At 46.1% G+C, this 57,671-nt stretch carries 44 protein-coding genes; 13 read left to right on the forward strand and 31 right to left on the reverse strand.

Going from position 1 to position 57,671, the window contains the following annotated elements:
• Positions 1–241: 241 nt before the first annotated feature.
• Complete coding sequence (locus RXX31_RS16990) at positions 242–1,117, reverse strand: Tim44 domain-containing protein (RefSeq protein ID WP_317590811.1); 876 nt, start codon at positions 1,115–1,117, stop codon at positions 242–244.
• A 317-nt stretch (positions 1,118–1,434) separates the two neighbouring features.
• Here RXX31_RS16990 and RXX31_RS16995 point away from each other — a divergent pair, with 317 nt between their 5' ends.
• The 3 genes from RXX31_RS16995 (at position 1,435) to RXX31_RS17005 (ending at position 4,978) form a co-directional block, all read left to right on the forward strand.
• Positions 1,435–2,025 carry a TetR/AcrR family transcriptional regulator gene (locus RXX31_RS16995; RefSeq protein WP_014231240.1) on the forward strand — a complete coding sequence of 197 codons (591 nt, stop codon included), beginning with the start codon at positions 1,435–1,437 and terminating at the stop codon, positions 2,023–2,025.
• Between the two features lie 13 nt (positions 2,026–2,038).
• Entirely contained in the window at positions 2,039–3,913 is a 1,875-nt protein-coding gene (locus tag RXX31_RS17000) for an MFS transporter (protein ID WP_317590813.1), read from the forward strand.
• A gap of 132 nt (positions 3,914–4,045) precedes the next feature.
• On the forward strand, positions 4,046–4,978 hold the full coding sequence (locus RXX31_RS17005; RefSeq protein WP_317590814.1) for a YeiH family protein: 933 nt from the start codon (positions 4,046–4,048) through the stop codon (positions 4,976–4,978).
• Between the two features lie 26 nt (positions 4,979–5,004).
• Here the strand turns inward: RXX31_RS17005 and RXX31_RS17010 are convergent, their stop codons facing one another.
• From RXX31_RS17010 to RXX31_RS17040, 7 genes are all read right to left on the reverse strand, one after another.
• Complete coding sequence (locus tag RXX31_RS17010; RefSeq protein ID WP_317590815.1) at positions 5,005–5,184, reverse strand: hypothetical protein; 180 nt, start codon at positions 5,182–5,184, stop codon at positions 5,005–5,007.
• A 119-nt stretch (positions 5,185–5,303) separates the two neighbouring features.
• Positions 5,304–6,743, reverse strand: coding sequence for an o-succinylbenzoate--CoA ligase (menE, locus tag RXX31_RS17015; protein WP_317590816.1), 1,440 nt, complete (start codon positions 6,741–6,743; stop codon positions 5,304–5,306).
• Positions 6,728–7,717 carry an o-succinylbenzoate synthase gene (menC, locus tag RXX31_RS17020; protein ID WP_317590818.1) on the reverse strand — a complete coding sequence of 330 codons (990 nt, stop codon included), beginning with the start codon at positions 7,715–7,717 and terminating at the stop codon, positions 6,728–6,730. The genes menE and menC overlap by 16 nt, the downstream gene beginning before the upstream one ends.
• A 126-nt stretch (positions 7,718–7,843) precedes the next feature.
• Complete coding sequence (menB, locus tag RXX31_RS17025; protein WP_317590820.1) at positions 7,844–8,710, reverse strand: 1,4-dihydroxy-2-naphthoyl-CoA synthase; 867 nt, start codon at positions 8,708–8,710, stop codon at positions 7,844–7,846.
• Positions 8,711–8,736: 26 nt separating this feature from the next.
• A complete protein-coding gene (menH, locus tag RXX31_RS17030; protein ID WP_317590821.1) occupies positions 8,737–9,531 on the reverse strand; it encodes a 2-succinyl-6-hydroxy-2,4-cyclohexadiene-1-carboxylate synthase in 795 nt (264 codons plus the stop codon).
• Positions 9,518–11,227, reverse strand: a complete 1,710-nt coding sequence (menD, locus tag RXX31_RS17035) for a 2-succinyl-5-enolpyruvyl-6-hydroxy-3-cyclohexene-1-carboxylic-acid synthase (RefSeq protein ID WP_317590822.1) — start codon at positions 11,225–11,227, stop codon at positions 9,518–9,520. The genes menH and menD overlap by 14 nt, the downstream gene beginning before the upstream one ends.
• Positions 11,224–12,531, reverse strand: coding sequence for an isochorismate synthase MenF (locus RXX31_RS17040; RefSeq protein WP_317590823.1), 1,308 nt, complete (start codon positions 12,529–12,531; stop codon positions 11,224–11,226). Before RXX31_RS17040 ends, menD begins: the two co-directional genes overlap by 4 nt.
• A 217-nt stretch (positions 12,532–12,748) precedes the next feature.
• Here RXX31_RS17040 and RXX31_RS17045 point away from each other — a divergent pair, with 217 nt between their 5' ends.
• The 3 genes from RXX31_RS17045 (at position 12,749) to RXX31_RS17055 (ending at position 15,984) form a co-directional block, all read left to right on the forward strand.
• A complete protein-coding gene (locus RXX31_RS17045; RefSeq protein WP_317590825.1) occupies positions 12,749–13,963 on the forward strand; it encodes a pyridoxal phosphate-dependent aminotransferase in 1,215 nt (404 codons plus the stop codon).
• Positions 13,964–14,053: 90 nt separating this feature from the next.
• Positions 14,054–14,638, forward strand: a complete 585-nt coding sequence (yfbR, locus tag RXX31_RS17050; RefSeq protein WP_317591001.1) for a 5'-deoxynucleotidase — start codon at positions 14,054–14,056, stop codon at positions 14,636–14,638.
• A 23-nt stretch (positions 14,639–14,661) separates the two neighbouring features.
• Positions 14,662–15,984, forward strand: a complete 1,323-nt coding sequence (locus RXX31_RS17055) for an anti-phage deoxyguanosine triphosphatase (protein ID WP_317590826.1) — start codon at positions 14,662–14,664, stop codon at positions 15,982–15,984.
• Here RXX31_RS17055 and RXX31_RS17060 read toward each other — a convergent pair.
• Complete coding sequence (locus RXX31_RS17060) at positions 15,981–16,604, reverse strand: tRNA-uridine aminocarboxypropyltransferase (RefSeq protein WP_317590827.1); 624 nt, start codon at positions 16,602–16,604, stop codon at positions 15,981–15,983. The genes RXX31_RS17055 and RXX31_RS17060 overlap by 4 nt on opposite strands.
• A 3-nt stretch (positions 16,605–16,607) precedes the next feature.
• Between RXX31_RS17060 and rrtA the strand changes: the two genes are divergently transcribed.
• Complete coding sequence (rrtA, locus tag RXX31_RS17065) at positions 16,608–17,159, forward strand: rhombosortase (RefSeq protein WP_317590828.1); 552 nt, start codon at positions 16,608–16,610, stop codon at positions 17,157–17,159.
• An 85-nt stretch (positions 17,160–17,244) separates the two neighbouring features.
• Here rrtA and RXX31_RS17070 read toward each other — a convergent pair whose 3' ends face one another.
• The 7 genes from RXX31_RS17070 to tig form a co-directional block, all read right to left on the reverse strand.
• Positions 17,245–17,529, reverse strand: coding sequence for a ComEA family DNA-binding protein (locus RXX31_RS17070; protein ID WP_317591003.1), 285 nt, complete (start codon positions 17,527–17,529; stop codon positions 17,245–17,247).
• Between the two features lie 185 nt (positions 17,530–17,714).
• The gene (gene ppiD, locus RXX31_RS17075) at positions 17,715–19,574 is read right to left on the reverse strand and encodes a peptidylprolyl isomerase (protein WP_317590829.1); all 1,860 of its coding nucleotides are present in this window, start codon (positions 19,572–19,574) and stop codon (positions 17,715–17,717) included.
• Between the two features lie 202 nt (positions 19,575–19,776).
• Positions 19,777–20,049: an HU family DNA-binding protein gene (locus RXX31_RS17080; RefSeq protein ID WP_014231223.1), complete on the reverse strand. Its 273-nt coding sequence runs from the start codon at positions 20,047–20,049 to the stop codon at positions 19,777–19,779.
• A gap of 191 nt (positions 20,050–20,240) precedes the next feature.
• The gene (gene lon / locus RXX31_RS17085) at positions 20,241–22,592 is read right to left on the reverse strand and encodes an endopeptidase La (RefSeq protein WP_317590833.1); all 2,352 of its coding nucleotides are present in this window, start codon (positions 22,590–22,592) and stop codon (positions 20,241–20,243) included.
• Positions 22,593–22,722: 130 nt separating this feature from the next.
• Positions 22,723–24,003 (reverse strand): ATP-dependent protease ATP-binding subunit ClpX, encoded by a 1,281-nt coding sequence (gene clpX, locus RXX31_RS17090; protein WP_317590834.1) that lies wholly within the window; start codon positions 24,001–24,003, stop codon positions 22,723–22,725.
• A gap of 70 nt (positions 24,004–24,073) precedes the next feature.
• Positions 24,074–24,700, reverse strand: a complete 627-nt coding sequence (clpP, locus tag RXX31_RS17095; protein ID WP_264902481.1) for an ATP-dependent Clp endopeptidase proteolytic subunit ClpP — start codon at positions 24,698–24,700, stop codon at positions 24,074–24,076.
• A gap of 105 nt (positions 24,701–24,805) precedes the next feature.
• Entirely contained in the window at positions 24,806–26,110 is a 1,305-nt protein-coding gene (gene tig, locus RXX31_RS17100) for a trigger factor (RefSeq protein WP_317590836.1), read from the reverse strand.
• 524 nt (positions 26,111–26,634) lie between these two features.
• Between tig and RXX31_RS17105 the strand changes: the two genes are divergently transcribed.
• The 3 genes from RXX31_RS17105 (at position 26,635) to RXX31_RS17115 (ending at position 30,050) form a co-directional block, all read left to right on the forward strand.
• Positions 26,635–28,452, forward strand: coding sequence for an ATP-binding protein (locus tag RXX31_RS17105; protein ID WP_317590838.1), 1,818 nt, complete (start codon positions 26,635–26,637; stop codon positions 28,450–28,452).
• A gap of 2 nt (positions 28,453–28,454) precedes the next feature.
• A complete protein-coding gene (locus RXX31_RS17110; protein ID WP_317590840.1) occupies positions 28,455–29,792 on the forward strand; it encodes a sigma-54 dependent transcriptional regulator in 1,338 nt (445 codons plus the stop codon).
• A 75-nt stretch (positions 29,793–29,867) separates the two neighbouring features.
• Complete coding sequence (locus RXX31_RS17115; RefSeq protein ID WP_317590842.1) at positions 29,868–30,050, forward strand: hypothetical protein; 183 nt, start codon at positions 29,868–29,870, stop codon at positions 30,048–30,050.
• Positions 30,051–30,276: 226 nt separating this feature from the next.
• On the opposite strand, the gene RXX31_RS17120 is transcribed toward RXX31_RS17115, so the two are convergent.
• The 8 genes from RXX31_RS17120 to RXX31_RS17155 form a co-directional block, all read right to left on the reverse strand.
• A complete protein-coding gene (locus RXX31_RS17120; RefSeq protein WP_317590844.1) occupies positions 30,277–31,638 on the reverse strand; it encodes a TRAP transporter large permease in 1,362 nt (453 codons plus the stop codon).
• A 3-nt stretch (positions 31,639–31,641) separates the two neighbouring features.
• Complete coding sequence (locus RXX31_RS17125) at positions 31,642–32,331, reverse strand: TRAP transporter small permease (protein ID WP_317590846.1); 690 nt, start codon at positions 32,329–32,331, stop codon at positions 31,642–31,644.
• A 69-nt stretch (positions 32,332–32,400) separates the two neighbouring features.
• The gene (locus RXX31_RS17130; protein ID WP_317590847.1) at positions 32,401–33,399 is read right to left on the reverse strand and encodes a TRAP transporter substrate-binding protein; all 999 of its coding nucleotides are present in this window, start codon (positions 33,397–33,399) and stop codon (positions 32,401–32,403) included.
• Between the two features lie 323 nt (positions 33,400–33,722).
• Positions 33,723–35,192 carry a protein adenylyltransferase SelO gene (locus RXX31_RS17135; RefSeq protein ID WP_317590849.1) on the reverse strand — a complete coding sequence of 490 codons (1,470 nt, stop codon included), beginning with the start codon at positions 35,190–35,192 and terminating at the stop codon, positions 33,723–33,725.
• A 159-nt stretch (positions 35,193–35,351) separates the two neighbouring features.
• Complete coding sequence (locus RXX31_RS17140; RefSeq protein ID WP_317590850.1) at positions 35,352–38,345, reverse strand: M6 family metalloprotease domain-containing protein; 2,994 nt, start codon at positions 38,343–38,345, stop codon at positions 35,352–35,354.
• Between the two features lie 269 nt (positions 38,346–38,614).
• Positions 38,615–39,982 carry a TrkH family potassium uptake protein gene (locus tag RXX31_RS17145; RefSeq protein ID WP_317590851.1) on the reverse strand — a complete coding sequence of 456 codons (1,368 nt, stop codon included), beginning with the start codon at positions 39,980–39,982 and terminating at the stop codon, positions 38,615–38,617.
• Complete coding sequence (locus RXX31_RS17150; protein ID WP_317590852.1) at positions 39,979–40,641, reverse strand: TrkA family potassium uptake protein; 663 nt, start codon at positions 40,639–40,641, stop codon at positions 39,979–39,981. Before RXX31_RS17150 ends, RXX31_RS17145 begins: the two co-directional genes overlap by 4 nt.
• A gap of 244 nt (positions 40,642–40,885) precedes the next feature.
• A complete protein-coding gene (locus tag RXX31_RS17155) occupies positions 40,886–42,115 on the reverse strand; it encodes a DEAD/DEAH box helicase (protein ID WP_317590853.1) in 1,230 nt (409 codons plus the stop codon).
• A 194-nt stretch (positions 42,116–42,309) separates the two neighbouring features.
• On the opposite strand from RXX31_RS17155, the gene RXX31_RS17160 reads away from it, so the two are divergent.
• Positions 42,310–43,623: a hemolysin family protein gene (locus RXX31_RS17160; RefSeq protein WP_317590854.1), complete on the forward strand. Its 1,314-nt coding sequence runs from the start codon at positions 42,310–42,312 to the stop codon at positions 43,621–43,623.
• Positions 43,624–43,870: 247 nt separating this feature from the next.
• On the opposite strand, the gene RXX31_RS17165 is transcribed toward RXX31_RS17160, so the two are convergent.
• The gene (locus RXX31_RS17165) at positions 43,871–45,832 is read right to left on the reverse strand and encodes a TonB-dependent receptor plug domain-containing protein (protein WP_317590855.1); all 1,962 of its coding nucleotides are present in this window, start codon (positions 45,830–45,832) and stop codon (positions 43,871–43,873) included.
• Between the two features lie 199 nt (positions 45,833–46,031).
• Between RXX31_RS17165 and RXX31_RS17170 the strand changes: the two genes are divergently transcribed.
• Entirely contained in the window at positions 46,032–46,679 is a 648-nt protein-coding gene (locus RXX31_RS17170; RefSeq protein ID WP_317590857.1) for a 4'-phosphopantetheinyl transferase, read from the forward strand.
• A 13-nt stretch (positions 46,680–46,692) separates the two neighbouring features.
• On the opposite strand, the gene RXX31_RS17175 is transcribed toward RXX31_RS17170, so the two are convergent.
• The 6 genes from RXX31_RS17175 to RXX31_RS17200 form a co-directional block, all read right to left on the reverse strand.
• The gene (locus RXX31_RS17175; RefSeq protein ID WP_317590859.1) at positions 46,693–47,637 is read right to left on the reverse strand and encodes a hypothetical protein; all 945 of its coding nucleotides are present in this window, start codon (positions 47,635–47,637) and stop codon (positions 46,693–46,695) included.
• Positions 47,630–51,577, reverse strand: coding sequence for an enterobactin synthase subunit F (locus RXX31_RS17180; protein WP_317590860.1), 3,948 nt, complete (start codon positions 51,575–51,577; stop codon positions 47,630–47,632). Before RXX31_RS17180 ends, RXX31_RS17175 begins: the two co-directional genes overlap by 8 nt.
• Before the next feature lie 26 nt (positions 51,578–51,603).
• Complete coding sequence (locus RXX31_RS17185) at positions 51,604–52,488, reverse strand: isochorismatase family protein (protein ID WP_317590862.1); 885 nt, start codon at positions 52,486–52,488, stop codon at positions 51,604–51,606.
• 51 nt (positions 52,489–52,539) lie between these two features.
• On the reverse strand, positions 52,540–54,144 hold the full coding sequence (locus tag RXX31_RS17190) for a (2,3-dihydroxybenzoyl)adenylate synthase (protein ID WP_411197987.1): 1,605 nt from the start codon (positions 54,142–54,144) through the stop codon (positions 52,540–52,542).
• A gap of 11 nt (positions 54,145–54,155) precedes the next feature.
• A complete protein-coding gene (locus tag RXX31_RS17195; protein WP_317590865.1) occupies positions 54,156–55,340 on the reverse strand; it encodes an isochorismate synthase in 1,185 nt (394 codons plus the stop codon).
• Between the two features lie 304 nt (positions 55,341–55,644).
• Positions 55,645–56,742 carry a hypothetical protein gene (locus tag RXX31_RS17200; protein ID WP_317590866.1) on the reverse strand — a complete coding sequence of 366 codons (1,098 nt, stop codon included), beginning with the start codon at positions 56,740–56,742 and terminating at the stop codon, positions 55,645–55,647.
• Positions 56,743–56,843: 101 nt separating this feature from the next.
• On the opposite strand from RXX31_RS17200, the gene RXX31_RS17205 reads away from it, so the two are divergent.
• A complete protein-coding gene (locus RXX31_RS17205) occupies positions 56,844–57,635 on the forward strand; it encodes a 2,3-dihydro-2,3-dihydroxybenzoate dehydrogenase (protein ID WP_317590867.1) in 792 nt (263 codons plus the stop codon).
• Positions 57,636–57,671: the final 36 nt, after the last annotated feature.

The following is a 57,671-nucleotide window of genomic DNA, read 5'->3' on the forward strand; positions in this document are numbered from 1 at the left end:
ATTGAAAAGCCAGCTCATTGAGCTGGCTTTTTTCGTTTCAGCTATCCTATCTATCAACGATTCAATTATCAGATAACTAATCATTGTTCATTGATAATCGGTAGAAGACCGCTCCCGTATTCCGTATTCCGTATTCCGTATTCCAGTAAATCCAAAATTTACCTTTCCGATAACACCAAGCACAAAAAAATCCCGCTGTGAAAGCGGGATTTCATTCAGACGAAATTGAACGCTTTTGGGACTAACCTTGAATACCAACAATTAACCAAGGTGCGTTAGGTACCGTTAGATCACGTTCAAGGTGCCAGATATCAGTGATATCTTCTTCGATACCTTCGACAGCATCGCGGTAACGGCCACTAAACTGCAAGCTAAGCTCTGCTTTGTTTGCGTTGTAATCCGCACGAACAATCTCCGCATCAACGTACATCACATCAGTGTGTTGTTCGCCATCCAGTTTCGCGCGCTCTGCTTTTAGATCATCAAGCAGGCTCGGAGAAACATATTCTTCAATCGTTTCTAGCTGGTTGTGGTTCCATGCACCTTGTAGGATTCGATAGTGTTCACGGGCACCATTCACAAATCCTGCCTGATCAAAGCCCGGTGGAAAGTTGTGTGGAACGTCAGCTTGTGCGCCGAAGCCACCAAAACCACCTGCATTTACGTTTGGTTGTTGCTCAAAATTTTGTGTGTTCGGCTGTTCGAACTTCGAGCTGTTACCACCAAATGCTGGCTGCTGACGATGCTGATTCATGCTGCCCTGCTTCGCTCCTAACATGCCGCGCATCAGTTTAAAAATGAGGAATGCAATCAAGCCAATAATAAGGATATCCATGAACTGGATACCTTCAAAGGCACCGCCAAAGAATGCTGCCAGAAGGCCACCAGCCAAAAGACCACCCAGTAGACCACCCATTAAGCCTTTCTTACTTGAAGACTTAGCGGTTTGATCTTTACCGACGGTACTCGTGTTTGTCGTTTGCTTCTGTGTCGGCGCTGGTGCTGTCTTGTAGCTCTTACCAAAAGACTTACCACCACCAAACTTTTTCGCTTCTGCAATAGGCGTTACTGCAACGGTAAACATTAGCAGAGCAACAATCGAAAATATGCGTTTCATCGTTATCCTTACAATTGACGATAGTTATCCAAGAATGTGCCTTACTGAACCATCACTTTTAGGGTTCCAGACAGTGGCACGTCAAAGATGAGTGTTGAAACATCATACTCCGTATACATGCTCATTAAAACAATCTAACCGGTCTGACATGTATCAGAATATTGCCAAACTTAAACACTTTGATCACTTCTTATGCAAGTATCAGTAACAACACACAAATTCCCCTCTCGTGGAGCTCAATTGGCGACAGGATTTATTGACGGTGAATAACTAGCCGACTATCATATTGAACATTGTTCAATAAAGCAGTTTGAAGTATGGCGCGCAGAAACGATCACACCAGAGAAGAGTTAATAAACCTAACCTTAGCAACCGTTAAAGATTTTTTAGAAGAGAACTCTTATCACGAGCTTAGTCTTCGTAAGATCGCTAACATGATCGGTTACGTGCCAAGTACATTAGTTAACATTTTCGGTAACTACAATTTACTACTTTTACATGTTGTAGCTCAGACTCTGGATGAGTTATCCCAGGAATCAAGAAAAGCGACAAGTGATTGTAAGAACGCAAACGAAGCACTGTTTGAACTGGCCTATTGTTACCACGATTTTGCCCTTAAGCATCCTTATCGCTGGCAGTTGGTCTTTGAGCATAACATGAACGGCGCAGAACTCCCTGAATGGCAAGCAAAACGCATTGATGGTATGACGGGGATATTAGAGTCACTTCTCGCGGAAATTGCACCTCACCGCACAGACTCTGAAGTAATTCAAGCCAGTCGTGTGTTGTGGTCTGGAGTACATGGCATTACCCTACTCAGCGTAGACGATAAATTTTTCTCGAGTGAACCAGTGGACGGTAAAGTTTTAATAAGTAACCTGCTATCTAACTACCTCAATAACTGGTAATAAAGGATTCGACATGTCATCGGACAGACATCCCTCCTTACTTAGACAAAGAAAGTTCCTGCCTTATTTCATTACTCAGTTTTTCGGCGCTTTCAATGACAACATTTTTAAGAACGTTTTACTGCTTTTTGTCGCCTTTGCTGGTGCCGGTGCCTTACCTATTTCCAGCAACCTGTTCATCAATTTAGCCGCGGGTTTATTCATTCTTCCTTTCTTTCTGTTTTCAGCCTCAGCAGGTGTGTTAGCAGACAAATACGAAAAGTCCTGGTTTATCCGCAAGGTAAAGTTATTTGAAATCGCGATAATGGCTTTGGGCGCCATTGGCTTTATTACCGAAAGTTATGGCGTGTTATTACTGCTGCTGTTTTTGATGGGCACTCAGTCCGCATTTTTTGGCCCGGTAAAGTACGCTCTGCTGCCACAAAACCTGAATGACAAAGAATTGGTTCCGGGTAACGCCTTAGTCGAAGCCGGTACCTTTATCGCGATTCTGATTGGGACGCTGGGAGCCGGCATTATTGCCTCATCAGAGAATGCCAAATACCTCGCGGCATTTTGTGTGGTGTTATTTGCGCTGCTCGGTTATTTATCGAGTCGTTTTATCCCATTTTCAGCCGCTAGTGCACCAAACCTGACCTTCCGCTGGCAACCGTATCAACAAACCAAGCACACCCTCTCGATCTGTAAGTCTGATCGGGTAGTCTTTCAATGTATTATGGCGATCAGTTGGTTCTGGTTCCTGGGTGCTGCTTACCTGACCCAATTTCCAAACTTTACGAAAGTGTATCTGAACGGCACAGAAAGCGCGGTTTCCTTCTTACTTGCCCTCTTTTCAATCGGTATTGCGCTTGGGTCATTGCTTTGTAACTGGATTTCCAATCACCGAATTGAAGTCGGCATCGTGCCAATTGGCGCGCTGGGCATCACAATATTCGGTTACTTGATGGCGACCTCGATTCCAGGCGACTTACCTCAATTTCAAACTTTTAGTGAATTCATCGCCTTCCAGGATTACTGGCTTCTGTTTTTCTACCTATTGATGATTGGTGCATCAGGCGGGTTATTCATTGTTCCGCTTTACGCGTTAATGCAGCACCGAGCAAAAGAAACCGAACGTGCTCAGGTCATTGCTGGGCTCAACATCTTTAACTCGCTATTTATGGTGGGTAGCGCGGTGTTAGGCATTGTCTGCTTAAGCGTGATTGAAATGACGATTCCGCAGTTGTTTGCGTTACTTGCAGTACTCAACTTCCTCGTCACTGTGTACCTATTTATGCAGGTACCTATCTTCGTCGTCCGTTTTGTTGTTTGGATGCTGACTCATACTATCTACCGAGTCAAACACAAAAACCTGCATCATTTGCCAGAGAGCGGCGGTGCCTTAATTGTGTGTAATCACGTCAGTTATATGGACGCACTACTTTTAAGCGCGGTATGCCCTCGCTTAATTCGCTTTGTAATGGAAGAAGATTACGCCAACCTGACGCCGATACGCGGCTTCTTGCGCCGAACGGGTGTGATCCCGATTTCAGCCAGTAATCGAAATTCAATCCGAAGAGCGTTCAATGACGTCGAACAAGCATTAGCCGAAGGCGATATCGTGTGTATTTTCCCGGAAGGTAAGCTGACCTCTGACGGCGAGATCCAAGAGTTCATGCGCGGTATTGATATTATTCTGCGCCGCAGTCCAGTCCCGGTTATTCCAATAGCATTAAAAGGGCTTTGGGGTAGCTACTTTAGCCGATGCAAAGGCAGAGCCTGCAAAGGGCTTCCAACCAGATTCTGGTCGAAGCTGGAAATAGAAGCAGGCTCGCCAGTCCAGCCAAACGACGCAACGGCTCAATTGATGTTTGAGAAGGTGCGAGAATTACGCGGTGATTGGCGCTGATAAGCCCCATTGAATCTATTCATTTGAACACATGTTTAGGATAACTGAACATGAGTTCAAATCATTAAGACAAACTGACCATAAGTGATGCGATATACTCACACTTTCACAAACCATAACGAATAATAAACCTTGAATAAAAAGTATCTTCTTTTTGGATTAGCGCTGCTGTTTTGCCTGACCCCTTTTGTATCCTCACCTATCGCATTGGTTATTGGCTTTTTGCTGGCTAGCTTTGGCTTTGTGCCAGACGAACTGCCGATCGCGTCTTTCACCAAAAAGCTACTTTCTTATTCCATTATCGGTTTAGGGTTTGGGATTAATTTCGAGCAGGCTCTGGCGGTTACGTCTGATGGTATCGGCCTAATCATCGCAACCATACTCGGTACATTGGTGAGCGGTTCGCTCATCGCCAAAGCCATTAAACTTGAAACTACCACGGCGTATTTAATTTCTTCCGGAACGGCGATTTGTGGTGGCAGCGCTATCGCCGCCGTTGCACCCGCGATTAGAGCCAAAGATGAGCAGATTGGTTTGGCACTGGCAACCGTCTTCGTCCTAAACTCGATCGCCCTATTCGTATTCCCCGTAATTGGCCATGCGCTGGAACTGGACCAACATACGTTTGGCACATGGGCAGCGATTGCCATTCATGATACCTCTTCTGTGGTCGGCGCCGCATCGGCTTATGGTGAGGAAGCGCTTACCACAGCAACGACCCTAAAACTAGCTCGCGCGCTTTGGATCATTCCAGTTGCATTAATTAGTGCGGTGATTTTCTCGCGAGTTAATGGAAAAGATGGTTCAGGTAAGATTACGATTCCTTACTTTATCTTTTGGTACTGCGCAGCCATCGCGTTCAGCGACTTTTTGCCACAATTTGACGTGATCTATCACGGAATCTTTACGGTTGCGAAACAGGCACTGGTGGTGTGTTTATTTTTGATAGGTTGCAGTATTTCCGTCTCTAAACTGAAATCCGCCGGCGCTAAGCCATTGTTGTTTGGTATCACGTTATGGGTTTTAGTGTCAGTAACATCGCTTACCTGGTTGATTGTTCACTGAACCAGAAGCGAGTAGAAGAGGGTCAATCAAACGCTTTCTGACTTGGTTTTACCTGATGCACAATCACTTTGATGCTTGTGCGTAAAAACCAGAGCGATCGCAATAAGAAATGCCGTCAGTTCAGCTAAAGAGCGCGCTAACCCTTCGCTGTTTAGGGAGATGCCAATTTGTAGCAGAACTGCCGCAATTAACGCAGTTTTGACCATACTGAACCTTATGCTTTTCTTCTCTAGAATGAAACATAATTATGATTCAGTGTTATAAGGATACGAAATTCCCTTTCCGACTAACACATAGCAAAAATGACTAACCTGACTTCGGATAGTCACTGCAACGTCTCCAGCAACCACTCTTTCACTACTTTGCGCGACACTTTTATTCCGCCTTCTAAGAGCGTCCTCGGCATAGAATAATACGCGATCGGCCATTTGAACTTTTCTAATTTAGTCTGCAGGAAATGCTCGTAATACTCTCGACTCATCAGCGCATCAGTCTGAATCACAGCAACAGGGCGTTGACCAAATTCATCATCTTCAACTGGCACGACAATGCTTTGCACCACGCTCTCGATCTGGTTAAGTACCGCTTCGATCTCTTCACAATGAATGTTTTCACCACCAGAGATGAACTGATTATCAGCCCGGCCAAGAATCTTTAGCTCATTGCCCTGCCATTCTCCTAAATCCTTGCTGTCAAACCAACCTGATTCGTCCACCAACGGCGTAATATTACCCTGAAAAAAATAGCCAGATGCTAAGGTTTGCCCACCGATAAAAATATGGCCATCAACTAACTTGATGTCGCGATTTTGGAGCACGTGGCCAGCATTACTGGTTTTGTCGATTTGCTTTGCTGTCACTGTAGACGCCGCTTCTGTCATGCCGTAACCCAGCCAGGTTTCAATCCCCTGACCTGCTGCACGCAAAGCCAACTCATGATCGACATGGCTCCCTCCCAACAAAACATGAGACAAAGACAGGTCTGCCTTGTCATCCAATAGTCGTTTAAGTTGTGTAGGCACCAGTGAGGCATGAGAGACGCCTAAAATATCCTGTGCCAGTTGACCATCACCAATCTTCAGCGTTGCACCAACAAACAACCAACGATACATAATCGCCAGCCCAGAAACGTGATAGAGAGGCAATGACAACAACCAAGTATCCTGCTGAGTGAACGTAAACTCACTCAACAAACCTTGTGCTGAGGCGTAATGTTGTCGATGAGTATGCACCACGGCTTTCGGCACGCCAGTTGAGCCTGAAGTGAAGACAATCGACGCCGCATTATCATGGCGATAACCGCTCTCTTGCTTGGCGTTTAATGGTTGCGATGTATTCTTGGGACAGGTCAGTAATGTACCGTTCAGAACGGTTTTATCTTGTTTAGAATAAGAGGCAAAGACCTCTTCGGTAAGCCACATGAAACGCGGCTGCTTTGACTTGTACAAAGTGTGCAGCTTGCCGTTAAGAGCCTCGAACGGCTGTGGCATAGTTAATGCCGCAATAGCGCCTATCTGTTGTGCCGCCAGATATATCAACACCGTCTCAGCTTGATTCTTGCCGACGAGCGTAACAACACTTCCGCACCCTACTCCTTGCTCCCGCAAATAGTGAGCATAATGTTCAATACGAGATTCAAGCTGCTGCCAGGTTAAGGACTCTTCTGGAGTCACTAATGCAGTCGAAAATGGGCTCGTCTGAGCCCAGTAATTCCAAGGTGCAATCGCGCTATTTTCTGTCGCGAATGGCTCTACGCTGATTGCCACACTAATTCCTGCTCAGCGAGAGGGGCAATTGGAAGTTCACACTCTGGCCAACCTTGCTCTAACTGTGATTTAAACAGTCCGATGGTGTCTAATCCCGGAACTTCATCAGGAAGTTGCCATTTCGCAAAACGTGCAAGTTGAGTCAATCCTAAGCTGGATTCGATACTTGAACTGATCACCGCTTTCATGCCCAGAGACTTTGCTTTTTCGATTAGCTTAATACAAAAATCAACGGATCCAATCAGAGTCGGCTTAATGATGATAGCTTTTACGCCGGTTAGATCTTCGAGACGGAAATCTTCACGGCGAGACGCATCCTGTAGGGTTTCATCCCAAGCGATGGCGATACCAGTATTAATAGCGAACGACAGACTGTCGCCCGGCGAACGACAAGGCTCCTCTAAGAACGAGATCCGTTGACGCAACGATGGCGTTACATACTTTGCAAATTGTTGTGCTTTCTCTGGTGTCCACGCTCGATTAGCATCAAGTCGCAAAGTGAGCTGAGGGATGGATTCCAGAAACAGGTTCACCAACATACCATCGCGAATAGGCTCATAAAGCCCGACTTTGATCTTGGCGACTTTCTCCCCTTGCATCTCGTTCAATTTGGGAATCAGCTCGTCAGGATCACCGGTACAAAGTGGGGCTGCTTGATATTGACCATCACGGGGCAACTCTCCCGCCAGCTCAAGTTGAGCCATTGACAAGCCGAAAGCAACCGACGGCACCATGTTGGCGTAATCAATCGGCAATCCGGCAACCCAACGTTCAGCCTGGTCCTGAAGCTGCATGCCCGCCTCATCGCTAGTTTCGTGGCTAAACCCCACAAGAGGGGCCACTTCACCAAGGCCAACCTGCTCACCATCGGTTAACTCAATAACGTAACCGACACGCTCGGTCAATTTGTTATCACGCAGTATTACGCCACTATCCATGGGAAGGCAGTAACGGTAAATTTTCGCTTTACGCATAGTCCTCTCCTAGTAGTCCGTATAACCCAAGTACGCTAAAAGAAAAATCAGCGTCCTCCCGAAGGACAAGGCCCTTGGGCTCTAAATTTAATTCAGAGGCGCACTCTGGCGCCTCGGCAATACGGATTAAGGGTTACGAGGGAATTTATCGAAGTCTGGACGACGCTTCTCGTTAAAGGCGTTACGACCTTCCTGACCTTCATCGGTCATGTAGAACATCATGGTCGCGTTACCTGCCAGTTCTTGTAAACCTGCCTGACCATCACAGTCAGCATTCAACGCCGCTTTCAGACAACGCAACGCCATTGGGCTGTGCTGAAGTACTTCACGACACCAGCGCACAGTTTCTTTCTCAAGATCTTCCAGAGGTACAACGGTATTCACTAAGCCCATATCTAATGCTTCTTGAGCATTGTAGAAGCGACACAGGAACCAGATCTCGCGTGCTTTTTTCTGACCGACGATACGAGCCATGTAAGAGGCGCCCCAACCGCCGTCAAACGAGCCAACTTTAGGGCCAGTCTGACCAAACTGCGCGTTTTCAGCTGCAATGGTCAGGTCACACATCATGTGTAAAACATGACCACCACCGACTGCCCAGCCAGCAACGGAAGCAATGACTGGTTTTGGACAAGTACGGATGTCACGTTGGAAGTCCAGAACATTTAAATGGTGGGTGCCCTGGTCATCTTTGTAACCGCCGTAATCACCACGGATCTTCTGGTCACCACCAGAACAGAATGCATCTTCACCCAGACCGGTGAGAATAATCACGCCAACGGCAGAGTCATAACGTGCGTCTGCTAACGCATCTATCATCTCTTTCACTGTTTGAGGACGGAACGCATTGCGTACTTGTGGGCGCGCAATGGTTATTTTCGCGATGCCATCGACAGACTTGTGATAATGAATATCGTCGTATTTCTCGCTGCAATCTTTCCATTCAACCGGAGCGTAAAGTTCTTCTTCAGAAATGCCTACTGTTTTTGCCATGGTGATTCCCATTGTTATCGTTACTCTCACTTTAAGTGAGATTGAATTATTTGCTTTATGTGTATCGCAAACTGTTTAGGTTGCTCTTGATGGACGTTGTGCCCTGCTCCCTCAATTTGTCGATACGTCAACCCGCTACTTGCTGCCAGTTGACAGAATTTTTTGTCTTTCGCACCACAAAGGTAATAAACCGGTACTGGTTGCGCTTGTAATGCTGGTAACAGATACGACTGTGTCGCCAGCGATGTCGCACGTAACATCTTCGCGACAGCAACGCCAAGATTAGCACTACGCTTTGCAATCAATGTTTGTCTTTGCTCATGGTTTAGTGAAGAAAACACCGCCTGCTGATACCAATCGCTCAAAACGTGTTCAATAGGTTCGATTTCAAAGCGCGACGCCCAGCTATAGTCGTTTTCAAACCTCGCTCGTTTCTCTGACTCTGTTTGAAGCCCGAAGTTTCCCCCCTCAACAATTGCTGCGCAAATATTGAGATCTGGAAAGCCGTTATTCGCTAACCCATGCATGGTAATGCGGCCACCCATTGAGTAGCCAATCAAAATAAGTGGCTGGCGTGAGGGAAATAGTAAAGATAGTGTGGAATGAAGAGATTTGCAGCAATCATCTAAGTCAGAGCAACAGGTAGTCTGACTCGCACCATGGCCTGGTAAGTCTATAGTAACCCTATCAAATTCACTTAACTCATCCAGGCATGCTTGCCAATCCTCCCCATTTCCCAACAAGCCATGTAAAAACACCAAAGTGGGTTGCTCGCCGCTTTGGTGCTTTTTTGTTGCAGGAAAGTGCTTAGAATTTAGCATGCAAGTTGTTATTAAAACTCTTAATAAGTTCAACCGCTTGGCTTGATGGTGTTTGTATTTCTACCAATAACGTACCTTGGCCATGCTCAAAGTGCTCCGAGATCAAAGCTTGATATTGCTCTAACGTTTTGGGTTGCTGGTAACTCAAACCAAACTGTTTTGCTGCATGCTCAAACTGGTAGCCATGAGGCATTTGGTAATAGGTCTGGCGATGCTCCTGTGGCACAGGGAGAATATCAAATATGGCACCGCCGTCATTATTGGTAATAACGATAACAGCAGGCCGCTTCGAATGAGTAAACAGCGACAGAGAGTTGAGATCGTACAACGCGGATGTATCACCAATATAAACCAGTAATGGATTGTCACGAGAGCGTTGTACGCCAGATGCCGTAGCCAGAATTCCATCAATACCAGAAGCGCCACGATTAGAAAACACATCACTTTTGCCCAGACGACCAAACATATCGACTAATCGGACGAACAGGCTATTGCCAAGAAAGACGTCTACGTTTTTCGCTCTTTCTTCGATATCAACCGCCACGGCAACTTCATTTAAGTCGAAGGTCGATGCACTTAAAAACGAGTGTCTAATGTGCTGGCTGATTTGCTCAACGTCCGCTTTTAGCTGGCTTGCCCATCCAGACTCAATTGAATTGACAGCAGAGACACGTTCCACCCAACTTTTTGGCGATTCAACCCAATGCAATTGCGGAAGATGACTCTGGTTATTACGACTTGAACGCGGTGAGATATACCAGTACTGAACATCCCCACCTCGAGTAACCTGAGTTTCAATCCATTGATTCAACCGTTTCGAGATTATACGGCTGCCAAACTGAACAATCAGATCACAAGACTCAAGCTGCTGTGTCAGATTCGCCACAGGCAGCCACAAGTCGTAATGTGCCCATTCAGAGCTGACACCACTTTGTGGATCGGCCAACACGGGCCAGCCCATCTGTTGAGCAAATGAAAGTGCGGCTTGAGAGTCTTGCAAAGGCAGGCTGCCGATAATCACCAGCCCTTTCTTGTGTGCGAATGACGGTATATCACTGACAGCTAGAGGGGCGAAACGCTGAGTGTACGTCTGGCTACTCTCTCGCCAAGCATCAACAGAGCTGAGGTAATCTTTATATTGGCTTTTAGAATCACTGGAATAGAGTGGCTCAGGGAAAGCACTGTTAATATGTACTGCACTTCCTTCCCGTTGCTGGGTAAACATCACTTCATCAATGGAGGTGAGCAGCCAGTTAAGCGGCGTATTTGCCGTAGGACTGGGTAAATTCAAGCAAGCAGATACGTGCTGAGAGAAAATCCCCAATTGATTGATTGCCTGGTTCGCGCCGCAGCCAACCAGTTCAAGCGGACGATCTGCAGTCAACAGCACCAGTTGCTCACCCGTTAACTTCGCTTCTGCAATCGCCGGCAGTAAGTTCGCCACCGCCGTACCCGATGTCACGATGACCGCTACTGGGCTTTGACTGGCTTTCGCTAAGCCCAACGCCATAAAACCTAAGCCACGTTCGTCGAAATGGGTGTGAATGGTAAAATTAGGATTATCTGCCGCCTCTAAAGTCAACGGCGTTGATCGAGAGCCAGGTGCAATGCAAACATGCTCTACCCCAAATCGATACAGTTCTATCAGTAATGTTTCAGACCAAATGCGATTCAATACGGCTTGATCATGACTCATGATGCCACTCCAAGCGGAGGGTGATCGGATATAAGCGTTAGCAAGGTCGACATTTTCTTATCCAGTTCTGCCCATTCATGCTCTGCAACTGACCCCGGCACAATGCCTGCGCCAGCAAATAGCTGAACTTGGTCTCCAAGCACCAGAGCACTTCTTATTGCAACACAAAATTCCGCCCGTTCGTGGCTAATGTAGCCCATCGATCCAGCATACCAACCTCGAGCAAACGGCTCATTTTCAAGGATGAACTGCATGGACTCTTGTCGAGGTAACCCGGCAACAGCCGCGGTAGGCTGCAAAGCGGAAAGTAGTTGAACACCATTGATATCAGCCTTAAGACTTGCATGGATACTGCGCTTGAGGTGTTGTACTTTTCTTAGCCGTACCAATCGCGGCTCCGACTCCACTTCTACCGATTCGGAGTGAGGTGATAAGCGTTCGACGATATCATCAACAACATACTGATTTTCTTTGAGGTTTTTTACGTCTGCGGATAGCCAGTTCGCCAGCTCCATATCATGGGTCGCATTAACACCACGACCAATCGTGCCAGCCAAAGCTTCAGTATGAAGTTCACGACCAATACGTGAATAAAGGCGCTCTGGTGTAGAGCCCATAAAACTGTGTTTGCGATCCAGACTGAACAGAAAATGGAAACTATGATGATTTTGGCTAGCGCTTGCTTTGAGCAATTGCGCCGCACTCAACTCGTTATCGAGGTGAAGCGTGGAACGGCGAGCCAGAACAACCTTTTTGAAGTCATTGTTCTCGATACCATTCAGCACGTTTTCAACCAGGTCGTTCCACTCAGGCTGAGTTGGAGTATGCTCAATCGACCGAATATGCGAGGAGACTGGCGTTAAGGTTGCAACATCACAGGCCAGCTTATGTAATCCTGCCAAAGTACGTGATTTATCTTCAGCAATGTTGACGGCTAACGACCATTGTTCATCAAATCGAATCAGTTCAATTTGAGGCAGGAAGAAAAAAGATGACATACAGCGACGATTCTTCTCGTGCTGGCCGTCAAAAGAGCGCCCACCCCACACTCGCTGACCCTCACCCAAAATCGTATAGGCTGAACCTGGGTCGACAAAAGAATGCAATTGTCCGAGAGCGACGACTTCTTCACGAGTATCACGGGATTGCCAATAAAACTTGGGAAAAAGTGGTTGCGCATCAAGCCAATCAATCAATGAAAAGTGTGGTTTCTTGCCGATAGGCTCAACCAAACGCATTGGATTGCCTTGTATTTTTTCAACTCGCTTGATAATTCTTTGTACGGCTTGATGGAACTGTGACAAATCAACCTCGTAGTATGTGAGGATAAAGGGTAACTTATGGCTACTCTAAGTTTAGACCTAAAGCAAATCAAGGCTGTATGCGATCTTTTGCAACATCGCGTAACAGCAAGCGTGAAAAACGCACCTGCAAACAGATAATTTTACAGATATATATTCTATTAAATTACAAATTATTGTATTTTAATAAAGAAATTAACGAATTTTTAGGAAATAGACAATGCAAAATATCGGGATGTCGTCAAAACTCGATAATGTCTGCTACGACATTAGGGGTCCTGTACTCAAACATGCTAAGCGCATGGAAGAAGAAGGGCATAAAATCCTAAAACTCAACATTGGTAACCCCGCCCCATTTGGTTTTGACGCCCCTGATGAGATTTTAGTCGATGTAATCAGAAATCTGCCAACTTCTCAAGGCTACTGCGATTCCAAAGGCATCTACTCAGCACGTAAAGCCGTCGTTCAACATTATCAGCGTAAAGGCATTCGCTCTCTGGACGTCGAGGACGTTTACGTGGGTAATGGTGTGTCAGAGTTGATTATGATGTCGATGCAAGCATTGTTAAACAACGGTGAAGAGCTGCTTATCCCTGCACCTGACTATCCATTATGGACGGCCTCTGTGGCACTATCCGGTGGTAAGCCTGTGCACTACCTTTGTGACGAGGAATCAGACTGGTACCCGGACTTAGAAGATATCAAGAGTAAAATCACACCTAAGACCCGCGGTATCGTACTGATCAACCCGAACAACCCAACGGGTGCCGTTTACAGTCGCGACTTCCTGCTTGAGTTCATCGAAATTGCTCGTCAACACAAGCTGATCATTTTTGCAGACGAAATCTACGACAAAGTGCTTTACGACGGTGCGACACACACCTCGGTTGCGACACTGACTGAAGATGTACTGGTCATGACGTTTAATGGTCTATCCAAGGCGTACCGCGTCTGCGGCTTCCGCGGGGGTTGGATGTTCCTTACCGGACCTAAACACCTGGCACAAGGCTATGTGAAGGGTTTAGAGCTGCTATCATCGATGCGATTATGTGCAAACGTGCCAATGCAGCACGCTATCCAGACCGCGCTGGGTGGCTACCAGAGTATCAATGAACTGATTTTGCCTGGCGGTCGCCTGCTTGAGCAGCGTAATCGTGCTTATGAACTGATCACGCAAATCCCGGGGGTGTCGTGCGTTAAGCCGAAAGGCGCAATGTACCTGTTCCCGAAAATTGATACCAAGATGTATAACATCAAAAACGATCAGCAAATGGTGTTGGATTTCCTCAAACAAGAAAAAGTGCTTCTGGTTCAGGGCACTGGCTTTAACTGGCCGAAACCGGATCACTTCCGCATCGTGACACTCCCTCATGTCGAAGATCTTGAAACGGCAATCGGACGATTCGAGCGATTCTTAACGACCTATAGCCAGTAATGAATCACTGGTAGTAATTAGTGCTGATCTCTCATATGCTTAGAGGAACTCCTAGTGAGTTCCTTTTTTACACCAGAAACGGAGAAAGCAATGAAAGAGAGCCATTTTTTCGCCCACTTGGCAAGAATGAAGCTAATCCAACGCTGGCCTTTAATGCGCTCTGTGTCCCCAGAAAACGTGTCAGAGCATAGCCTTCAAGTCGCTTTTGTCGCCCATGCCCTCGCGTTAATCAAAAACAAGAAGTTCGGCGGCGCTCTGAACCCTGAACGCATTGCCCTTCTCGCGATGTATCACGATTCAAGTGAAGTGCTGACTGGGGATTTACCGACACCTGTTAAGTACTACAATCCAGAAATTGCCAAAGAGTACAAGAAGATTGAAGCCGCAGCAGAGCAAAAGCTTCTGTCTATGCTGCCCGAAGAATTTCAGGAAGACTTTGCCCCGTTTCTTCTCTCTCACTCTGCACACGAAGAGGATGCAAAGATCGTCAAACAAGCTGACTCGATTTGCGCCTACCTCAAGTGCTTAGAAGAATTGAGCGCAGGAAACCACGAGTTCGCTTTAGCGAAAAAGCGACTCGAAGTGACACTGCAAGAGCGTCAGACGCCAGAAATGGATTACTTCCTGACTACCTTTGCACCAAGCTTCGAGTTGTCACTGGATGAAATCAGTTAAGGCGATAGTCACAGGAGAAATTCGTGTCATTTGAATTGCACTCACAATGGCAACAACGCCATGACGATGAACATAAGATCCGTCGAGATGATCATCGAAGTCCTTATCAGCGTGACAGAGCCCGAATCCTGCACTCTGCCGCTTTCCGTCGCCTGCAGGCCAAAACTCAGGTTCACGGCAACAGCTTAGAAGACTTTCATCGCACCCGGTTAACTCACTCACTTGAGGCAGCCCAGTTAGGAACCGGAATCGTTGCTCAGCTGAAGAAGAAACAACCGGAATTCCGCGATCTCTTACCATCCGACAGTCTTATCGATTCGCTCTGTCTGGCTCACGATATCGGCCACCCACCTTACGGGCATGGTGGTGAAATTGCGCTAAATTACATGATGCGGGAACACGGCGGGTTTGAGGGTAATGCACAAACCTTTCGTATCGTGACCAAGTTAGAGCCGTATACGGAACACTTTGGCATGAACTTATCACGACGAACGCTGCTTGGTTTGATTAAATACCCAGCCCTGATAAGCCAGACTCGCTCAGCGGTTTTACCCGAGCCTGCCGAACATCAGAGAAAACTCAAAGCGTACGAATGGTACCCGGCAAAAGGAATATACGACTGTGACAAGGCACTGTTCGAATGGGTTCTTGAGCCACTTACAGACAGTGACAAAGCTCTGCTCAGCCAAATGCGCTATGAGCCAGAGTCGGACTTAGAGCACAGCAAAACACGCTTTAAATCTCTCGATTGCTCCATTATGGAGTTAGCAGATGATATTGCCTACGGGGTTCATGATCTAGAGGATGCGATCGTCCTTGGAATGGTGACTCGTCATCAATGGCAGGAAGGCGCTGCGAGCCAGTTAGCCGATTGTGGTGATTCTTGGTTTGAAGCGCATATGGACTCGATTGGACAAATGCTGTTTAGTGGCAAACACCACGAAAGAAAAGATGCCATTGGCGGTATGGTGAATGCCTTGCTTACCAGTATTTCCATCAAACCAGTGGATGTTGCCTTTACGAGTCCGCTATTGTCTTGGAATGCTTGCTTAGAGCCACAAACAGCAAAGGCATTGGAGGTGCTGAAACATTTTGTTAGTCAGTACGTCATTCAGGTTCCACAAGTGCAAATTGTGGAGTACAAGGGCCAACAGATCATCATGGATATATTTGAGGCGTTAACGGCCGCACCTGAACGTCTGCTTCCGATACACACCAAAGCGCTTTGGTGCCAGGCAGACTCCGAAAGCGACAAAATGAGGGTCATTGCTGACTACATTTCGGCTATGACCGACAGCCATGCGCAGAAACTGCATCGACAACTATTCTCGTCGATCGTCCTCTAGTCTTGACTGTCCTTAAGATAATTATTTTCAAAAACGCCCGGAGGCATCTGGGCGATTTGGAACTCTATCATCTGCTCAAACACCTTCAGCAGTGACGTAAAATCACGTTTAGGGTCAAGTATACTCAATGCATGAAAGCCCGCTTCTACCGTTGATAAGCTGTTTTGAGAAGGTGCTTTTCGAATCGTATACCCACCCTGAAGATTTTCAGGGAGCTTCACCGTTGGCAAACCATGTAGATTGCTTGAAAGCTGCCACATCTTGTACGCTTTTTTCCAGGTTCCATCCAGCAAGATAAGACGAATTTTCTTGTTGTTCGCGCTTTCACCGTCAGCAAGTTCCGACAGGCAAACGGATTGCTCCGATGGGTAGAGAATCAAATGCTGATAGTCGCCGTCTGCGAGAAGGTTATTTAACGTTTGATCCTGAGAAAAGTCTTCACCTATCAGACAAGTACAGTTGTCTAAGCTTAAATTTAGAATCCGTGCCGTACCAAGGGGACGATGCTCTTCACTACTATGTTGAAGAATGATAAGTTCAACTCCGCTTTCTAGCGGTACAATCCAAGAGCAAATACAAGCTTTGCGCGATTTTCCACACTGAGAACAATAACGAGACATAGAGTGAACCTTTATACATTGCTGACCATCATCAGCGTTATCTGCTTAGCACTGCAATTTGAACCAATGACGAGCCTGAGTGAATGGCACGCCTATAATATTCGTCATGGAGAATGGTGGCGAATCGTAACAGGAAATTTAACTCATACCAACTTCGCACATTTAGGTATGAACCTGGCAGGCCTATGGGTGATTGGCTTTATTTTCCGCCCAAATACGAAAAACTTCCTCATAGTATTGCTACTATTGTGTACTTTCGTCGGTACGTTGATCTTGTTTACCAGTATGTCTGTCTATGTTGGACTTTCTGGTGTACTGCATGGCCTGTTTGGCTTTTGGGCGTTAAGAGAAGTATTCGAAGCAAGACGAAGCAGCTTATTATTAGTAGGCGGTTTGATAGCCAAAGTTGCTTGGGAGCAACTCTATGGCCCCTCTACGAGTACAGCAGCAATGATTGGGGCACGTGTTGCGGTCGATGCTCATCTTTTTGGGGCCATCAGCGGGTTGGGGATGGCGCTGCTGGAAAAAATTAGCCATCGCCGATTATTTGGATAAAAAATCCCGAGCCAAGAAAACAGATTGGCTCGGGAAAGCAATCACCGGAAACTAAACTCATTAACACGAAGAATAAAAGCCGTGGCTAGAGAATGATGCGCCCTTCGTTTTTCTTCAAAGTCGCATCTCCAATTCCTTTGACGTTGCCAAGGTCATTCACGGTTTTAAATGGCCCATGCTCAGTGCGGTAATCCACAATGTCCTGCGCTTTCTTTTCACCAATCCCTTTTAGCATAGTTGCGATCTCTTCAGCCGACGCTGAATTGACGTTAACGGTTATTTCAATCCCTTCATATTTATCCGCGGTTGTCTCTGCAGCCAACCCGAAAGGTGCTAACACGCATAAGAATAATGCCAAAACCCATTTCATATTAAACATATGCCTTCCTATTAGTTGTGATAACAATTTCAGCAATCGCTTCTCGTTCTTGCTGATAAAAACGTCAGAACTAATTTAGGTAAAGCTCACTATTGATTGAAGTTAGTTGGTTAGAAAATAAAACGGGCCGCTTATGCGACCCGTTTTAGTTAACATGCAAATTACACTATTAGTGCTTAGTTGCTCACAACAAAGTACTCGATGTCGGCATTAGCACGTAGAACAGCCAATACAGAAGACAGATCTTGTTGCGAAGATGAACGCTCCATCTGCGTCGCGACTTGCTCTTCTAGAGTGCTATCTAGCTCAGCATTGACCGCGTCTAGCTCAATAACAACGATGTTGCCTTCTACATCTTTCGATTGAGCGTATACAGGCTTACCTTCAGCTGGCTTCGCCATCGCAAATACCGTATCGGCATACGGTGAACGGCGATCGACTGTTTCTTGCTCACCAAACGCCAAGTTATTTTCAGCAAGAACATCGGTCTTACCTTCTTTTAACGCTGACACGACTTTAGTACCAAGCTCTAGGGCACCTTGTTCACCTTTAACGCGTGAAAGTTCAGAAACCACTTGCTCTTTCACCTCATCAAGCGGAAGAACTGTCTCTGGGCGAGAGTCTTCGACACGAACAACGATAATATGTTCAGGTGCCACTTCAATCGCTTCAGAGTTAAGACCGTCTTCTTTTACTTCTGGACTTAAAATCGCTTGCATTACAGCAGGGTTGCGAAGTACCTCAGGCGCATCCTCTTGAGAGACAAAGTCTGTCGTCTTCACTTCTTGATCGACGGCTTCTGAAGCATCAATTAGTGAGTCTGGAAATTCAAACGCAACTCGCTCTAGCTCATTCTGTAACTCATAGAACTTATCGATGGCCTTTTGATCAACCAATTCTTGTTTGATTTCAGTCGCCACTTCAGCAAATGGTTTTGCAACTGAGTCTTTTAGTTCTTCAAGCTTGATAATATGGTAACCAAAATCAGACTTCACCAAGCCTGATACATCACCTGCTTTCTCAAGTGCAAACGCCGCTTCCTCAAAAGCGGGGTCCATCACATCGCGTTCAATCCAACCTAGATCACCGCCAATTTCAGCGCTGCCAAAGTCATCAGACTTTTCTTCTGCAAGTGTTGCAAAATCAGCGCCGCTATTGAGTTCATCCAGAATCGCTTGAGCTTTTGCTTCATCATCACCTTCTACAAGGATATGAGCGACACGACGTTGCTCCTCTGAAGAGTATTTAGCTAGATGCTCATCGTAGTACTGCTGCACTTCTTCATCAGATACTTCGACCTGGTTTTTTAGTGCTTCAGCAGATAATTCGATGTAAGCCACTTTAGCCTGCTCAGGGCGAGTAAAATTATCTTGGTTAGCTTTGTAGTACTCTTGAATTTCTTCGTCCGTTAACTCTACGTTTTTCGCAAACTCTTCGGCATCGATAGTAATCGTGCGGATATCACGAGTTTGAGTGAAAAGCTTACCTTGTACCTGAACTTCACCCGGTAGAGTGAATTCACTGGTTTGCAGAGCATTGAGTAGTTGCTCACGTACCAGCTCACGACGCATGTATTCTGCAAAGGTATCTGGAGAGAAACCTGCACGACGCAAAGATGCTTGGTAAATTTCTTGATCGAACTGGCCGTTTGACTGGAACTGAGGCATTTCCAGAATCATGCTACGAACCTGTTCATCGCTGATACGAAGACCAAGTGCTTCTGCTTGTTGATCAAGCAACACATCATTGATCATGCGGTCAAGAACTGATTTGCGGAAAGATTCAACGTATGCCGGATCTGCCAGCATTTGAGAGAAGTAGTCACCCAACTGAGCTTGCATGCGGTTACGCTCATTTTGGTACGCCATCTCGAACTCGCCACGAGGGATTTCCGTGTTACCAACTTTTGCTGCTGCGTTGTTGCTGCCACCAACAATGTAGCTACCAACACCCGCGAATACGAAAGACAGGATAATAAGCCCAAGGATAATTTTGACCGCGATGCTATTCACGCCTTCGCGTAGTCGATCCATCATAATTTAATTGCTCTCCACAATTGAAGCCTACTGCTTCTATCTAATAGAAATAATGCCGCAATAATACCAGAAAAAGAAATGCGCATCAGTATGATGCGCATAATTTAAAAAAGTTCGGCTCGAAGTTTGTAAATTTTTGTTCGCAACGAATTGTTTGAGCAAAAGTTATTCAAATAGCCGGTATAGAGTCCAAACCCTATGATTAGTTCACTGAATCTTTAAGTGCTTTACCAGCTTTGAATGAAGGCACTTTTGCTTCTGCGATTTGGATTTCTTCACCAGTCTTTGGATTGCGGCCAGTACGTGCAGCACGAGTACGAACGCTAAAAGTACCAAAGCCAACTAGAGCAACTTGGTCACCCGTTTGAAGCGTACCACTCACTGCTTCAATGAATGCATCTAGTGCACGACCTGCTGACGCTTTAGAAATGTCTGCATTTTCTGCGATTTGTTCAACTAACTGAGTTTTATTCACTGTAATTTCCCCTTTGTGCCATCTGTGATTATTTTTGTGATGACTTTTCGTTCCATAATTAATAAATATGCTTCACCCCTTGTCCATAAAGGGCTGAGAGCTATCAAAACTAACTTAGCGTCCAAAAAAAACGCTGACAAGCCTTTTTAGGTTTATCAGCGTAAACTTTTACTTATTTTTGCTACACATCACTATTTTTTAGCTTCAAACTCAACGCCTGTCGGGTCTCGCTCTAGTGCAACTTTCAATACCTCATCGATCCACTGTACAGGGATAACTGTCAGATCTGCGATAACATTCTCCGGAATCTCTTCCAAATCACGCTCGTTATCTTTTGGAATCAGTACTGTTTTAATGCCACCTCGATGCGCCGCAAGTAACTTTTCTTTTAGACCACCGATCGGCAGAACTTCACCTCGCAGGGTAATCTCACCTGTCATCGCCACTTCAGCTTTAACAGGGTTACCCGTTAACGCAGATACAAGAGCCGTACACATTGCAGTACCAGCACTTGGACCATCTTTTGGTGTTGCACCTTCAGGGACATGCACGTGGATGTCTTTCTTCTCGTAGAAATCGGTATTAATACCCAGTTTTTCTGCACGAGAGCGAACGACAGTCATCGCAGCCTGAATAGACTCTTGCATGACATCGCCAAGTGAACCAGTCTGAGTCAGTTTACCTTTACCTGGCATCGACTGTGTTTCAATCGTCAGTAAATCACCACCAACTTCAGTCCAAGCCAAACCAGTCACCTGACCAATACGGTTGCTTTCGTCCGCTTTGCCATAGTCGAAACGCTGAACACCAAGGTACTCTTTCAGGTTGTCCATTGTCACAGTGACAGACTTGATGTCTTTATCCAGCAGGATATTCTTCACTGCCTTACGACAGATCTTAGAAATTTCACGCTCAAGGTTACGTACACCCGCTTCGCGCGTGTAGTAGCGAATAATGCCGACAATCGCCGAATCCTCGATAACAATCTCGTTTGGCTTCAAGCCATTGCGCTTCAACTGCTTATCTACCAAGTGGCGTTTCGCGATGTTCAGTTTTTCATCTTCTGTGTAACCAGAAAGACGGATAACTTCCATACGGTCAAGAAGCGGACCTGGAATATTCATTGAGTTAGACGTCGCGACGAACATCACGTCAGAGAGATCGTAATCGACTTCTAGGTAGTGATCGTTGAACGAGTTGTTTTGCTCAGGATCCAGAACTTCTAGCAATGCAGATGCCGGGTCACCGCGCATGTCAGACGACATTTTGTCGATCTCATCAAGAAGGAATAGCGGGTTTTTAACCCCAACTTTAGACATCTTCTGGATAAGCTTACCCGGTAGTGAGCCGATGTAAGTACGACGGTGGCCACGAATCTCAGCTTCGTCACGCACACCACCAAGCGCCATACGCACGTATTTACGTCCAGTCGCAGAAGCGATCGAACGGCCAAGAGAGGTTTTACCTACACCTGGAGGACCAACAAGACAAAGGATCGGGCCTTTTAGCTTGTTAATACGGTTTTGTACTGCCAAGTATTCAACGATACGCTCTTTAACGCGCTCCAGGCCGTAATGGTCTTCGTTCAGAATCTCTTCCGCTTTAGCTAAGTTCTTCTTCACTTTAGAACGCTTAGCCCAAGGAACGCTCACCATCCAATCAATGTAGCTACGCACCACTGTCGCTTCTGCAGACATTGGAGACATCATCTTAAGCTTTTGTAGCTCTTGTTCTGTCTTTTCGCGTGCCTCTTGAGGCATCTTTGATTCTTCGATTTTCTTCTGCAGCGTTTCGAATTCATCCGGCGCGTCTTCCATCTCACCCAGTTCTTTCTGAATCGCTTTCATTTGCTCATTCAGATAGTACTCACGCTGAGACTTTTCCATTTGCTTTTTAACACGGCCGCGAATGCGTTTTTCAACTTGTAGTAGATCGATCTCTGATTCCATCTGGCCCATAAGGAATTCCAAACGTTCAGTAACATCAATGATCTCAAGCACTTGTTGCTTGTCTACCAGTTTTAATGGCATATGAGCAGCGATGGTATCCGCTAGGCGTGCAGCTTCATCAATCCCATTTAACGAAGTCAGTACTTCTGGCGGGATCTTTTTGTTTAGTTTGATAAAGCCTTCGAACTGGTTGATTGCACTACGAACAATAACTTCTTGCTCGCGCTCATCCAGCTCAGGTGTCTCGATGAACTCTGCCTCAGCTAAGAAGAAATCGCTCTCTTTAAAGTGATTAATCTTCGCACGTTGCTGCCCTTCAACCAGTACTTTTACTGTGCCATCAGGCAGCTTCAAAAGCTGAAGAATGGTGGCTACCGTACCTACGTCAAATAGGTCGTCAACCGTTGGCTCGTCGGTATCCGCTTGCTTTTGTGCCACAAGCAGAACTTGTTTGTTGGTTTCCATCGCCGTTTCTAGACAGCTAATCGATTTTTCACGACCAACAAACAATGGAATGACCATGTGCGGGTAGACCACTACGTCACGTAGAGGTAGTACCGGGATCTCGATACTCTCGGAACGTTCCAAGTTCATATAATTCTCTCTTCCGCTTTCACGTTTAACGTATTACTTAAGGCAGTATATGGGGGCTAATTGTTTGGATTCAATAAGAGAAATAAAAAAAGGAGGTAATTACTTACCTCCTTTTTATTCATGGCTTGATTTACTCTGCTCCAGCGGCCTGATTATCGGCGTTGCTGTAAATTAGCAGCGGTTCTGACTCACCATTGATGACTGACTCATCAATAACTACTTTGCTCACATCTGTTGCAGATGGTAGCTCATACATGGTTTCAAGCAGAACGCCTTCCAAAATTGAACGTAGACCACGAGCACCTGTTTTACGCTCCATCGCTTTTTTAGCAATTGCGCGTAGTGCGTCTTCGCGGAACTCAAGCTCTGCATTTTCGAGCTCAAACAATGCTGCATATTGCTTAGTCAGCGCGTTCTTCGGTTCACATAGGATCTGAATCAGCGCTTCTTCATCAAGCTCTGTCAACGTTGTTGTCACAGGCAGACGGCCAATGAACTCAGGAATCAGACCATATTTCACTAGATCTTCCGGCTCTACCAGAGTAAATAGTTCACCGACTGTTTTGGTTTCATTCTTAGAGCGAACTTCCGCACCAAAACCAATACCAGTACCTGTTGCTACACGCTGTTCAATCACTTTATCAAGGCCTGCGAATGCACCACCACAGATAAACAGGATCTTAGACGTGTCTACTTGGAGGAACTCTTGCTGAGGGTGCTTACGACCACCTTGTGGCGGAACAGAAGCGACCGTGCCTTCGATAAGTTTTAGCAGTGCCTGCTGAACACCTTCACCAGATACGTCTCGCGTAATAGATGGGTTTTCAGCTTTGCGTGAAATTTTATCAATTTCATCAATGTATACGATACCGCGTTCAGCCTTAGCGACATCGTAATCACATTTTTGCAGAAGCTTTTGGATGATGTTTTCAACGTCTTCACCCACATAACCTGCTTCAGTCAGTGTGGTTGCGTCAGCCATTGTAAATGGCACATCCAAGAATCGAGCTAGTGTCTCAGCAAGCAATGTTTTACCACTACCTGTAGGGCCAATCAGTAGGATGTTACTCTTACCAAGCTCGACACCTTCGCTCGTTGTATCACCATTACGTAAACGCTTGTAGTGGTTATATACCGCAACTGCAAGCACTTTTTTCGCGTAATCTTGTCCGATCACATAGTCGTCTAGGTGTTCGCGGATCTGTTTTGGCGTTGGTAACGCTTCAGATTCTTTCTTAGGGAGAACATCCTTAATTTCTTCGCGAATTATATCATTACATAAGTCGACACATTCGTCGCAAATGTAAACTGACGGACCTGCGATTAGCTTGCGAACTTCGTGCTGACTTTTGCCGCAGAAAGAACAGTACAGCAATTTACCGCTGCCACTTTCTTTGCTTTTATCTGTCATTCGCTAACCTCTTAGCCTTTACTCTTCATGAATCAGTGTATATCAATTTTTGCCAAATTGCGCTGGCAAATTACTCGCCGCGGTGGCTTAACACTGCATCCACCAAACCGTATTCTACAGACTGTTCCGCTGACATAAAGTTGTCACGGTCAGTATCGCGCTCAATAATTTCAAGTGGCTGGCCAGTATGCTCAGCTAACAAGCGATTCAGCTTGTTCTTAATTGATAAGATTTCTTGTGCGTGAATTTGAATATCAGAAGCCTGCCCCTGGAAACCGCCCAGTGGTTGGTGAATCATCACGCGCGAATTAGGTAGAGCGTAACGCTTACCTGGTGCCCCACCAGCGAGTAAAAATGCGCCCATTGAAGCAGCTTGCCCCATACATACAGTACTTACATTTGGTTTGATAAACTGCATGGTGTCGTAAATAGACATACCTGCAGTTACGCTGCCGCCTGGAGAGTTGATGTATAGGAAAATATCTTTATCTGGATTTTCAGATTCTAGGAAAAGTAGTTGAGCCACGACAAGGTTTGCCATGTGGTCTTCCACTTGACCCGTTAAAAAAATCACACGCTCTTTAAGCAATCGAGAATAGATGTCGTAAGAACGTTCGCCTCGGGAAGTTTGTTCAACCACCATTGGTACTAGTGCGTCCATAATTGGCGACATTGCATTTTTTTCTTGGTAGCTCATATTCTTATGTCCCTAAAATAAATGGCCCGGATGATGAGTATCATACGGACCATTGTTAGCAGAATAGTTAACGTGAAGTCAACCTTCTACGCAAGATAATGCTTATTAAGCAGGTTGTTGCTGGTTAAGTAGCTCGTTGAAGCCTACTTCTTTCTCAGAAACTTGTGCTTTAGCGATGATCGCGTCGATAGCTTGCTCTTCTAGCGCTACGTTACGCATGTTGTTCATCATCTCTTCGTTTTGCTCGTAGTAAGCAATAACTTCTGATGGATCTTCGTATGCTGTCGCCATTTCTTCGATTAGCGCTTTAACTTTTTCGTCGTCCGCTTTTAGCTCTTCAGACTTGATTACTTCACCAAGTAGAAGACCAACAACTACGCGACGTTTAGCTTGCTCTTCGAACAGTTCACGTGGAAGCTGTGCAGCTGCTTCTGGGTTGCCACCGAAACGTTGTGCAGCTTGTTGACGCAGAACTTGAATTTCTTGGTCGATAAGTGCAGAAGGAACGTCGATGTCGTTTTGCTCAACAAGACCGTCAAGAGCTTGCTCTTTGATGCGGTTCTTAACTGCTTGCTTAAGTTCGCGCTCCATGTTCTTACGAACTTCAGCTTTAAGAGCGTCAACACCGCCTTCAGCAACGCCGAACTTAGAAACGAACTCGTCGTCTACTTCTGGAAGTTCACGTGCTTCAACTTTGTTCACTTTGATAGCGAATTTCGCTGCTTTACCTTTTAGGTTTTCAGCGTGGTAGTCTTCTGGGAAAGTCACGTCGATGTCGAATTCCATACCTGCAGTCTTACCTGCGATACCGTCTTCGAAACCAGGGATCATGCGACCAGCGCCCATTTCTAGTGGGAAGTTCTCTGCTTTACCGCCTTCGAACTCTTCACCGTCGATAGAACCAACGAAGTCGATAGTTACGCGCTTGCCTTCTTCTGCAGCTTCTTCAACTTCAGTCCAAGTCGCTTGCTGAGTACGTAGCGTGTTGATCATCTCTTCTACGTCTGCGTCATTAACTTCAGTTAGAGGCTTCTCAACAGTGATGTTTTCTAGGCCTTTAAGTTCAACTTCTGGGTAAACTTCAAAAGTTGCTGTGAAAACTAGGTCTGCACCTTCTTTGTTTTCTACAGGAGCGAAAGTTGGCGCGCCAGCTGGGTTGATTTTCTCTTTTACGATCGCTTCGATGAAGTGACGTTGCATAACTTCACCAAGAACGTCTTGACGTACTGCTTTGCCGTACATCTGAGCAACCATTTTTAGAGGCACTTTACCCTTACGGAAACCATCGAAACGACGGTTTTTAGCGATGTTGCGTAGTTCAGCTGTTACAGCGTCTTCGATGTTTGCAGCTGGAACAGTAATGTTTAGACGGCGCTCTAGGCCCTCTAGCGTTTCAACAGTAACTTGCATTATATATAAACCTCTAAAGTGGCTCGGTTTTCCGAGCGTATGAGCGTAACTCACCTGAGTTGACGCTTCATCCTTGTGTTGTGTTCTGTCCGAGCACCTAATTTAAATCGAGTATCGATACTGTTTATCAGTACCGGACTAATCAGTGATATCTTCAGTGTCATCACCAAAGGTATCTCCTATTAGCCTCAGGACAGAATTTTAGACGCGACATTCTAGCGATCTGTTCCTAACCTGTCGAGCCAATAGCCACTATATGGGCACTGTCTGCACTAAATTCTCGAATGCAGCCTCATTTTTTCTACAAAATGCGTTAAAAAACCCGCATCAGAAGCATAGGCATATCTAGAATGGGGACAATAGCGACTTTTTCAAGGGGATCGACCGCTTTTTTTATTGAAAAGCGTAAAAAGAGATCTCGCTCTTGTTTTACTCCACAGAGTTGGTAAGTAAATCCCCAATCTAATCTACAAACCATTAACATTTCTTAATTACTAGCAAGTTGCAAAGTCAGGAACTAAGGGATGTCACAACGAAACCGTATTCTACTGATTTTTTTCACCTTATATTTCCTGTGCGCGATTGTTGGTGGCCAATGGGTGTGGAAAAACAGCTATCAATCACTACTGGATAAACATCAGTCTCAGCTTGACCAGTTTTCCAGCCATATTAAGAACAAACTCGACAAGTACGCGCATATCCCTACCCTGCTGGCAAAAGATGCGCCACTGTTTGAGGCATTACTGCATCCGCAGAATAGTGCACAGCTTGAAGTAACGAATCGCTACTTGGAATCAGTGAATCGAGTTATCGCAGCCTCCGATACTTACCTTATAGACCAATGGGGCACCACGATTGCCGCCAGTAATTGGCGTAAACAGCGCTCGTTTATTGGCCGTAATTTCGCATTCCGCCCCTATTTCAAACAAGCCATTCAGGGAGAACAAAGCCAATACTACGCGCTGGGTTCAACGTCGGGTAAACGTGGTTACTATTACTCTTCGCCGATTGTTTACGCAGGTGGCGTGATTGGGGTTGTGGTCGTAAAGATGGATTTGAGTAAAATCGAGGACAACTGGCAGCAACCTGATAGTGTATTCGTCGCCAGTGACCCACATGGCATTGTGTTTATGAGCAGTCGAAATGATTGGTTGCTTAAAAGTTTACAGCCACTGAGTGACGCCGAGAAGAAACAAGTTTGGGCTAGCCGGCAATATCTTGAGACTCAACTTCGTGATTTAAATTTCGTCGGCAATGTGAATCTACCTATTAGCGAATTAAAACAAGGCTACCCATACAATAAAGGCACCCTGGTGGTTTCTTCTCTCGCTCTTCCTGAGATCAAGCTAACCATGAGGGTATTGTCGCCCAAACAATCTATCGTTTGGATAACCTTGGGTTACCTGCTGGTTCTTACTCTTGTTTTTACCATTTTATTCCTTATCGGCCAGCTGATTTATCACCGTCAACAGCGCCATTTACAACTCGAACAGATTCAGCAAGAAGCGAATCAAAAACTAGAGTATCAAGTGATGGCTCGGACTGCAGAATTGCAGGCTGAGATCGCCCAGCGAACAGAAACTGAGCAAGCTTTACGTGTCACTCAGGATGAGTTGGTTCAGGCGGCTAAACTCGCCGTCCTTGGTCAAATGTCCGCAAGTATTAGCCATGAACTGAATAATCCACTGGCGGCCATTCGCAGTTTTGCTGAAAACGGTAAGCTATTCTTACAAAAAGAAAAATTTGATAGGGTCGAAGATAATTTAAGCCGTATCTCAGCCCTCACCGATCGCATGGCCAATATCAGCCAACAATTGCGTTCCTTCGCCAAGAAAACCAGTGGCAATGAGCTGATGAAAACACGACTATTACCCGTCGTCGCCTCAGCGAAGGAATTGATGAAGCCCGCTTTTAAATCAGCTCGGGTTAACTTATCGACCGAGCTAATGACGCAGGATGCTGAGGTCTTAATCAACACGATTCAACTGGAACAAGTACTGGTTAACCTGCTAACTAACGCGATTGAAGCGGTGAAAGATCAAGAAGATAAACAGGTTAGCCTCTCTGTAGAGCATGACCAGCGTGGTAATAATATCTTGGTTCATATCGACGATAATGGTCCCGGTATCGGAGAACGCTCGCTCACTGAACTTTGTGAGCCCTTTTTGACCACCAAGAAAAATGGTTTGGGTCTGGGTCTGTCCATATCACAGCAAATATTGAGTGGCATGAATGGTTATTTAAGTGCGCATAACCAAGCACAAGGCGGCGCTCGATTCTCAGTCTGTTTGCCTGTTGTTTCAGCACTCGCCGAAAAAGTCGAACACGGTTCAGAGGAATAATTATGTGTCAGGTGTTTTTTATTGATGATGAAGCCGATTTGAGGCTGGCCATTGAGCAGACGTTCGAATTAGCCGATATCAACGCGCAATTTTTCCCCGATGCAGAATCCGCTCTGCTCGCGATGAAAAACGGTGATGAACCGGGTGTTGTCATTACTGATATTTGTTTACCCGGCATATCAGGAATCAATTTACTCAATACTCTGGTGCAAAGAGACAGCAACCTGCCGGTGATCATGATTACTGGTCACGGCGACATTTCAATGGCGGTTAACGCATTACATCAGGGGGCCTATGACTTTATCGAAAAACCGTTCTCACCAGAACAGCTCGTTGAAACGGTAAAGCGAGCCATCGAAAAACGCCAGCTTACGACTGAAAACGAGAAACTACGCCAATCACTTAAAGCCAGTCAGGCACTTGGCCCACGAATTATCGGCGAAACCGCGAGCATCCAGATGCTGCGTGATACTATCTCCCACATTGCCGATACCGATGCTGATATTTTGTTGTTCGGAGAGACAGGCACAGGTAAAGAGCTCATCGCGCGTTCATTACACGAACAAAGCCTACGCAGAAACCATAATTTTGTCGCGGTAAACTGTGGCGCGGTACCAGAAAACCTGATCGAAAGTGAACTCTACGGGCATGAAAAAGGCGCATTCACTGGCGCAGAAAGCCGTCGGATTGGTAAATTTGAATTCGCTCAAGGCGGGACATTATTTCTGGATGAGATAGAGTCCATGCCCATTCAGGCACAGATTCGTCTGCTCCGCGTTCTTCAGGAGCGTGTTATTGAGCGAGTCGGTTCAAACGAACTCCTTCCCCTCGATATTCGCGTGATAGCGGCCACCAAAGTGGATTTAAAACGTGCCGCCGAAGAAGGAACATTTCGCCAGGATCTCTACTACCGGCTGAATGTCGTTACACTGGACTTACCCCCTCTGCGGATGCGCAAAGAGGACATCCCCGCATTGTTCCATCACTTTTTGCTGGTCGCTGCTTCGCGATACGGAAAAAGCTCCCCGAGCTTATCCTCTCAAGATCTGGCAACGTTGATGTCGCATGACTGGCCGGGCAATGTGCGAGAGCTGAGAAATGCAGCGGAACGTTTTGTGCTGCTTGGAAAACTGATTCAGCTCGGAGATGCTAGCCCGACACAGATGCCTTCCTCGAGCTTGGCAGAACAAGTGGCAGAATTTGAGAAAGCAGCAATCGAACGCGCACTACTCGAGCACAATGGCAGTATCAAACAAACCATGACCCAATTAAATGTGCCTCGAAAAACCTTGTACGACAAAATGCAACGCTATCAGATTGATAAAGATCTATATAAATAAAACCCGAAATCACATTTGTTGCTTTACTCAACCTGTCTCATACTATTGATAGTTGCATGGTTGGTAGCGCTCAGCATGAATGAGAAAACGAAAATACCCGTGATTAGGGAAACGGTCGTTGTCGACGGACATTATCAGGAAGAAAGGCGTTCTGGAGAGGATCGCAGGAAGAACAAACAAAAGTGTCATGGCTACGAGCGAAGAATAAACGCTCAGCCCAGAAGACATGACCACAAATCCATAGACGAAGAGGTGTGACATGTCACACCTCTTTTTTGTCTTCGTAAGTTTGAATGAGGTTATACCAATCTGAAAAATTAACTGTTCAGAGAACAGGGTTCGATAAACAAACTCTATTTGCCATGGATGGCAAATCGAAGCCCCATGGATGCGTTCTTATAAACATACGGTGCGTGTTTGTGTTCGATACCTGTCTTCTGGTTCTCTATAAATAAGTATCACCACTTTCTTACTTAGGTGGGTATTACTTGGTAATTATTTCCGGTCCCATCAGCATCGTTGGCAACCAGGTTGAAACCCATGGAATGTAAGTAACGATAATCAGGAACAAGAACATTACCGCCACCCAAGGTAGTGCTGCTTTCACTACACTCATCATCGACATCTTCGCTACCCCGGCGGTAACAAAGAGGTTTAGCCCGACTGGCGGCGTGATCATCCCAATCTCCATGTTCACCACCATCATGATACCCAAGTGGATTGGGTCAATGCCTAAAGCAATAGCGATCGGAAATACTAATGGCGCGACAATGATCAGCAAACCAGACGGTTCCATAAACTGACCACCAATCAAAAGTAGTATGTTCACCACGATCAAGAATGTGATTGGCCCCAAGCCTGCGGAAAGCATCGACTCGGTGATCATCTGAGGGATACGTTCTTCGGTCAGTACATGCTTTAAGATCAACGCATTCGCAATGATAAACAACAGCATGATCGTCAGTTTGCCAGCTTCAAACAAGGTTTGTTTTGTGTCTTGGTGCACAAAGCTTTGAAGTGCTTTCACTATGGCTGGTTTGGTATTCTGCTTATCCGCAAATGGCCCCATGTCTTTGTAAACAAAGTTAGCGATGAAGAAGGCGTATACCGCTGCCACTGCCGCAGCCTCTGTCGGAGTAAAAATACCGCCGTAGATACCTCCGAGAATGATCACAACCAGCATCAATCCCCAAACCGCGTCCTTAGCCGCCGCAATGGCTTCCTTCCAGCCAACAAACGGTTGTTTCGGTAAGTTCTTAACTCGGGCTGCAATATAGATTGCAATCATCAGCATTACACCAGCTAATAAGCCCGGAATGACGCCACCTAAGAACATACGACCAACAGATACGTCTGTCGCTGCTGCATACACAACCATTACGATTGAAGGTGGAATTAAGATACCAAGTGTACCCGCATTACAAATAACACCTGCAGCAAAATCTTTGGAGTAACCGTTTTTGATCATACCAGCGATAACGATACTACCAATCGCAACGACCGTTGCCGGTGAGGATCCTGACAGCGCGGCAAACATCATACATGCCACAACAGAAGCCATAGCAAGTCCGCCACGGAACCAGCCGACCATTGCAATCGCAAAACGAATAATGCGCTTTGCTACACCGCCAGTAGACATAAAACTGGATGCGAGGATGAAAAACGGGATAGCAAGTAATGTGTAGTGTCCTTCAAACGCATTAAAAAGCGTTTGTGCCACCGATGCTAACGAAGCATCTGAATGCCACATCAAAAACAAAATACTGGATAAACCCAGTGATACAGCGATTGGCACGCCCAAAAGCATGAAACCAATCACCATCAAGAATAGCCATAAAATATCCATGGGTTAGCGCTCCTTGTTGTTATTGTTATCTTGGCTTTTGTCTTTGCCTTGCATGGGTTCCATTGCATCACCCGCATCTTTAAGCTCTTCTTTAAGTGCTTCTAGCTCTTCTTCACCCTCATGGCTGGAAATGAGGCGGTCAAGCTTACCAGTGAGTATCTGGTATGCTGCCTGGGCAAAACGAAACGTCAGCAAAGCCATACCAATTGGCAGCGCCATATAAGGGATAAATCGAGGCAGCTTCTCGTAGCGCTCTCCTTCATTGAGCCAGTCAGCCATAAACTGCAACATCTCTGGCATCGGAATATCATCCGTCTCGTACCATGCTCGCTCTGTGGCAAACGGGTACCAGTAATTCCATGAACCAATGAGAAGTAGAATTGAAAATGTCAAACAACATGACACGGCAAGCAAAGCACAACCTTTTCTAAACTTTTCAGGTAACAAGTTAATCACCACGTCAACGCCGATGTGAAAATGCTTTTTCACGCCGTATGAAGCACCTACGAGAACCATCCAGGCGAAAAGAAAAACGGTCACTTCAAGCGCCCAAAGAATATTGTCATTGAATAAGTAACGCATCACGACGTTGACAAATGTCAGCATCGTCATCGCTCCGAGGAAGAAGGCAATTAAGGTTTCTTCAACCTTGTCGGTAAACTGACCGACTTTGGAAAAAAATGAGTGTTCCATAACGGTACATCGCTCGAATCAGGTAAGTTTGGCTCCCGACGAACGGGAGCCGATTATCATTATGTTCAGTTATTTTTGGTTAGCCGCTAACGCCGCTTCAATTAACTCTGAACCAATGTCTTTTTCAAACTTGTTCCAAACTGGTTTAAGCGCGGTTACCCACTCTTCACGCTGCTCTGGGGTTAGCTCGCGAACCACACCACCCGCTTCGATAACGTACTGTTTGTTTTGCTGCTCTACGCGGTTTGACTCCGCATTACGGGTTTGAGTGACTTCTTTAAGAATGGTCGCAAACTGGTCACGTACGTCGTCTGGAAGTCCGTCCCACCATTTGGTAGAAGTAACCACTAGGTAATCCAAAATTCCGTGGTTGGTTTCAGTCGTACCATCCTGAACTTCGAAGAACTTTTTACCGTAAATATTCGACCAGGTATTTTCCTGTCCATCGATAACTTTGGTTTGCAAGCCACCGTACACTTCGGCAAAGGACATTTTTTGTGGGTTAGCACCCAATTGCTCAAACTGTGCAACCAGTACATCGGAAGCCTGTACCCGGAATTTAAGTCCCTTAGCATCTTCAGGGTGAACCAGCGGTCTATTGGCTGAAATTTGCTTCATACCATTGTGCCAGAACTCTAATCCTCTGATACCACGTCGGTTCATCGCATTCTTAAGCTTTTCACCCGCCTCAGAGTTTTGGAAGCGGTCAACAGCGTCTACGTCATCAAAAAGGAAAGGAAGGTCGAACAAACGGAATTTTTTGGTGAACTTTTCAAACTTAGACAGTGAAGGTGCCGCCAGTTGTACGTCCCCATTCAACATAGCCTCAAGAACTTTGTCGTCATCGTAAAGCGTCGAGTTAGGAAACACTTGCATACACGCTTTACCGTTCATCTCTTCATTGACACGTTTTTCAAGTAACGAGGCAGCGATCCCTTTAGGGTGCTTATCGGTGTTGGTTACGTGACTGAACTTAATGACCATTTCACCTGGGTCACAGTTAGCGGCAGCGTTGAAACTGGTAACAGCAAGAATTGAGGCAGTTAGTAGGGTAACAGGCTTAAACATTATTATTCTCCTTAATAAATGAACAACCCCATCACTGGGTGTTGATGCATTTAATGGAGCAATTAACGCACCACATTTGCGATTGTTATTTTCACCCTATTAATCAATAAGTTGAAATCACACCTTCTCCTTCCTATCCATCTGGATCACAAAATAAATTTCAAAATGGGTGAAGTTCACCCATCCCAATTCGGTAAGTGGGTGGGTTTAGACACATTCTTGAATCAGCAAATAAAAATGGCAGCCGCTTGGCTGCCATTGAGACTCGAGGAAAACAGAGTGATGAGCTCTGAACTTGTTAACGAAGCTCTTTAATAAATTCGTTAAGAAGAACAGCTTATTTCCATCTTTTTTCCCCACTCTGGCGGCAATTTTGCGTACTCTTCAAACTCCGGCTGAGAATCGTAAGGGTGGCGCAGTAGCGCGGCCAACCGATTGACTTCACTGAAATCGCCTTCTTCGGCTTTATCTATTGCTAGTTGGGCCAAGTAGTTACGAAGAATGTACTTCGGATTCGCACGACGCATTTGTTCACAACGCTGTTCTGTGGTGACTGGTCTGCCTAGCTCATCGACTTCTAACTCGCATCGTGCCAGATAAAGATCCAACCACGCTTGAGCCGCTTCACGATCAATAAACAAATCAATCACATCTTGAGGCGACTTTTTGTCTAAGTTAGATAGCGTTCTAAAAAAGCGCGTGTAGTCTGTTTTGTTTTGATTGAGTAACTCAAACATAGATTCAAACAAGCGCGAGTCTTCATCGATTCTGGTTTTTAAGCCGAGCTTGTTGCGCATTAACAGACTGAATTGCTGACTTAAACGCACCTCAAACTGACTCAATGCAGACTCTAAATCTGCACGATCCACCAGCGGAGATAACGAGTGCGCCAGTGCCGAAAGGTTCCATAAAGCGACGCGCGGCTGCTGGTCAAACGCATAACGCCCCTGATAGTCGGAATGATTACAGATATAGCCAGGATCGTAGTCATCCAAAAATCCAAATGGCCCATAATCGAAAGTTTGACCAAGGATAGACATGTTGTCGGTGTTCATCACCCCGTGAGCAAAGCCAAAAGCTTGCCATTTCGCAATCATGTCCGCCGTTTTCTCCACAATATTGGCAAACATCGCAGCGTATGGTTTTTCGGCTTGAGCACATTCAGGCAAGTGCCACTCGATGACCTTATCCGCCAATAGCTTCTGCTCTGCCAGTTGATTGGTGTAAAAGAAGTGCTCAAAGTGACCGAATCGAATATGAGTTTCCGCCATACGAATTAACATCGCGCCGTTTTCGGTTTTTTCACGGTAAACCGGCGTATCGCTGACCATCATACCCAGCGCACGGGTTGTCGGTATTCCGAGCCCTTGCATGGCTTCACTGCACAAATATTCACGAATCGTCGAACGCAGCACTGCTCTGCCATCACCCATGCGCGAATATGGAGTAAGACCTGCGCCTTTGAGGTGGATATCAAACCACGTGCCATCCTGTCGTTGGATTTCCGCTAGTAACAATCCACGACCATCACCTAAGTCCGGATTGTATGTTCCGAACTGATGCCCTGCATATTTCATCGCTAATGGACGAAATTCACCAAAGTTTTCTTGGCCAGAAAACACCTCAAGCAACGTTTCATCGGCTATAGGGGGCAAACCAAACTGCTGGGCAAAATCCCCATTCCAAACTACCCATTGGGTATTTATCAATGGCTGTGGTTTTACGAAAGTAAAAAAAGCGGATGGTAGCTCGCTGTAACGATGGGCGAAATTGACCCCTTGCCACACTGACATATCGGGTTCCTTATCTAAAAAGACTAACTACTAACCAGTATACGTCCGATCCCAATCACCATTCAGCCATGAATTCAACGTGGGTATTTACGGCTTCTATCGCTCGAAAACAAATAAGCCACTCGAAGTGAGTGGCTTACGTCTAAAACGAGATTGGTATTAGTGACGACGTTTCCAACCTAACAGCGCAAGTAACATAAGTGACCAGTAACCGACACTTCCGCCGCCACCAGAGCTCTTACCTTTATTACTACTGGCTTCGACAACTTCAACGCTTATTGCACCTTTTGCTGTCGCGCCTGTACCATCAGAAATCACGTACTCCAACGTGACATTATCGGCTGGGCTATCTGGTGCCTGATAAGTCACCTTACCATTTTCAATATACGCAGAACCAATACCTGAAACGTTATCCACACTTTGAACCACAAGGCTGTCGCCGTTCATATCGGTGTCATTCGCCAGTACGTCGATCACAATGCGTTCATTCACCGCTACCGTCACCGCATCAGCTGAGGCAATCGGTGCACTGTTTTGAACTTCAATCTCGACCAAAGCGATAGATAAAGCGGCACTCACATCGGTCACCGTCAGTTGGAATGTGAAAACGTCCCCTGCTTTAGCTCCCTTAGGAATCTCGAAACTGGTAGTCACATCACTTGGATTACTCAAAGATACAGTATCGCCAGCAACCTGCTTCCACTGATAAGTCAAAGCGTCACCATCGGGGTCACTGCTGTTTGCGGCTGACAGCGATACACGGTTCCCGGCTTTCAACTCGGTGCTAATGACATCTGTAACAGCATTTGGGGCAGCATTGAACCCTATTACTTCAATCGAAACATTGACTGTAGAGGAAGCGAGTGAACCATCTGCCGACACCAAGCGGTATTGGAAACTGTCAAATCCGACAAAGTTTTGATCAGGTTGGTACTGATTGTCTGTAATAGTGCCGTGGACAGGCTGTTGAAATACCTCGACCTCAAACTGGTAGCCGGAAGCAACGACGTCGTTAGACATCAAGTTCAGTGACAGTATTGTGTTCTTATCCGTCTGGTAACTATCTGGCCGTGCTTCAACAATCTTGGCGTTTTCGTAGTTCAGCAATGCAGCAAACGGAACCGTTGAGAAGCTAGACTCAAGCAAGCCTTCAGAATACTGCTCACTGCTCTTGCCAACCCACATCTTGGGTTGAGTTGCTTTCTCCATATCCAATAAACGGCTAAAGTTGAAGCTTTCTTCGAATTCACCACCTTCAATTTCAACCACGATAATATGTTGACCAGCACTTAACTGTGTCGCTTGCGGAAATAGAATCCGAGATGACTTCTTGAAATTACCTTGTTGCAGTAGTTCCGCGTTTTGTTGATTCAATACCAAGCTATATTCATGATTACCTTCGTTAGGGAAGCGCCACACGCGAAAGGTCATATCGCGTTGTGGTGAACTTTTCTCAGCATAGAGCTGTAATCCATCCAACTCTGTATCTCGACTTAAATCAAGCAGCACTGCGAGAACATTTTCATCATTTGAGAAGACGAATTCTTGATGGAAGGTGTTTAACCACGCCGATTTATTCGCGTCATTCAGTTTAGTTAGTAAAAAACTACCGCCATTTGCACTGCTAGAAATATCTGAAATCGAAACATCAGTGTCGAACCCTGTGATGACATTCAACCCTGGGTTAGAGAAATCAGAAATCTCGCTGCCGCCATTAGGGTATAAATCACCCTGATCGCTTCGTTCGCCCTTTTCCAATTCACCTCTGCCATCCGCTTGCATCACTTGAACTTGCATATTCCCCAATCCATTGAACTGATTGAGAATGTTGACAGACATGGCAAGTACACCTTCAGCCGCCAAAGCTTGGTCATAATCTTTGAAAGTTCGATTTTCTAAATAAACTCGCGGACCATATTCTTTGAGGTATGGATCAAGGTAGACCAGCTTAACTTCATCATCTGTTAATCTGTGAGGCATGTTACTTTGATGAGCAATCGTTGGTACGACGAAGCCTGCGGCATGCCTGCTCCATGCAGTCATATTGACTGGCGTTTCACCAGGATAAGAATCGCCGGGCTTCATCGCCCATGAGCCTGCACCCATGACGCCCCAAGTACCGATCGATGCCTTACTGTATCGAGCGTAAAGATCAGGCAATCCGAGCATTAGGTGCCCTAATTCATGAACGATAACCCCTAAGGTAGATTGGTGCGTTGCCTGATAGTCAGCAAACAAGCAGTAGTCTTTAATAGTCGTGCCATCGATTTGAACATCGTTATGAAAGTACCTATGAGGCCAGATTGCCGGCTTGTTTAGAACTCCCGTCGAACGGTCACCACCAGCAAACACAAACATGACCGACAACTCTGTCGCATCCACGGTGCCATCCCGATCACGATCGTAACTCGACAAATCTATATATGGGTCAAGCTTGCGATACGCTTCTGCGAACACAAGGTTCATTTTATCTGTACAAAGGCTATCGCTGGTACTGGCATGACAATCTGGATGACGCAGTGGTACAGTCACGTCAATCACACCATCGTTCACCGTGCCGTAGCTTTCAATCGCTGGGATAACCTTATATTTCCCCAAAGAGTTCTTGTCATAGTAGTCAACGACACTTTGCCCGTTTTGATCGAAGACTCGTTGCTCAAAATCATGCTTCATAACCTGATTAGTAAACGAAACCTGGACAACTAAGAGAGGTTGCTGCGTCACTCCAGAGCTACTCATGGCGCTATAGACTATATCTGTATCTGAAGCTGCACGTAATAGGTTCTTACGCGCCATAGGCTCCATGGTTCGTAATGAGGAAAGGTGGGGCTGGATAGATAAATCAGGTCGAGACTTGGAAGATTCGGGCGCTACAGAAGTTTGCGTTTTCTTTATACCTGTAGACACTAATTCTAGGGCGTCTGATTCACGTAAAACTTGCGCAAAAAACCAGTCTCCGTCTCTCTGTATAAGCGCGTTGCCTTGCGTATCTTCAAACCAGTGGAAATCTGCGGTCCCTCTTAAAATCGCTTCGCTTGACGTTCCGTCAGTTAACTTGATTTCATGCCAGATAGGTGACGGTGGTGTGGTTGCCATGCTCTTTCCTGCCAGTAAAGCAGATAACACGGTTAACGCAACTAGGTTGAATTTCAAAATACGACTCCTTCTTCTCAATTCGCTTTCAGCACGCTACATCAACGCCTCTAGTCACAGTTTCCATTGGTGAAGCTTATGCCTGCAAGTTAAGTCCGGCCGTTAATATAGATTTGTCGAATGCATGGTACAGAAAGGTGAAAACGATGGCATAAAGGTTCGATATTTCACAAACAAATTTGCGTGGCAGACCTCGTATTTGATCCAGATGGGAGATCGCTGCTTTTTAAACAGCGATCAAAGCAAGGTTCTGATGTTTCTCTTATAAATCAACCGGTCAATACCGTATCTTCTGGGTATTTAATCAGAGTAGGTTCTGGGCGAGCTAACATATAAGCTAATGTCAATGGACCGATGCGGCCAATGATCATTACTACGATCATGATGTATTTACCCGGCTCAGATAATTCTGCAGTCAGACCCGCGGTTAGGCCTACTGTGGCAAACGCAGATATCGTCTCAAACATGACCTTATCGAACGCAGCGTCCTCCGTGAGCATCAGCAGGAACATTGCGGTTGTCAGGATTGCGCCACTCACTACGATAATCGCGAGCGACTTAGTGACAGTTGGCCAGTTGACCGTGCGTTTAAATATCACGACGTGTTTCTTTTGGCGTAAAAAAGTCCAGGTCGCCAAAAAAGCAATGGTAAAAGTCGACACCTTAATACCGCCACCTGTTGAGGTAGATCCTGCGCCGATAAGCATCAAAATAATCATGATAAGTAAGGCTGGCTGAGAGAACAGTGATAAATCCACACTGTTAAAGCCGGCAGTTCGAGCACTGGCAGATTGAAAGAATGCAGCAAGCCATTGCGCTGACAAAGGTAACGATTCCATCGTATTTGGATTGCTTCGCTCTAACAGCCAAAAAAGTATCGTACCTACCAACAACAATACCGGGGTCGCAATCAACATAATTCGGGTATGAAGGTGCAGAGAGTTAAACCCTTTACGCCAGTTTAACCAGCTGTCCCCGACAACGGTAAAACCTAAACCACCAAAGATAAACAGACCAGCAAGGGTGAATATCACCAAGGGATCATTTACGAACCCGGTCATGCTGTCCGAAAACAGAGCAAAACCCGCGTTATTAAAGGCGGAAATGGAATGGAACAACGCGTAGAACATCCCGGTCTGCCAACCCATTTCCGGTACCCAACGAAAAGAAAGGAGGATAAAGCCTAGCGCCTCTGCCACCAAAGCAAATACCATGATCTTTGTAATCAGATTACGCAGATTGATATGCCTATCCTGACCGAGCGCTTCCTTGGCCAGAGCTTGTTGGCGCAAACTCAAACGCATACCGAACATATATAGCAACACGGCAGATAGCGTCATCTGCCCTAGCCCACCAATTTGCATTAGGCACATCAAGAGGATTTTACCCGCCAATGTAAAATGCTGCCCCGTATCCACGACACCAAGGCCGGTCACACTGATCGCAGACGTTGCGGTAAATAGTGCATCAGTGATCGATAAGCCGCTCACCGAAAAAACAGGCAGAGTGAGTAGTATCGCAGAGGGTAATAACACTCCGAGAAAACTGATTAATATAATCCGAGGTTCGCTGCCCTTCTCTTTCGGTCTTTGACTTTCTGGGACGTAAAAGACGCCTTTTTGGTGAAAATGCATCATAGTGATTTCAGTGTGCGAGCCAATTTTTCTTGCGGACCAACGACAATCATAAGGTCGCCAATCTCTAAGGTCACATCCATACTTGGTGCTTTGGTGATCTCCGGCCCTCTTTTAAAACCGAGAACTTGCACGCCCTCAACCTGACAGAGAGACAGCTCCCCCAGTTTTTTCCCCATCCAACGCGAGCCAATCACAAACTCCGTCATCGCAAGGTCACTGCCTAGTGGATGGAAGTCTAGCACTCTTCTGTCGAGCATTTTACGCGCGACGCGAATCCCCATGTCACGCTCAGGCATGATGACATGATCAGCACCAATCTTTTGCAGAACTCTGGCCTGGAACCGGTCGTTGGCTTTGACCCAAATCGATCTGACCCCGGCTTCTTTCGCAATTAAGGTGGCAAGAATACTGGCATTCACATCGGTGCCAATCGCAATCATCACCATATCGTAATCGTCGAGTTTTAGCTCCGCGACGGTCTCTTCATGAGTGCAGTTTGCTACGATAGCCTGACTGACAAACCCAGCAGCTTCTCTTACTTTATCTTCGTCAATGTCGACGGCTAAAACTTGAGAGCCCGCATCTTGTAGCTCTTTACATACCGCTAAGCCAAACCGACCAAGGCCGATAACAGCGAATTGCTTATCACCTTTTTTCATTTATGCCTCTTTTATGCATTTAGTAGCAACAGAGAAAGTCTGCGCTTATTCCACGGCGTGTGCAAACCAGGCGAAAGAAAATTGACGAAAGCCTTACCAAGCTTACGTCACAAATGTTAAGCGTATGACATGGTTTGATTTTTTCCACCATTCGCATTAACAAATGTGTGTAAATCCCATATGTTAGAAAACAAAAAAGCCGCATCGAAATGCAGCTTCCTAGTAAAAGATGTTTAGCCTACTATCAGTTTCTGGTCTGATTCTTATCAGATTGAGAACGGTTATCCTGAGGCTTACGCTTATTCTTTGGTACGTAATTAAGAATCGAAATCGGCACCGGCTTTCTTGGTGCAAATCCTTCAATTTCTACACGTTCTAGCAGATGACCTAAACGGCTCTCAATCATACATAAGTTTTTGAAGTCGTCCTTTGAGACCAGTGAAATCGCTTCACCTTGCGCGCCCGCACGACCTGTACGTCCAATTCGGTGTACATATTCATCCGCTGGGAAAGGCAAATCGTAATTAATCACTACTGGCAAATTATCAATATCTATGCCTCGAGCCGCAACACCTGTCGCAACTAAGTACTGAATCTCCCCAGCTTTAAACTTCTCGATCAGTTCCTGACGCACACGCTGATTACGTCCGCTGTGGAACGCTTCTGCAACGATGCCACGCTTCTCTAGTTGGCTAACCAGCTTCGCAGCACCATGCTTGGTTTCGATAAAGATCAGAACTTGTGACCAATCGTTCTCTTTTAGCATGTGGCTCAACAAAGACGATTTCATGTCTTTATCGACGGTGGTAATCCACTGCTTAATGTTTGACTTCGAAGCACTGTGTTTGGCAATCGTAATCTCTTCAGGATCGACGATCGCATTCTTGGCTAGATCACGAACTGGGTTAGAAAGCGTGGCGGAAAACAGCAGACTTTGTACATCCTCAGGCATGCAATCGACGATTTTATCTATTGCATCGATGAAGCCCATGTCAAGCATCTTGTCCGCTTCATCTAAAACCAGCATTTCTACTTCATCAAAATGAATCGATCGTTGACCATACAGGTCAATCAAACGACCCGGCGTACTGACAACAATGTCCACACCGTCAATCAATGCTTGCTTCTGCTGCGCATATTCAACCCCACCGAACATAGCCATTGAGCGTAGTGACAGGTTCTTACCATACGCTTCAATACTTTGGTGCACCTGAAGTGCCAGTTCTCGCGTTGGCGTAAGAATAATGGCACGCGCACGTTTTTTACGCTGCGTTTCACCATGACTTAGCTTCTCTAAGATTGGTAATACAAAGCTGGCCGTTTTACCGGTACCCGTTTGCGCTGCGGCGATCAAATTACGCCCACGCAGTACAATCGGAATGGCTTTTTGCTGAATAGAAGTTGGTTTTTCATAACCCAGCGCCGTCACTGCATCAGTGATTGGTGCGCTTAAACCAAGCTTAGAAAATGGCATAGAAACGTCTCAACAGAGGAAATGAGCGCGTAGTGTATCAGTAACCGAGTGATTAATCAGCTTAGCTGTCCTGAGAAGTACTACCCTGTAAATAAAACATAAGCTTAGCAAGAAAACAGGATTTATCCGCCACTTCACATTTACTAATCAGGAATCTCGCTATGCTATTTACGTGTGAATGACTGGAAGGCTGCATGGATATTTTATTACTGGTGGGATTGATCGGTTTAATCACGCTCAATGGCGTCTTCGCGATGTCAGAAATTGCGCTGGTCGCTGCAAAAACAAGCCGCCTGAAAATGATGGCTGAAAACAGCAAGCGCGCAGCATTGGCGTTAGAACTCAAAGATAATCCGACACAGTTTTTATCAACGATTCAAATCGGAATCACCGTCATTGGCCTGTTAAGCGGCATCTTTGGCGAAGCCACGCTTTCGGTTCCTTTTGGGCAATGGTTAGTCAGCCAAGGGATAGAAAAAGAGATTGCCAACGTTGTCTCCACGTTCAGTGTGGTTTTGTTAATCACATACTTCGCCATTGTGGTCGGCGAATTGGTACCAAAGCGTATTGCGCAAAATAATGCAGAGATGATTGCTATCAATGTGGCTTACCCAATTCACTGGTTAGCTAAATTAACTCGACCATTTGTTTTTCTATTGACCTTTACCACCGATACTTCGCTTAGAATATTAGGCCAAAGTGAAAGCAAGAGTGAAGCAGTTACCGAAGAGGATATTGTCGCCGTCGTCAGTGAGGGCTCGGAGTCCGGAGCGATAGAACCCCAAGAACAGTTGATGATCCGCAATCTGCTCCATCTTAATGATCGCCTTGCACTATCATTAATGACACCACGATCTGATATTCACTACCTAGACGCCACACTCCCTATTGATGCTATCCTAAAAAACCTCCGTCAGACCCAACACTCCGTATGGCCAATATGCAAAGGAAGTCTGGATAACATCATTGGTACGATTTCGTCCAAAGTCCTGTTAGATGAATATGACAAGCTTTCCGTTGAGCGAATCAATAAACGCCTGAAACAACCGCGCTTTGTACCCGAGTCGATGAAAGGGCTGCCACTACTCAATTACATGCAACAGACCAGTACTGAGATGGTATTTATCGTCGACGAATATGGTGATGTACAAGGGTTAGTCACGCTCTATGACTTACTCAAATCGATCGCCGGAGAGCTGGGTATGGAACCGCAGCACATTTGGGCAAAACAACAAAAAGACGGTAGTTGGTTGATGGACGCACTCATTCCATTGAATGAACTCAAGAACAAACTCCAACTGAGCAACATCGAAGGGGAAGAGAGTGAAGGTTTTCAGACCTTAAACGGCTTCCTTACTTGGTTAATAGACCGCGTGCCTGCTCAAGGAGAAATCATCGAGTATCAGAACTGGCGATTTGAAGTACTGCTAATGAAAAGTAACCGCATTGTGCAGGTTAAAGCGTCCCAGCAAGAGCCGGCTGAAACACCAGAAAGCACTGATCCGTAGTAAGCCAGAATGGTTAAGCACTCATTTAGATTGGCTTTACTCACCGCTGTCATTCCTGCGAGGTTTAGCGAGACTAGGAATCTAATACCAGCGTGCAGAGAGCCTTCAGGGACAGCCTTAGACACATAGCACTTGGAAAATAGATTCTGAATCACGCTCGTTCCTCTCTGTTCAGAGGTAGCTTGAACATGCCGCTCTCTTTTAAGTGAGCGGCATCACTCCAAACGGAGGTTTGTTTTTATTTAGATTAGAACAGGTAGGTGGCGCTCACGTACGCGCTGCGGCCTTTCTCCGAGTAACCGTAGTAGTCATCTTCGTCATCCAACTCAACGTCGAAAATATTGTTCAGACCCGCTTTCAGGTTCACTTGCTGGAAGTCATAAGAAACGCCCAGACCAACCAATGTGTAACCATCCACTGTTTTATCTTCTCTACTTAGGTTCGTGATCACCTGCTGACCAATGTAGTTGACGCGAGCAAAAGTGGTCAGTGAGTCGAAAACTTGCCAGTTCACATCCAAGTTGGCTAAGTGTTCAGGCGTGTCTGTTAGCTTTTCACCAGAGCTCTTATCCTCTGCATCAGTGTACGTATAGTTGGCTGACAAATTGATGTTCTGAGTAATGTCATACCAAGCTTCCAGCTCTATACCTTTGATTTCTGCTCGACCGATATTTTGGTAAGTGATAATTGGCATGGTGCCATCCATACCTACTGCGGTACTGGTATCTCGCTCGATTTTGTTCTTCAACTTAGAGTAATAGTAGGTCAAGCCCAGCCCCAGCGAGTCTGTCTCGTAAGCCAAGCCCGCTTCATAGCTTTCTGACTCTTCCGGTTTCAAATCATCGTTACCGGTTAACCAGCAGCGGTTACCACAACTGATCACTCGGACTTGGTCACTGCTCTCCATCATACCCGGAGCTCGGAAACCACCTCCCCCACCAGCTTTTGCGACAAATTCATCGGTAAAACTGTAAACCGCATAAGCACGTGGACTAAAGTGACTGCCGTATACTTCATGGAAATCTTCACGGCCCCCTAGTGTCAGAGCCAGTTTATCCAGATCGAACTCACCTTGAGCGAATACCGCACCTTGATGGTAGTCGATTTCACCAGAAGGGATATCACGACTGTTGTTCAGTTCAGATGTACGGAATTCACCACCAAATACCCACTCGTGGCTATCCTGCCATAAACCCGATAGTTTGAAATCGGCGTAATTATTCTGCAACTCTACATCCGCAGTACCATTGGTGTAAGCGGTACTTCCGTCATTCAGATCCATGGTTTCGCCGTAAAGACGTGCTTGAGAGTCAAACCCTGACCAAGTACCTTCATGCGTCAAACCATAGTTCCAACGAGTAGAATCCTGAGTATTGGTCTGGTCTCCAGAACGCGGGTGTACCCACTCAGCTTTGCGCTCATCTTTAGTGTAAGTCACGTCGGCAATCAGCTTTTGCTCGTCTGTCAGTTGCCAGGACATTTCACCAAATATGTTTGTAGTGTCTTTTTTCTCCAGGGCATCGTAATCAGGTGTCGCATCAGTGCGCCATGGGTCACGAGTCGAGCTTTCAACAATGATGCTACCCGCCAGATCTGAAGTTAATTCACCGCTTGCATAGGCATGGCCTTTCCACCCATCACCACCATCACCTTCAAGTAAACTTTCGTACTCAAGCCCAAGTGAGCCAGACACCTTTTCTGTTGGTGTCTTTAAAATCACGTTCACTACACCACCCATTGCTTCTGAGCCATATAGAGAAGAAACCGGGCCACGCACCACTTCAATGCGCTCAATGGCAGTCAAAGGAATTGTCGACAGATCAAAATCGTTACCACGAATCAATGCATCCTGAGAGTTGATGCGACGACCATTAATCAGGATCAGAGTATGCTTAGATTCAAGGCCACGAATACGAATGGTATTTCGGCCGTAAGCAGCACTACTTAACACACTCACACCTGTCGCACTGCGCACCGCTTCCGAGATGTCTTTGACCGGCATCTTTGCGATGTCTTCCGCAGTGATAACCGAAACGGATGCTGGAGCGGTAAGCTTAGAATGTTGAGTTAATGACGCGGTGACGACCACACGTTCCATTTCTGGGGTTTCATTCTCCTCTTGCGCATAAACTTGGCCACTAAAAACCGTTACAACGGCTGCTGCCAACATGGACGGCATAAACGTAGGCTTTCTCACTAAAGTATTCACTGCATATCCTTATATCTATTTTTTGTATGAATTAGTCTCGCCAACTTTAATAAATAACAGTATAAATAGCAATAATTATCAATTGCATTAGCATTTACACTTTAAGGTGAATTGTATTTTGAATTGCAACAGTCTGAAAAGTAATGAGTTAAGTAAAATTTTCGCCCTCGGTTGCTGCCACTTTGCAACGATCACTCCCATGATTCAGTTTGTGAAAGCGACACCAGAGATGTACGCCACAACAGGATTACCTTTGGAAGAAAAGCTCATTCAGAAGTCCGTCAAAAAGCGTCAGGAGGAATTTAGGGCTGGACGTCACGCTGTACGCGCCGCGATAGCAAAACTGCTTCCAAACCAGGCCTTTGTAGACCAGACACCCATCTTGGTAGGATTATCCAGAGAACCTATTTTTCCAGACACAATTAGTGGCAGCATTAGCCATACTGACACACTTTGCCTTGCCGCCTGTGCGCTCAAAAATGATGTGCCAAGTATCGGAATTGATGTTGAAAACAATCAAAAGCTTGGCAGTCAACTTTTGCCTGCCATATATACCCACAATGAGCAGGTTCGGTTGCAGGAATCAGACGTCATCCCAAACATTCTGATATTCAGTATTAAAGAGAGTTTATTTAAGTGCCTGTTTCCATTCGTGCAGGTGTATTTCGACTTTCTTGACGCCGAAATTACGTTGCATCCAGAAACAGCAAACAGCGGACAGTTTCAGTTTGAACTGGTTGGAGATAACCGAAGCCATCTCCAATCCGCTCTGCCAAACCTAGCGTTTCATGGTCACTACTGTTTTACCGAGCAATCCGTATTTTCACTGTGCTTTTTTTGCGCCTAATTTAGGAAAGTGCTTAATCAATGATCTTTTCGATCACCATTCTCTGACGCTCATTGACCAAGGGTAGCCTTTTCCTCAAACGCTCTTTCCATATTGGTGAAACTTCCACGCAACTTGCGTCCAACTGCCTGCCCTGCGGACCTGAATACCAATAGGCATCAACCAATTGATCAACCGATGTCTCAGCGTAAGGGTTCACAGTAGGTTTATTAGGTAGCAAATCAACAAAGGACATGTTGCTAAATACTGGCTGTTGGGTGGGGTAAATGGCATGTTCCACCGAGCTCCCTTCAAGCGGTGTCGGTAACATATGTGGCCAGACAGAAACGTAATGTTCACCAAATTTCTGCTCGGCCAAAACCCCGAACGGATGATGACGCGTTGAGCCGAACGTTGGAGAACGCTTGAGAATATGCCTCGCACCGACTAACACGACGATACCGCTAGCACCGTTGCGCTTGATATTGCCGATGCTTTCCACTAAGGCCTGATCGCGCTCAGCATTGAGCTGGGCAAGTTGAGTCGAATGACCGATCTCTTGCCAATTGAACGCTGGTTCGGTCAGTACAACTTCGAGAGGCGTCTGGCGAGACATATTCGCCAGTTTCAGTCGCCGGAAAAACTCACCATAACAAGGATGCAGCCAAGCAGGAAAAGCGATGGAGTCGAGCCAGACTGCCGCCAGTTCATCATCAGAAATGTCTCGGCCGGCTAGATAATCAGTCAACATAGCTTGGTGCTTGGCGTTGCCAAACTCGACAAACAGATGAGTAAACACACCATCCAGTTCTGGAGAGAGCAGACTCTTGGTTATTTGTTCAAATAGCTCGGCATACCAGTGTGCTTCGCCGATAGTCAAAATTGCACCCGAATCCAGCTTGTCTTTGAAGAAAGTCAGAGGGGAAATGCTCCCCTCCCACTTATTCTCTGGTAACAACGGATGACCAGAATTAAACATCGAATTTCGCTCTCAGTTCTTCAACCATTCGGGTTCCAATAAGACGTAACATGTCTGGTCGCATCATATCTCGGTGAATACAATCAACATCCACGACATTGATTTCACCATCCATGTAACTAAACCAACCATTGCGATCCAAGAATGACTCTTCTGGTGGCTTCTCAGCATTGAAGAACAACATATCACCCTGATAACGATAATCTACGCTATCTCGTACGCGATGGTTGTTGTTGATCACCACTTCGATCATCGCAGATATGGTTTCGGAACTGAGGTGAGCCATTGATGATCCCGCGTCTTGCAGAATATCAATCACTTCAGGCTTAGTAATGCTGCTATGAGCCGACTCATCAAACTCAACCCCAGCCATGCGAATCAGTGCCCCCAGAGCTTGCTCCTCGCCCGGAGGATTCATGGTTTGCCACTGCTCTGTCGGATAAGAATCGAGTAAAGTAAGCAGACCTACTTCCTGTCCCTGCTGTTGCAGAATACCTGCCATTAAATGCGCAATCATGCCACCGATCGACCAGCCAAGTAGATGGTATGGCCCAAAAGGCTGTTCCTCACGGATTGCGGCAACGTAATCTGCGGTCATTTCCATCATATTTTTCGGCAGCGGCGCAGAAGGGTCACCAAGGTTGCGAGCTTGCACACCGTATAGAGGAATATTAGATGGAATAATCGGGGTCAGTGCCGCATAACACCAGCTTAAACCACCAGCTGGGTGAACACAGAAAATCGCCGCCTTACCCTCGCACTTACGCAGCGGCAATAGCATATTAAGGGCTTCGTCACTTTCACTTCCATTCAACTTGGCTGCAATACCAGCAACGGTTGGGGACTCAAACACAGCGGCCAGTGATAGCTCGATTCCCATGATTTCTTTCACATGCGCAATAAGCTGCGCTGCTAACAGAGAGTGTCCGCCAAGCTCGAAGAAATTATCTTCAACGCCCACAGCAGGAAGCTCCAATAACTGGCAGAACAGCTTACACAAACGTTCTTCGACTAAGTTACTCGGCCCTTTTGTACCGACCTGACCAGATAGATCGGGTTTTGGCAGCGCATTACGGTCGAGCTTACCGTTTGGCGTTAACGGAAACGCATCAAGCTCAACAAAATAGCTCGGTACCATGTATTCCGGCAGTGGATCAGCGAGATATTTCTGCAGCTGAGCGACATCAATATCTTGTTCAGCATCTTCTGCCGTCACGTAAGCCACCAGACGTTTATCACCATCGCTGTATTCTTGTGCCAGCACCGCTACTTGTGCCACATCGGGATGGCTGGCTAAGGCATTTTCTATCTCTTCCAGCTCGATTCGGAAACCACGAATTTTGACCTGAAAATCACTGCGGCCACAATATTCTATCGCCCCATCTTCACGCCAGCGTGCGAGATCGCCCGATAAGTACATCCGGCTCCCTTTTGGACCGAATGGATTGTCAATAAACCGCTCTGCCGTCAGTTCTGGCTGACCATGATAGCCGAGCGCCAGTTGACGACCCGCAATATAAAGATGACCGACAACACCGGGTGGAACAGGATTAAGTGCATCATCCAGAATGTAGATTTGGGTATTCCAAACCGGTCGGCCTATTGGCGTCGATCTACCTTGCGTATTGGCTTCACTTGGCCAGTAAGTCACATCGACGGCAGCCTCGGTTGGGCCATATAAGTTATGTAACGGCGCATGAAAAGATGAGTAATATTGATTCACCAACTCCATTGGCAAGGCTTCCCCACTACAAAATACCTGACGCAAACTTTCGCATCGCTGGGCATCCGCCTGTTGCACAAAAATCTGCAGCATCGAAGGAACGAAATGCAATGTGGTGATCTTTTGACTGTGAATGAGTTCCTGCAGATAAACCGGATCTTTGTGTCCGTCTGGTTTCGCAACCACCAAACAAGAGCCGACAATCATTGGCCAGAAGAACTCCCACACTGACACGTCAAAGCCAGCTGGTGTTTTTTGCAACACGCGATCATTAGCATCAATCGGATATTGATCGTGCATCCATAGCAATCGGTTCACGATAGCATCATGGCTCACCACCACGCCTTTTGGCTTACCAGTCGAGCCGGAGGTATAAATCATATAAGCCGGCGAATGTGGTTCTGGCTGAACTTGGGGTGGTAACGGCTCTACATTCTTATAAATAGCAGGAAGTGTTTCACCATCGACAAGTTTACTCTCGCACTCGGGCGGCAACTTGGATTGTAATGCCGAAGTCGAAAACACGAGCTTAGGTGCAGAAGATTCCAGCATGTAATGAATGCGACCTTCTGGGTAGTCCGGGTCAATCGGCACATACACCGCACCAGCAGCGAGAATGGCTTGTTGTACAACGATTAACGCTTCACTTCGCGGTACACAAACAGCAATGCGATCTCCTGCTTCCACACCTTGGGCAAACAGCCAGTTCATCAAAGAGTAGACCTTTCGACTTAACTGCTCATAGGTAAGTGTTTGATTCTCAAAAATCAGTACCGGAGCATGAGGCGTCAAGATTCGTTGTCTTGCCATCAAGGCTGACAAGGAGGTTTCTGGAACAGAACGAGCGGTATCGTTCCAGGTATTGATCACTTTTTCTCGTTCACCAGCAAGCAAAATGCTGACATCACTGATCTTACACTGACTCGCACCCTGCTCACGAGCAGCAGCAAAAAAATCACTCATAAAATGGAATAAACGCTGCTGATGCGCTTGAATTTCATGCTCTGAATACAACTCTGGGTTAGCATCCATGTCGATATGTAACTTACCGCCAAGCTCGTAGCAGTAGAGTGAAATGTCATCCACCGGACCAGATGACAAGTTATACGCTTTTGAATTCAGCTCACCAAAATTATGCTCATATTCAAAAGGCATAATATTCACCAGTGGACCAAACAGGTTGCGGTTATCTTTGACTAAATTAAGTTCACGATGCAACTCTTCATAACGATAACCCTGATGACGACGAACAGATGAGAACTCCTGATTCACCTGTCTGACCAGTGACTTGATATCTAGCCCGTCGTAAAAACTGACTCGTACCGGCAGAATGTTCACCCGCATCGCTGGTGTTTGTATCGCCACCGATCCTAAACGCCCCATCAATGGTACGCCAAGCACCACCTCTTTCGAGCGAGTCATGCGATGCACGTAAGACGCAATCGACGCAATCAGTACACTGTACCAGTGAGTACGGCACTGCTTGGCAAGTAACTCCATCTGCTGAAAATCGCTGACTGGCATTACCCCTTTGAGGCGCAGGAAGTGATCGGACGTTACCGTTGGCTGGCCCGCTAAATTAACCGTGTCTGAGTGGTCTGCATAGCGCTGTAAGTAAAAAGCGCGATCGTTTTTATATTTCTCTGAGGCTTTGTAGTTGTCGTCTTCTGTTAGCATCGCTTGCTGGTCAACAAACTCAACCTTATCAAACGGTTTGCCTTTGATAAGTTGGCTGTAAATATGCGCGACTCGGGACACAATTAATGACATGCTATAACCATCAATCGCAATATGGTGCAGTGACAGGAACCAGGCAAATTTGCCTTCTGCCAGCTTAATCAGTGCCATCGAAAACATTGGCCCCTGCTCTAAATTAACCGGCTGTTTAAGTTGCGCTTTCATCCAATCAATTGCAGCATTAAGAGGATCTGGTTGGGCGGAAAAGTCGATGCGATCCACTTGCCAAGGTTGTCGCTCAATCACCATGCGAGGCCCTGCGGTGGTCGTGACAAATTTCGCGTGTAATGAGTCGACTTCTTCCAGTGCTACCTTGACGGCCTCAACAAAGCAAGGCTCATCTACCTGTCCGTCGATAAGCAGATATTCACCGGTTTTATAAATTGGATTTTCTGGATCTCTCAGCTGGGCAAACCAAATCCCTGCCTGTGCGTCCGTTAGCGGAAGCAACTGCTCCGCAGAATAAGGTAAATCGTACATATCTGTTCCTTTACTACTTGTCCTTGTCAGGCGCTAGCGCTCTTCTTCTCGATCAATTGCCACCAGTGCTGCAAACAAGGCTGAGCAGCCAATTCCATAAAGCTCAGATCCATTCCAGCTTGTTGCCAGTCACCGACCAGAGACATGATTCGAACCGAATCGAGGCCGAAATCCAATAAGCTGTCTTCGGGTTCAATTTCATCGACAGAGACATCGAGCAAACTCGCTAATTGCTGAGCTAGCTCTTGCTCGGATAAAGGGATAGTGTGAGTAGCAGGCACATCACTTACCTGATTAAGCAGTTGTTGTTTATCCAGCACGTAACCACATCTTCCCGCAACATAATTGAGTGCCATTTCATGATCACGCTCGGAGAAGTCAGCCACTGCATCAGAAACCATAAAGGCTTGAATATCCGTCATAAACGCTTCAGCAGCCGTCTGTAAACAACCAATATGCGCGTATACCCCAACGATGATCAGCTGGTCACGACCCGTTTCCTCCATCATGGATCGAAGCGGTGTACGCTGGAATGCGCTGTAACGCCATTTGGTATAAACAATATCTTGTTCTGTTGGTGCCAGAGCAGGCAGAATCTGGGTGATGGTGTCATCAGCTTTTAAGCCTGGCCCCCAGAAATCGGTCAATAACGCTCGTTCTTCCTGACACTGATCGCCAGGTTGCGCGGTATATACCACTGGAATGTCCGCTTCAATACAGGCTTGTTTGATCTGTTGGATGTTCTGCGTCAACGTTTGAATCAGTTCGCTATCCAAATCGTAAAAGTTCAGAAAATACTGCTGCATATCGTGGATCAGTAATACTACTCGCTCTGGATCTACCGACCAAGATACGCGATTTTGGGGGATCGCTTTAGATAACGGATAACCCGCAATAGCTGGAATTGCCATGAGGCATTTCTCCTAAAATTCGTAGATAAAAGTCAGGTTTGGTTGAGTGGGTTAAACCAACTCAAGGAGTTTGTTCTTGTTGATCTTTCCGACAGGGGTTTTCGGCAACACATCGACGAAAATGACGCGATCTGGGATCTTAAATTCGGCCAACCCTCGATTTCTCAGGAAGCGCTTTATTTCAATCGGTTTTGGTTTATCTTCAAGACAAACTAATGCGGCACAACTGCGCTCCCCCAGATAATCATCTGGTATCGCGATAACAGCCGCATCATGGACGGCGTCATGCACCATCAGATGATTTTCGATCTCTTGTGCTGCGATTTTCTCTCCGCCGCGGTTGATCTGTTCTTTATCGCGCCCGACGACTTGTAAGTTCCCTTCTTTGGTTAACAGCACCACATCGCCTGTTCGGTAATAGCCCCCCGCAATAAAGGAACGTTGATTGTGCTCCGGTGCGTTGTAGTAACCGCGAATCGTGTACGGGCCTCGTGCGCATAACATGCCAGCCGTACCCTGAGGCACAGGTTCGCCCATTTCGTTAACAACGAGTATCTCATCAGCGGGTGACATCGGACGGCCTTGCGTGGACACGATGACGGAGTCTGGATCGTTCAACCTTGTGTAGTTCACAAGCCCTTCAGCCATACCGAACACCTGTTGCAACGTGCAGTTTAATGTCGGTTTGACACGTCTCGCCGCCGCTTCACTAAAGCGCGCACCACCGACCTGAAGCACTTGTAACGAGCTGATGTCATATTGGGTCCGAGGCGCTTCATCTAGCCACAACAACGCCAAAGGTGGCACCAGTGCAGCAACAGTAATACGGTGCTTTTCAATCAATTGAAACGCAGTTTGCGGACTTGGATCCGGCGACAACACCACCATGCCACCAGCCATAAAACACCCTAAAGCACCAGGCGAGCTCAACGGAAAGTTGTGCGCGGCAGGTAGGACACACAAATAGCGAGTTTGAGGTGAAAACTCGCAAACATCATTGCTGGCGCGAACACTGTAGAGGTAATCCGTATGGGTACGCGGAATTAGCTTGGGTGTCCCCGTTGTTCCACCCGATAACTGGAAGAAAGCAAAATCTTGCTCAATTTGTCGCTCATAGGCAGAATTCGGCAAGTAGAGCGAGTCTAGATCAACACTACCCGTTGGTTTTAAGCTCTTCTCACCAGCCCAGACAATGGTCTCTAGCGTTGGTAATTCATTCGCGATCTTTTGCGCAATATCAGCGGTATCGACACCCATTTGCGGTGCTGTAATTAACGCTTTAGCCTCAGTAAAGTGACAAAAGTATCGAATCTCATAATATCGGTGGGCCGGTAAAGCTAATACTGGCTGAACACCAATTTTCAGCAGTGCAAAGAAGCTCAGGTAAAACGCGCTAATATTAGGTAAGTGCAATACCGCTCTATCGCCAGCCTGTAATTTGAGTGTCTGTTGGAAGCCAGAAGCCAGGTTGTCCACTTGTTCAGATAACTGTTGGTAAGTCCATTGTGCTTCACCAACAACGAGTGCAAGCTGCCGTGGATATTTGCTGGCACTGGCTTCAAGAATCTCCGGAATAGTTTGCTCTTTCCAATAGCCTGCTTCTTGATACTGGCGTACAGCCTCTTCTGGCCAAGGCGTAAACCCAGACGCTTTCATGCTTGGAAGCTTCACACCACCACCTCCATATTGTCCTGAACTTCAATGCCAAGCGCGTTAAGTACCGTACGCATTTTATTGCCTGTCTCTTCTAGTTCACTTTGCGGATCAGAACCACTAACAATCCCGGCTCCGGCATACACGCGCAAGCGCTTTTTCTCAACTTCAGCACAGCGAATTACCACGACCCATTCTCCGTTGCCACGCGCATCTACCCAGCCAACCAGACCAGTAAAGTAACCACGATCAAAAGGTTCTACGTTACCGATGAAATCGTAGGCCTGAGCGGTAGGATAGCCACATACAGCAGGCGTTGGGTGAAGTGCACTGGCAAGCTTGAGTACACTGGTAATGGAATCTGAAATCGTACCTTCAATACGAGTCGACAGGTGCAGCATCGCTTTCGTTTCGATAACCGATGGCACCATAGGTACATAAAGATTGTTGCACCAAGGCTGAAGCGCTTTTTCTACTGCATCGACAACAACCGCATGTTCATGGAGATCTTTACTGCTCTCCATCATCAACTCACCTTGTTGCTGGTTCATCGTCTCGTTATCACAACGTCGGCGTGACCCTGCTAATGGGTTAGAACATACGTGCGGCCCTTTACGCGAGACCAACAGTTCAGGGCTCGAACCCATTAAATAAGTATCACAACCTTCCCTCCCTAAACGGGTTGAAAAGGTATAACCACCCGGATTTTGTTTTAGTAGCGTTTTAAGGAATCGGCCCCGATCTATTTCTTGCTCAGTATCCACTTGCATCGTGCGTGACAGCACTACCTTTTCCAGATCTATATCTTTATTGGAACAAGCACTTTCAGCCTGCGCTACATTACACATGTATTCCTCAGGTGAAGGGATGGGCTGTATCGAAGATGGGTAACACTGATTAGAACCATCCACGGTTGCCACTTTATCCGGACGAATCGGTGATGTGGTACACAGACGTTCAGGCACAATAAAATGCACAGGATTGTGCTCAGAAAACGGAATGACACCAACCGCAATAGGGTTGTCGCTTTCATCTTCCTTGACCGATTCGAGTAGCTGACTAATACAAGAATCTAATTCTGAGAACCTGATTTTTTGGGAAAACTCTGCAGCAATGCCTTGTGTCAGTAACGTCACTGTGGGTGAGCTGAAGAAAAACGAAGCATCATCCGAATGAGCGTTGATAAACTCTGTGAGCATAGTACTGCTCCCCATTGAGTTACGAAGCATAATCATCTCTCAAATTGTATTAAACATAGGATCACAAATGAGAATCCCTCTCAATTGCTAAATGAGAGTACACACACTGTTACATTTGATCAAATAATTTTAATAACCATTATCATTCGCATTACTTTGAGCTTAGAGCTTTGTTCCATTTCGGTAGCATAAGGAAAGGGTTCGAAAGCCATCGCTAAGATAGGAAATGGGGATAAAACGGCTGATGTTGGCGCCACTCAGCCGCTTATATTGGCAATACTTACGTTGTTAACAGGGCTAAACACTAACCCTTGCTGACAAAACCATACTGTTCATCGCTCAGTTCGCGAAGCTCATTAAAGCTCTCCTGCATTTTGCCACCGATCATATTAACTCGGCGTTGCATCTCTTCAACCCACTCTCGATCGGCTATCACATCACGAGGAAAAGACATTGTTCTCTGGTTCTCGCCCAGATAAAGAAAGGCATCAAACAGTTCACCAACTTTGGCATCCATATCATCCATTGCGGCCAGTTTGTAACGTGCTTTTGGCAAAAAATCGATCAAGCGCAGATCCCGCATCGGCCCCTGACCCACTTCCAATACCGCGGGGGATTTCAACTGATTGAAGGTTTTTACCACTTCAGGGTCGGTCATCGGCCAAATCAAATAGGTGCTGTCAGGAAAATCTTGCTCCAAACGCGTTGCCAGCGGCCAATCCGTTTCTTGCGTTTTCTTCACATAGTCTGCTGGTGCATTGACCAAGTGGAACGCGCCAAAAATCATCAGTGCTTTTTCTTTATTTTTGATTCTCTCAGACGCGACTTGATAAAAATGATCGGTCTTATTCTTTGCAGCCTGCTTCCAAACGTTAACGTCCTGCATGGAATTCCAGTCAAAAGGCGCTTCCGCCAGATGGACATGTATTTTCTGACCTTCAGGGAGAGCTTCGTTACGCTGTTTTATCGCCTTGAAAAAGTCGCGGTATACATCTGGCATCCAAGCCATAAAATATAATGACCCTCTTAACATCGTATTCAGTTGTTCCTCACTGACCTCCCCGCCAACAAGATAATCATCTAAAACAGATTGGTATTTAGCATTCCCAAACTCCACTACTATATGATTCACTTGCTCGGAAAACTCCGGCTTAGACACTAATTCGGTAGCATAACGAACAAACGCGTCGTTCCAGTGATAATCTCCAATCGCGACTAAGTTGTGTTTTTCAAATGCCTGCATAATCACATCATCAGCGAGCTTCGCTTGCTCTACAACTTGAGCCACTTCCTGTTGCGGTAAATCGACCTTGGCGTAGTGAGGCAAATATTCACAACCAGCTAAACTTACTAATCCCAGGCTTAACAGCCACGGCTTTATTCTTTGCCCTAATTTACTCATGACCTAATCATTTCCTTGTTAACAAGGTGACAACGATAACAAAAATAATTATCATTTGCATAAACGAAGTTTGATATTTGTATCACGAAAAGGATGTTTAGATGAATGAAATCCGTTCAGAGTTCAACGGCAAACTGTGCCTAGTTACTGGAGCTGGTCAGGGAATTGGTCTAGCCTGCGCCAGAAGTCTATTAGCACAAGGCGCGCACGTAATTGCTTGTGATGTCACTGAACAAGCGCTAATGAATTTGATCCACGCTATCCCTAATGAACAACGAGTGAACACCACACTTTTGCCATTTGATCTGGCAGACCCTGAGTCAATCCAATCAGCCTGCCACCAGTTATCGAATGACAAACTCATCCCAGAATACATTGCGACCTGTGCAGGTACCTTACACCTTGCTTCTATTATCGACCTGCCTTTGGATGCACTGAACAAAACACTGGATGTAAATCTGAAAGGTACCCTACTGTTGACCCAACACATCGCCCAGCTGTTAGTTAAAAATGGGAAAAAAGGTGCGATCGTAGCGGTAGGTTCAAATGCAGCCGATACTCCAAGAACCAATATGTCCGCTTATTGCACATCTAAAGCCGGGCTTCATATGTGGATGCAGTGTTTGGGATTAGAACTGGCTGAACATGGTATTCGCTGCAATATCGTCAGCCCGGGATCAACCAGAACTCCAATGCAGGAACAAATGTGGAATGAGACTTACGGAGAAAAAGAAACGATTCGCGGCAATCTGGAGTCCCACCGAATTGGCATCCCGTTAAATAAAATCGCCGAAACCAAAGACATCACCAATGCGATCGAGTTCCTGCTCAGTGACAAGTCAGGGCATATCACCATGCATGACTTACGAGTCGACGGCGGCGCAACTTTTTAGCCGTATAAACGACAAAGCCCCGACAACTCATCGAGT

The organism is Vibrio sp. EA2 (assembly GCF_033042495.1).
Taxonomy (GTDB): domain Bacteria; phylum Pseudomonadota; class Gammaproteobacteria; order Enterobacterales; family Vibrionaceae; genus Vibrio.

Coding starts and splice junctions, on each gene's coding strand:
- RXX31_RS16990 (WP_317590811.1), bottom strand. CDS start 1,117: ATGAAACGCATATTTTCGATTGTTGCTCTGCTAATGTTTACCGTTGCA.
- RXX31_RS16995 (WP_014231240.1), top strand. CDS start 1,435: ATGGCGCGCAGAAACGATCACACCAGAGAAGAGTTAATAAACCTAACC.
- RXX31_RS17000 (WP_317590813.1), top strand. CDS start 2,039: ATGTCATCGGACAGACATCCCTCCTTACTTAGACAAAGAAAGTTCCTG.
- RXX31_RS17010 (WP_317590815.1), bottom strand. CDS start 5,184: ATGGTCAAAACTGCGTTAATTGCGGCAGTTCTGCTACAAATTGGCATC.
- menC (WP_317590818.1), bottom strand. CDS start 7,717: ATGCGTAAAGCGAAAATTTACCGTTACTGCCTTCCCATGGATAGTGGC.
- menB (WP_317590820.1), bottom strand. CDS start 8,710: ATGGCAAAAACAGTAGGCATTTCTGAAGAAGAACTTTACGCTCCGGTT.
- menH (WP_317590821.1), bottom strand. CDS start 9,531: ATGCTAAATTCTAAGCACTTTCCTGCAACAAAAAAGCACCAAAGCGGC.
- menD (WP_317590822.1), bottom strand. CDS start 11,227: ATGAGTCATGATCAAGCCGTATTGAATCGCATTTGGTCTGAAACATTA.
- RXX31_RS17045 (WP_317590825.1), top strand. CDS start 12,749: ATGCAAAATATCGGGATGTCGTCAAAACTCGATAATGTCTGCTACGAC.
- yfbR (WP_317591001.1), top strand. CDS start 14,054: ATGAAAGAGAGCCATTTTTTCGCCCACTTGGCAAGAATGAAGCTAATC.
- RXX31_RS17060 (WP_317590827.1), bottom strand. CDS start 16,604: ATGTCTCGTTATTGTTCTCAGTGTGGAAAATCGCGCAAAGCTTGTATT.
- RXX31_RS17070 (WP_317591003.1), bottom strand. CDS start 17,529: ATGAAATGGGTTTTGGCATTATTCTTATGCGTGTTAGCACCTTTCGGG.
- ppiD (WP_317590829.1), bottom strand. CDS start 19,574: ATGATGGATCGACTACGCGAAGGCGTGAATAGCATCGCGGTCAAAATT.
- lon (WP_317590833.1), bottom strand. CDS start 22,592: ATGAACTTGGAACGTTCCGAGAGTATCGAGATCCCGGTACTACCTCTA.
- clpX (WP_317590834.1), bottom strand. CDS start 24,003: ATGACAGATAAAAGCAAAGAAAGTGGCAGCGGTAAATTGCTGTACTGT.
- clpP (WP_264902481.1), bottom strand. CDS start 24,700: ATGAGCTACCAAGAAAAAAATGCAATGTCGCCAATTATGGACGCACTA.
- tig (WP_317590836.1), bottom strand. CDS start 26,110: ATGCAAGTTACTGTTGAAACGCTAGAGGGCCTAGAGCGCCGTCTAAAC.
- RXX31_RS17105 (WP_317590838.1), top strand. CDS start 26,635: ATGTCACAACGAAACCGTATTCTACTGATTTTTTTCACCTTATATTTC.
- RXX31_RS17110 (WP_317590840.1), top strand. CDS start 28,455: ATGTGTCAGGTGTTTTTTATTGATGATGAAGCCGATTTGAGGCTGGCC.
- RXX31_RS17115 (WP_317590842.1), top strand. CDS start 29,868: ATGAATGAGAAAACGAAAATACCCGTGATTAGGGAAACGGTCGTTGTC.
- RXX31_RS17120 (WP_317590844.1), bottom strand. CDS start 31,638: ATGGATATTTTATGGCTATTCTTGATGGTGATTGGTTTCATGCTTTTG.
- RXX31_RS17125 (WP_317590846.1), bottom strand. CDS start 32,331: ATGGAACACTCATTTTTTTCCAAAGTCGGTCAGTTTACCGACAAGGTT.
- RXX31_RS17130 (WP_317590847.1), bottom strand. CDS start 33,399: ATGTTTAAGCCTGTTACCCTACTAACTGCCTCAATTCTTGCTGTTACC.
- RXX31_RS17135 (WP_317590849.1), bottom strand. CDS start 35,192: ATGTCAGTGTGGCAAGGGGTCAATTTCGCCCATCGTTACAGCGAGCTA.
- RXX31_RS17145 (WP_317590851.1), bottom strand. CDS start 39,982: ATGATGCATTTTCACCAAAAAGGCGTCTTTTACGTCCCAGAAAGTCAA.
- RXX31_RS17150 (WP_317590852.1), bottom strand. CDS start 40,641: ATGAAAAAAGGTGATAAGCAATTCGCTGTTATCGGCCTTGGTCGGTTT.
- RXX31_RS17155 (WP_317590853.1), bottom strand. CDS start 42,115: ATGCCATTTTCTAAGCTTGGTTTAAGCGCACCAATCACTGATGCAGTG.
- RXX31_RS17160 (WP_317590854.1), top strand. CDS start 42,310: ATGGATATTTTATTACTGGTGGGATTGATCGGTTTAATCACGCTCAAT.
- RXX31_RS17170 (WP_317590857.1), top strand. CDS start 46,032: ATGATTCAGTTTGTGAAAGCGACACCAGAGATGTACGCCACAACAGGA.
- RXX31_RS17175 (WP_317590859.1), bottom strand. CDS start 47,637: ATGTTTAATTCTGGTCATCCGTTGTTACCAGAGAATAAGTGGGAGGGG.
- RXX31_RS17180 (WP_317590860.1), bottom strand. CDS start 51,577: ATGTACGATTTACCTTATTCTGCGGAGCAGTTGCTTCCGCTAACGGAC.
- RXX31_RS17185 (WP_317590862.1), bottom strand. CDS start 52,488: ATGGCAATTCCAGCTATTGCGGGTTATCCGTTATCTAAAGCGATCCCC.
- RXX31_RS17190 (WP_411197987.1), bottom strand. CDS start 54,144: ATGAAAGCGTCTGGGTTTACGCCTTGGCCAGAAGAGGCTGTACGCCAG.
- RXX31_RS17195 (WP_317590865.1), bottom strand. CDS start 55,340: ATGCTCACAGAGTTTATCAACGCTCATTCGGATGATGCTTCGTTTTTC.
- RXX31_RS17200 (WP_317590866.1), bottom strand. CDS start 56,742: ATGAGTAAATTAGGGCAAAGAATAAAGCCGTGGCTGTTAAGCCTGGGA.
- RXX31_RS17205 (WP_317590867.1), top strand. CDS start 56,844: ATGAATGAAATCCGTTCAGAGTTCAACGGCAAACTGTGCCTAGTTACT.